This is a genomic window from Flavobacterium plurextorum, from assembly GCF_002217395.1.
Classification (GTDB): Bacteria; Bacteroidota; Bacteroidia; order Flavobacteriales; family Flavobacteriaceae; genus Flavobacterium; species Flavobacterium plurextorum.
Genome location: NZ_MUHD01000027.1, coordinates 1 through 57,671, shown reverse-complemented (window position 1 = coordinate 57,671; position 57,671 = coordinate 1). Strand labels below are relative to the sequence as shown.

45 protein-coding genes (1 of these 45 running past the window's edge) are annotated in these 57,671 nt (G+C 32.9%); 8 read left to right on the top strand and 37 right to left on the bottom strand.

All coding sequences use genetic code 11. The annotated features are described in order from the left end of the window. From B0A81_RS14095 to B0A81_RS14035, 13 genes are all read right to left on the bottom strand, one after another. Nucleotides 1-294 carry the beginning of a helix-turn-helix domain-containing protein gene (locus B0A81_RS14095; protein WP_089058636.1) on the bottom strand. It extends 582 nt beyond the left edge of the window, so 294 of the gene's 876 nt are visible here — the first part of the coding sequence; the start codon lies at nucleotides 292-294; its stop codon lies off the left edge, out of view. 192 nt (nucleotides 295-486) lie between these two features. Beyond that, entirely contained in the window at nucleotides 487-2,427 is a 1,941-nt protein-coding gene (locus B0A81_RS14090; protein ID WP_089058635.1) for an oleate hydratase, read from the bottom strand. Nucleotides 2,428-2,672: 245 nt separating this feature from the next. After that, entirely contained in the window at nucleotides 2,673-4,712 is a 2,040-nt protein-coding gene (locus B0A81_RS14085; protein ID WP_089058634.1) for a protein-disulfide reductase DsbD family protein, read from the bottom strand. Nucleotides 4,713-4,857: 145 nt separating this feature from the next. Next, complete coding sequence (locus B0A81_RS14080; RefSeq protein WP_089058633.1) at nucleotides 4,858-7,668, bottom strand: M16 family metallopeptidase; 2,811 nt, start codon at nucleotides 7,666-7,668, stop codon at nucleotides 4,858-4,860. Between the two features lie 175 nt (nucleotides 7,669-7,843). Continuing rightward, the gene (locus B0A81_RS21840) at nucleotides 7,844-9,226 is read right to left on the bottom strand and encodes a TlpA family protein disulfide reductase (RefSeq protein WP_244281428.1); all 1,383 of its coding nucleotides are present in this window, start codon (nucleotides 9,224-9,226) and stop codon (nucleotides 7,844-7,846) included. A gap of 25 nt (nucleotides 9,227-9,251) precedes the next feature. Beyond that, nucleotides 9,252-10,724, bottom strand: coding sequence for a retropepsin-like aspartic protease (locus B0A81_RS14070; RefSeq protein ID WP_089058632.1), 1,473 nt, complete (start codon nucleotides 10,722-10,724; stop codon nucleotides 9,252-9,254). 6 nt (nucleotides 10,725-10,730) lie between these two features. Beyond that, nucleotides 10,731-11,603, bottom strand: a complete 873-nt coding sequence (locus tag B0A81_RS14065; protein ID WP_089058631.1) for a thioredoxin family protein — start codon at nucleotides 11,601-11,603, stop codon at nucleotides 10,731-10,733. Between the two features lie 85 nt (nucleotides 11,604-11,688). Then, nucleotides 11,689-13,176 (bottom strand): PKD-like family lipoprotein, encoded by a 1,488-nt coding sequence (locus tag B0A81_RS14060; RefSeq protein WP_089058630.1) that lies wholly within the window; start codon nucleotides 13,174-13,176, stop codon nucleotides 11,689-11,691. Between the two features lie 30 nt (nucleotides 13,177-13,206). Continuing rightward, a complete protein-coding gene (locus tag B0A81_RS14055) occupies nucleotides 13,207-13,974 on the bottom strand; it encodes a DUF4843 domain-containing protein (RefSeq protein WP_099719415.1) in 768 nt (255 codons plus the stop codon). 10 nt (nucleotides 13,975-13,984) lie between these two features. Continuing rightward, nucleotides 13,985-15,433 carry a RagB/SusD family nutrient uptake outer membrane protein gene (locus tag B0A81_RS14050; protein ID WP_089058628.1) on the bottom strand — a complete coding sequence of 483 codons (1,449 nt, stop codon included), beginning with the start codon at nucleotides 15,431-15,433 and terminating at the stop codon, nucleotides 13,985-13,987. 10 nt (nucleotides 15,434-15,443) lie between these two features. Beyond that, nucleotides 15,444-18,761: a SusC/RagA family TonB-linked outer membrane protein gene (locus B0A81_RS14045; protein WP_165768072.1), complete on the bottom strand. Its 3,318-nt coding sequence runs from the start codon at nucleotides 18,759-18,761 to the stop codon at nucleotides 15,444-15,446. A gap of 170 nt (nucleotides 18,762-18,931) precedes the next feature. After that, on the bottom strand, nucleotides 18,932-20,080 hold the full coding sequence (locus B0A81_RS14040; RefSeq protein ID WP_089058626.1) for a FecR family protein: 1,149 nt from the start codon (nucleotides 20,078-20,080) through the stop codon (nucleotides 18,932-18,934). A gap of 158 nt (nucleotides 20,081-20,238) precedes the next feature. Next, nucleotides 20,239-20,832, bottom strand: coding sequence for an RNA polymerase sigma factor (locus B0A81_RS14035; RefSeq protein WP_089058625.1), 594 nt, complete (start codon nucleotides 20,830-20,832; stop codon nucleotides 20,239-20,241). A 407-nt stretch (nucleotides 20,833-21,239) separates the two neighbouring features. On the opposite strand from B0A81_RS14035, the gene B0A81_RS14030 reads away from it, so the two are divergent. The 3 genes from B0A81_RS14030 to B0A81_RS14020 all read left to right on the top strand — a co-directional run bounded on the left by B0A81_RS14030 (nucleotide 21,240) and on the right by B0A81_RS14020 (nucleotide 23,421). Further along, complete coding sequence (locus B0A81_RS14030) at nucleotides 21,240-22,118, top strand: helix-turn-helix domain-containing protein (protein WP_089058624.1); 879 nt, start codon at nucleotides 21,240-21,242, stop codon at nucleotides 22,116-22,118. Between the two features lie 72 nt (nucleotides 22,119-22,190). Further along, nucleotides 22,191-23,024 carry a Rossmann-fold NAD(P)-binding domain-containing protein gene (locus tag B0A81_RS14025; RefSeq protein WP_089058623.1) on the top strand — a complete coding sequence of 278 codons (834 nt, stop codon included), beginning with the start codon at nucleotides 22,191-22,193 and terminating at the stop codon, nucleotides 23,022-23,024. A 4-nt stretch (nucleotides 23,025-23,028) separates the two neighbouring features. Then, on the top strand, nucleotides 23,029-23,421 hold the full coding sequence (locus B0A81_RS14020) for a DUF5367 family protein (protein WP_089058622.1): 393 nt from the start codon (nucleotides 23,029-23,031) through the stop codon (nucleotides 23,419-23,421). A gap of 51 nt (nucleotides 23,422-23,472) precedes the next feature. Here the strand turns inward: B0A81_RS14020 and B0A81_RS14015 are convergent, their stop codons facing one another. Then, complete coding sequence (locus B0A81_RS14015) at nucleotides 23,473-24,912, bottom strand: glycosyltransferase (RefSeq protein WP_089058621.1); 1,440 nt, start codon at nucleotides 24,910-24,912, stop codon at nucleotides 23,473-23,475. A gap of 464 nt (nucleotides 24,913-25,376) precedes the next feature. Further along, the gene (locus tag B0A81_RS14010) at nucleotides 25,377-25,793 is read right to left on the bottom strand and encodes a lipocalin family protein (protein WP_089058620.1); all 417 of its coding nucleotides are present in this window, start codon (nucleotides 25,791-25,793) and stop codon (nucleotides 25,377-25,379) included. Between the two features lie 339 nt (nucleotides 25,794-26,132). On the opposite strand from B0A81_RS14010, the gene B0A81_RS14005 reads away from it, so the two are divergent. Then, nucleotides 26,133-27,485: a GH1 family beta-glucosidase gene (locus tag B0A81_RS14005; protein WP_089058619.1), complete on the top strand. Its 1,353-nt coding sequence runs from the start codon at nucleotides 26,133-26,135 to the stop codon at nucleotides 27,483-27,485. Between the two features lie 308 nt (nucleotides 27,486-27,793). On the opposite strand, the gene B0A81_RS14000 is transcribed toward B0A81_RS14005, so the two are convergent. Continuing rightward, nucleotides 27,794-28,150, bottom strand: coding sequence for a hypothetical protein (locus B0A81_RS14000; RefSeq protein WP_089058618.1), 357 nt, complete (start codon nucleotides 28,148-28,150; stop codon nucleotides 27,794-27,796). A gap of 1,064 nt (nucleotides 28,151-29,214) precedes the next feature. Between B0A81_RS14000 and B0A81_RS13990 the strand changes: the two genes are divergently transcribed. Both B0A81_RS13990 and B0A81_RS13985 read left to right on the top strand, forming a co-directional pair. After that, complete coding sequence (locus tag B0A81_RS13990; protein ID WP_089058616.1) at nucleotides 29,215-29,415, top strand: hypothetical protein; 201 nt, start codon at nucleotides 29,215-29,217, stop codon at nucleotides 29,413-29,415. 56 nt (nucleotides 29,416-29,471) lie between these two features. Then, complete coding sequence (locus tag B0A81_RS13985; protein WP_089058615.1) at nucleotides 29,472-31,184, top strand: tetratricopeptide repeat-containing sensor histidine kinase; 1,713 nt, start codon at nucleotides 29,472-29,474, stop codon at nucleotides 31,182-31,184. An 89-nt stretch (nucleotides 31,185-31,273) separates the two neighbouring features. Here the strand turns inward: B0A81_RS13985 and B0A81_RS13980 are convergent, their stop codons facing one another. After that, on the bottom strand, nucleotides 31,274-31,807 hold the full coding sequence (locus B0A81_RS13980) for a 5' nucleotidase, NT5C type (RefSeq protein WP_089058614.1): 534 nt from the start codon (nucleotides 31,805-31,807) through the stop codon (nucleotides 31,274-31,276). Between the two features lie 84 nt (nucleotides 31,808-31,891). Between B0A81_RS13980 and B0A81_RS13975 the strand changes: the two genes are divergently transcribed. Beyond that, nucleotides 31,892-32,641, top strand: coding sequence for a DeoR/GlpR family DNA-binding transcription regulator (locus tag B0A81_RS13975; protein ID WP_089058613.1), 750 nt, complete (start codon nucleotides 31,892-31,894; stop codon nucleotides 32,639-32,641). Between the two features lie 284 nt (nucleotides 32,642-32,925). Here B0A81_RS13975 and B0A81_RS13970 read toward each other — a convergent pair whose 3' ends face one another. The 14 genes from B0A81_RS13970 to B0A81_RS13910 all read right to left on the bottom strand — a co-directional run bounded on the left by B0A81_RS13970 (nucleotide 32,926) and on the right by B0A81_RS13910 (nucleotide 49,707). Beyond that, nucleotides 32,926-33,891 (bottom strand): hypothetical protein, encoded by a 966-nt coding sequence (locus B0A81_RS13970; protein ID WP_123922186.1) that lies wholly within the window; start codon nucleotides 33,889-33,891, stop codon nucleotides 32,926-32,928. A 55-nt stretch (nucleotides 33,892-33,946) separates the two neighbouring features. Further along, nucleotides 33,947-34,966: a DUF2931 family protein gene (locus tag B0A81_RS13965; protein WP_244281427.1), complete on the bottom strand. Its 1,020-nt coding sequence runs from the start codon at nucleotides 34,964-34,966 to the stop codon at nucleotides 33,947-33,949. 64 nt (nucleotides 34,967-35,030) lie between these two features. Next, nucleotides 35,031-36,152 carry a phospholipase effector Tle1 domain-containing protein gene (locus B0A81_RS13960; RefSeq protein WP_089058769.1) on the bottom strand — a complete coding sequence of 374 codons (1,122 nt, stop codon included), beginning with the start codon at nucleotides 36,150-36,152 and terminating at the stop codon, nucleotides 35,031-35,033. Nucleotides 36,153-36,393: 241 nt separating this feature from the next. Beyond that, nucleotides 36,394-37,482: a DUF2931 family protein gene (locus B0A81_RS13955; protein ID WP_089058610.1), complete on the bottom strand. Its 1,089-nt coding sequence runs from the start codon at nucleotides 37,480-37,482 to the stop codon at nucleotides 36,394-36,396. Between the two features lie 30 nt (nucleotides 37,483-37,512). Then, the gene (locus tag B0A81_RS13950; RefSeq protein ID WP_244281425.1) at nucleotides 37,513-38,532 is read right to left on the bottom strand and encodes a DUF2931 family protein; all 1,020 of its coding nucleotides are present in this window, start codon (nucleotides 38,530-38,532) and stop codon (nucleotides 37,513-37,515) included. A gap of 74 nt (nucleotides 38,533-38,606) precedes the next feature. Next, on the bottom strand, nucleotides 38,607-40,010 hold the full coding sequence (locus B0A81_RS13945; protein WP_089058608.1) for a T6SS phospholipase effector Tle1-like catalytic domain-containing protein: 1,404 nt from the start codon (nucleotides 40,008-40,010) through the stop codon (nucleotides 38,607-38,609). 4 nt (nucleotides 40,011-40,014) lie between these two features. After that, nucleotides 40,015-40,185, bottom strand: coding sequence for a hypothetical protein (locus B0A81_RS21645; RefSeq protein WP_164974992.1), 171 nt, complete (start codon nucleotides 40,183-40,185; stop codon nucleotides 40,015-40,017). A gap of 10 nt (nucleotides 40,186-40,195) precedes the next feature. Next, on the bottom strand, nucleotides 40,196-42,052 hold the full coding sequence (locus B0A81_RS13940; RefSeq protein ID WP_089058607.1) for a phage baseplate assembly protein V: 1,857 nt from the start codon (nucleotides 42,050-42,052) through the stop codon (nucleotides 40,196-40,198). A 12-nt stretch (nucleotides 42,053-42,064) separates the two neighbouring features. After that, a complete protein-coding gene (tssD, locus tag B0A81_RS13935; protein WP_089058606.1) occupies nucleotides 42,065-42,457 on the bottom strand; it encodes a type VI secretion system tube protein TssD in 393 nt (130 codons plus the stop codon). A 345-nt stretch (nucleotides 42,458-42,802) separates the two neighbouring features. Then, complete coding sequence (locus B0A81_RS13930) at nucleotides 42,803-44,254, bottom strand: TolC family protein (protein ID WP_089058605.1); 1,452 nt, start codon at nucleotides 44,252-44,254, stop codon at nucleotides 42,803-42,805. Next, on the bottom strand, nucleotides 44,247-47,414 hold the full coding sequence (locus B0A81_RS13925) for an efflux RND transporter permease subunit (RefSeq protein ID WP_089058604.1): 3,168 nt from the start codon (nucleotides 47,412-47,414) through the stop codon (nucleotides 44,247-44,249). Before B0A81_RS13925 ends, B0A81_RS13930 begins: the two co-directional genes overlap by 8 nt. Nucleotides 47,415-47,493: 79 nt before the next feature. Further along, nucleotides 47,494-48,576, bottom strand: coding sequence for an efflux RND transporter periplasmic adaptor subunit (locus tag B0A81_RS13920; RefSeq protein ID WP_089058603.1), 1,083 nt, complete (start codon nucleotides 48,574-48,576; stop codon nucleotides 47,494-47,496). Nucleotides 48,577-48,751: 175 nt separating this feature from the next. Beyond that, nucleotides 48,752-49,123 carry a hypothetical protein gene (locus B0A81_RS13915; RefSeq protein ID WP_089058602.1) on the bottom strand — a complete coding sequence of 124 codons (372 nt, stop codon included), beginning with the start codon at nucleotides 49,121-49,123 and terminating at the stop codon, nucleotides 48,752-48,754. A gap of 179 nt (nucleotides 49,124-49,302) precedes the next feature. Next, nucleotides 49,303-49,707 carry a GNAT family N-acetyltransferase gene (locus B0A81_RS13910; protein ID WP_089058601.1) on the bottom strand — a complete coding sequence of 135 codons (405 nt, stop codon included), beginning with the start codon at nucleotides 49,705-49,707 and terminating at the stop codon, nucleotides 49,303-49,305. Nucleotides 49,708-49,883: 176 nt separating this feature from the next. On the opposite strand from B0A81_RS13910, the gene B0A81_RS13905 reads away from it, so the two are divergent. Beyond that, the gene (locus B0A81_RS13905) at nucleotides 49,884-50,447 is read left to right on the top strand and encodes an outer membrane beta-barrel protein (protein WP_089058600.1); all 564 of its coding nucleotides are present in this window, start codon (nucleotides 49,884-49,886) and stop codon (nucleotides 50,445-50,447) included. 64 nt (nucleotides 50,448-50,511) lie between these two features. On the opposite strand, the gene B0A81_RS13900 is transcribed toward B0A81_RS13905, so the two are convergent. The 6 genes from B0A81_RS13900 to B0A81_RS13875 form a co-directional block, all read right to left on the bottom strand. Next, nucleotides 50,512-51,126 carry a hypothetical protein gene (locus tag B0A81_RS13900; protein ID WP_089058599.1) on the bottom strand — a complete coding sequence of 205 codons (615 nt, stop codon included), beginning with the start codon at nucleotides 51,124-51,126 and terminating at the stop codon, nucleotides 50,512-50,514. Nucleotides 51,127-51,258: 132 nt separating this feature from the next. Next, on the bottom strand, nucleotides 51,259-51,651 hold the full coding sequence (locus tag B0A81_RS13895; RefSeq protein WP_089058598.1) for an ACT domain-containing protein: 393 nt from the start codon (nucleotides 51,649-51,651) through the stop codon (nucleotides 51,259-51,261). 22 nt (nucleotides 51,652-51,673) lie between these two features. Then, nucleotides 51,674-52,936 (bottom strand): alpha/beta hydrolase-fold protein, encoded by a 1,263-nt coding sequence (locus tag B0A81_RS13890; protein ID WP_089058597.1) that lies wholly within the window; start codon nucleotides 52,934-52,936, stop codon nucleotides 51,674-51,676. 326 nt (nucleotides 52,937-53,262) lie between these two features. Next, entirely contained in the window at nucleotides 53,263-55,134 is a 1,872-nt protein-coding gene (locus B0A81_RS13885; RefSeq protein ID WP_089058596.1) for a M1 family metallopeptidase, read from the bottom strand. 201 nt (nucleotides 55,135-55,335) lie between these two features. After that, a complete protein-coding gene (locus tag B0A81_RS13880; protein WP_089058595.1) occupies nucleotides 55,336-56,916 on the bottom strand; it encodes an NADP-dependent glyceraldehyde-3-phosphate dehydrogenase in 1,581 nt (526 codons plus the stop codon). A 75-nt stretch (nucleotides 56,917-56,991) separates the two neighbouring features. Continuing rightward, a complete protein-coding gene (locus B0A81_RS13875; RefSeq protein ID WP_071634709.1) occupies nucleotides 56,992-57,303 on the bottom strand; it encodes a rhodanese-like domain-containing protein in 312 nt (103 codons plus the stop codon). Nucleotides 57,304-57,671: the final 368 nt, after the last annotated feature.

Here is a 57,671-nt window from a genome sequence, read left to right as displayed (position 1 = left end):
TTCCTTTTCAAAAAACAGCAATTTCATCCTAAAGTCTTCGCTGTTATTATGAAAAGCAATAATGGTTGCAGGTCTTGCAATTAGTAAAGTAAATTGTTTTATATCATGCTGATGTCCGTCAATAGCAATATCGATATCTCCTTCAGTACAAATACACAACGAATAATAATCCATCCGAAAAGGCTTCTGAGGATATTCCATTTGTTTTTTACCCGAAGAAACATAATAGGGTAACTTATTATCAACCTCAAAATAGGCTAATGTATCTCTTATTTTATCGTAAGGTTGATCCATCCTATATAAATCCTGCTTAAATATTGTTTTTGGAAAACTAATTTACGTATAAAAATAAGCATTTATTAGGTATAATTCCTTATAAAATGTGACCTTTTAATAATTAATTAAACTTAATTCATGCAAAAATGACGCTAAAGCAAAAGCCTTAACGTCATTTATTTGAAATATGATATTATATACAATTATGTTTTAATCTCTGATTCCTCCTATCCAATGTTTTAACTTATTTAATTGTTCATTAAAGAAGGATTCGTGCTCTTGCCCATCATCAGCATTTTCAACAAGCAGATGTTCGTAGTAAGTTCCTTTTAGAAATTTTCTTAAAAGTCCTTCACCTACTATTGGCTCATAATCATTTAATGATTGTGCAGCTTTAAGCAAATGACGAATATCGTATTGCAGCGGATTAATGTCCGGCACCTGTTTGTTCAGATTCAATAAGTCGTAAACCGCTATTCTGGCAGTTCGCACAGAACTTTCCATTGTAAATACAATATCATTATTGGTTTCTACAAATTGCCCTACTAAACCTAAATTGGTACAACCTTCCGGCACTACTTGAGGACGATCGCCTTTTGCTCTCGGCATAAACATAGACGTGATATATGGCATGTAAGAACTTCTAACAATGGTATTTTCAACAATATTGTCTAGTTGATCAATGATTCCTAAATGATACGCTAATTCAGCCAAAATCTCATTTCCAGTACATTGCGGCATTGTTTTTTTGACATAATCACCTTCTTTGTCCATAAAAAGGGCATAGACCCAAATTACTAAAATATCATCCGGCTGGTCTGGAAAATGAGGTTGTCTGTTACATGTAAAACTCATTAACCATTTTGAATCGCTGATGGTTACAATTCCTCCTGTTGCCGTTTTTCCTGAGTACGGATCGTTGACACAAAGTTCCTTTACTTTTTCTACAAAGGCAGAAGGTTTACAAGTAAGTGTAGCCGATTCCCAAGAAGATTTTGCAATGTTACCACAGAATTTTTCAGGTTTCCCGAAAACAGGTGATTTAGCGGCCAGATTTTTCCATAATTTCCACCCGGCACTTTGTCCGCTCGTACTGTTGTCTAAACCTATAATTGGAGCATTTTTATTATCTCCGTAAAAGGTATCTTCAGTCATAGAACCTGTTGTAGCAATTACATAGTTATCTTTACCTACAGGAATTCTTTCTTCTTTCCCGTTTTTTTCGGTAATAATAGCTTCCACTACTTTACCTTCGGTATTACTGTGAATATCTAAATCTTTAACGAGTGTGTTTAAGTCAATTTGTACGCCTTTACTCTGAAGAAATCTTCGAAGCGGTGTAATAAAGGTATCATATTGATTGTATTTTGGAAAAACGAGACATGAAAGATCCTTCATTCCGTCGATTGCATGCAGAAAACGGTGCATATACAATTTACATTCTAATAAACTGTGCCAGTTTTCGAAGGCAAACATAGTACGCCAAAAGAACCAAAAATTACTTTCTAAGAAAGATTTACTAAAATAGTCTTCGATGGTTAAATCGTCTAAATCTTCTTTCTTTTTAAGGAGCAATTTTATAATCGCAAGCTGATCTTTTTTCTCCAATCCAAATTTACTGAAATCTTTTATTTGTCCTTTATTATGAATCAATCTCGCTTTAGAGTAATTAGGATCATTATCATTAACCAAACGGTATTCGTCTAATACGCTATACGGTTCCGGAAGTTCTAAAGCTGGAATATCCTGAAAAATATCCCAAAGGTTTTCATAAGTCATATCCATTTCACGTCCGCCGCGAATAATATAACCATCTGTAGTATTTCCGGCGCCATCAAGTGATCCGCCATCTACATGAAGCTGATCCAGAAAAATAATATTCTCACCAGGAACATGAGCGTCACGGATAAAATAATAAGCTGCTGCCATTCCTGCAATACCGCTTCCAACAATATAAATTTTACTGTCTTTATACGATTTTGAAGGAATCCCTTTGTTTCGCTGATAGTTTCCAATTTGATCTGAAAAAGGCATTGTTTTTTCAGGTGTATTAATTTGAACCTCTTTACTAGAGTCCGGTTTGTGGTTCACATTTCCATATTCTTGAGAACCATTAAGTAATTTATCGAATTTTGAAGTGGTAGAACTCATAACTAATCTATTTTTGATTTACTCAAAGTTAAGACTAGCCAGAAGATAATGTGCATCCCGAAATTCGGTAATACTATCCCCAAATTCTTACTTATTTATTTGCTGTATTTCTTTCTGTACCATTTTTTAATGCGTACCAAAAATTGCTCACAAAAACGCCAAGCAGCCTATTTTCATTAGAAAACCTAAAAAAATTGGCGGCTTGGCGAGATTAAAAAATAACGGTCTAATTTTCTGTCTATGCTTTATTTAAAATTAGAAATTCCGTTTTTAAGCCAATTATAATAATTCTCAATATCAGGATTATAAGCAGACGGCTCTGTAAGATTAGCACTTTTGTGATCAACTATTACATAAAACGGCTGCGCATTTGCTTTATAGGTTTTAATTTGAAGATCACTCCATTTGTTCCCGACGGTTTTGATTTTTTTTCCGGTTGTTTCAGAAATATATTGTTCCTTTTCAGGCAGTTCTTTTTTATCATCCACATATAATGAAATCAACACAATATCATTTTTTAACACTTCCAGAACTTTCGAACTAGACCAAACCAGTTCCTCCATTTTCCTGCAATTTACACACGCATGTCCCGTAAAATCAAGCAAAACGGGTTTCCCTGTTTTTTTTGCAAATTCCATTCCCTTGTCATAATCATGAAAACTGATTAGGTTTTGAGGACCAAATTCTGCTCCTTCAGGTAAAAGCACTTTTGATATAGAAGTATTATTAGAATTTCCAAATCCATTTGGAGATTCACTGTACTGCATTGGCGGCGGGAATCCGCTGATGAGTTTAAGAGGCGCACCAAAAAGACCAGGAATTAGATAAATGGTAAAACTTAGCACCAATAATCCAAATGCTAATCTTCCTACTGAAATATGCTGTAACGGAGAATCGTGCGGCAAGGTAATTTTTCCGAATAAATAAAGTGCCAAAACTCCAAAAACTGCAATCCAGATTACAAGAAAAACTTCTCTTTCCAGCCAATGTAATTGCAGCACCAAATCGGCATTAGACAAAAACTTAAAGGCTAAAGCCAATTCAAGGAAACCTAAAACTACTTTTACCGTATTAAGCCATCCGCCAGATTTTGGCAATGCGTGCAGCCACCCCGGAAAAGCGGCAAATAAAGAAAAAGGTAATGCAATCGCCGTAGAGAATCCTAACATTCCAATAATAGGCGCAATTCCGCCTTTTGAAGCAGCTTCGACTAATAATGTCCCTACGATTGGTCCTGTACACGAAAAAGAGACAATTGCCAAAGCCAAAGCCATAAAGAAAATCCCAATTAATCCGCCTTTGTCTGCCTTCGAATCGACTTTGTTTGCCCACGCATTCGGAAGCATAATTTCGAATGCTCCTAAAAATGAAAAGGCAAAAATCATTAAAAGCACAAAAAAGATCAAGTTAAACCAAACATTTGTTGAAAGTGCATTTAGAGAATCTGCTCCAAAAGCCCATGTCACAACAGCTCCCAAAAAAATATAAATAGTAATAATCGCAATTCCATAAAAAACGGCTTTTCTAATTCCCTGCGATCTTGTCTTGCTTTGTTTGGTAAAAAAACTGACTGTCATTGGAATCATCGGAAAAACACAAGGCGTTAACAACGCAGCAAATCCTGAGAAAAACGACAATAAAAAAATCGTCCATAAACTTCTCGATACTGTTTTTGGTTCGTTTTTCTTAATTTCTTTTTGAGACGTTTTTACAATTGTTGCTGCAATTAATTTTTCTGTTTTTTCTTTTACCTCAACTACGGCGGGTTCAGTTACCTCTATTTTTGTTTCCGTTTTTAAAGCAGCTTCTATTAAAGTTTTCGCTTTCGCGGAAGGACTCACAGTAAACTCCAATTCATCTGAACTTGGCGGAAGACAGTTTTCGTCATTACAAACCATAAATTCAACATCTGCATTGATTTTGAATGGTTTTGATGAAAGTATTTTAATACGCTGTCTAAAAGTCGTTTCTTTCTCAAAAAACTTAATCTGCATTTTGAAAACGGGATCATTAACCGTTTTTCCATTTTCTTCTTTTACAGCATCCATTAAAAGGAAATCTGCTCCTTTAATAAAATTAAAACGTGTTGGAATTGGACCTCCGTCAGAAACTTCCTGGCTGTATAAATGCCAGCCAGATTCTATAATAGCTTTTGCCTGCAATTCGTATTCAGTATCAGAAATTTTCTCGACACTGGTTTTCCATTTTATGGGATTGTATATCTGAGCCTTTGCTAATATGGAAAACAACAGGAAAAAGCCCAATAAAAAAATGTTTTTTTTCATGGGTTAAAATCTTTAAGAAAGAGGGTTGAATAGCAAAAAAACAACCCTCTAAGTAATCCGCTATGCAAACAAAATTGCTTACTAATTCAAAAAAACTATTTGATAGGGAAATACAAATTAAACTTTGGTAATAAAAAGAATCAGTTTATTTTAATGGTTTGAAAACAACTTCGTAAGATTTTGCATTTTTAAAAAAAGTATTTGCAAAATCCTGAATGTCTTTTACCGTAACTGCATTTACAATATCAATGTAATTTTTTGGATCATCCATATTAATATTATTTTCAAAATAATTGAAAATTAGATCCATGCTGTTAAAATTAAAATTTTGCTGATCTGCTTTTGCTTTGATATAGTTCTTACTTGTTTTTTCAATATCTTCATTCGAAATATTTCCTTTTCGGATTTTATCAATTTCTTGATATACAATTGGCAATAAATGTTCTACTTTATCTGCGTCACAATCAAATGCTATATTGAGGTTAACAGTAGGTTTAGGAAGCTTTACTAAACTTCCACTAACCTGCGCGCCATATGTTCCTCCTTCTTTTTCTCTCAGGCTTTCAGTATATCTTAAAGTTAAAATATCACCTAAAAATGAAGCCAGAATTATATTTTTTTGAGAATAAGGAAAGTTGTCCTGAAACTTAATTTTAACGGAACTCTTTGGTGTTTCCATTTTTATAAAAACATCTGTGTCTATTTTATTAGAAACCCATTCAACTGTATCATCCTTAAACTTCTCTTTCCTTTTTATTCCAGGTATACTTGCAATATATTTTTCTAATAAAGGTTTTAAAACTTCAGGTTTAATGTCACCCACAATATAAAATGTAAAATTGCTTACATCTGAAAAACGATCCTGATAGAAAGATTTCATTTTATCAAAAGATAAATCATCTATAAATTGTTGATTTACTATGCGAACTTCTGGATTGTTTTTACCATAAATAGCAAAACTTAAACTGTCCTTCATTTTAGATGAAATATCATTTTGCCTATTTTTCAAAGAATTTTGTATGTTTTGTTTTAACAAATTGTACTGGTTCTGATCAAATCTTGGTTTGGCAAAACGTAAGTAAACCAATTGCATCATCGTTTCTGCATCCTTTGTATTTGCACTACCTGTAACTCTTTCTGACAAATTATCAATATCAGCCAAAACATTTACAATCTTTCCTTTTAGTACTTTTTCTAAATCGGTACTCGAAAATGATGCAACACCTGACATCATTGCCAGATTTGCAGCACCAGCAATTGAGGGTTTATCTTTAGAGGAATATAAAGAAGATCCTCCAGAACTTTTTGCATTCAGCGTGACCCATTTTTTATTCTTATCAGCAAATTTATAATGCACTTTTATACCATTACTTAATATGTAGGTAGTTGCTCTAATTTCTTTCGTTTCTTTTTCAGAAACAATTTTACCGGGTTTTAAATCCACTCCATCCATAAGAGATTTAGCAACAAAATCATCTACATATGGCTGTAATGACGGATCATTTTCTGCTTTCTTGATAATATCAAAAGCTTTTTCCTGTGTTAAGTTATTTTCGTTTTCTACACCCCTAACTGTAACAACTCGGTTTTGCGAAGTATATAATTTACTTATTTGCTCTTGAAGCTTTTTAGTGTCAACATTTTTTAAAATGCTTTTTACCATTTCAAATTCTGTTTTTGGATCGGCAATTATTTCATGATTTAGATAACCATCTTTTACCATTCCGATAACTTGCTTGTGTGAAATCTCGTTTAGCTTTTCTAAATAATTTTCGTAACCTGAAATAGTTTCTGTAACTGCTCTTTCAATTTCTCCTTGAGAAAAACCAAATTTGTAAGCTCTAACCCATTCGTTCATTACCATTGCAAAAGCTTCCGCTTGCTTTTCTGGTTTTGGAGAAACGCTCAACATCCACATATCGTTAAGTCTCGTATATTTTTGAAACCCTATTTGTGCACTTTTAAATGGACATTCTTGTTTTTGAGCCATTTCTGCCAGACGATTATTCAAGATAGAAAAAGCAAGGCTTCTTTCTGTTGATTTTTCTAATTCGGCATAAGTTCCTGTTGGTTTTTCTGAAACGTGACGAATCATAAAACTGATGTTAGAAGCCGAAATTTCTTTATCTAAAGCTAGTTTAAAAGTTGGCTCTGCTCTTTCTGGAATTGCAATTTCAAAACGTTTTTTAGGATTTACTGGTGTCGGAATATCTGCAAAAAGCTTCTTGATTTTGGCTTCAATTTCGTCCGAATTAATATCTCCCACAATTGCGATTGCTTGCAAATCTGGGCGATACCAATCTTTATAAAAATCTTTTAAAACCTGATATTTAAAGTTTTTAATGATTTCCATGTCACCAATCGGCATGCGGTCTGCATAAAGTGAATTGTTGTAATAATAAGGCGCCAGCTGATTGTAAATTCTTGCTCCTGCATTTTGTCTCGTACGCCATTCTTCGGTAATTACACCGCGCTCAGCATCGATTTCATCATTCGTCAGAGACAAAAAATTAGACCAGTCATGCAAAACCAATAAACAAGTATCGACAACTCCGCCATCTTTTGAAGGAATATTGTCTAAGTTGTAAACTGTTTCGTCTGTACTTGTATACGCATTGATATTTTTTCCAAAAACAGCTCCTTGTTTCTGAAGTGTATTCAAGATTCCTTTTCCTTCAAAATGTTTGGTTCCGTTAAACGCCATATGTTCCAGAAAATGCGCCAAACCTTTCTGCTGGTCGTTTTCTAAAATCGAACCCACATTTTGAATGATATAATAACTTGCTGTATTTTTATTAACCTCTGTTGGGTAAATATAATACGTCATTCCGTTTGGCAGAATTCCTTTTTTTATTTTCTGATTGACTGCAATTGGATCTGCTGCTTTAAAGTTTTGTGCTTGCGACAAGTTTATAAAACCTGTCAGAAGCAGAAGAACTATCGATATTTTTTTCATTTGTTTGCTGTTTTAAATATTTTTAAACACATAGAAACATAGTTTAGCTGCCTATAAAAAAGGCATTTCACTTAATATCAAAGAACATAGCTGCCATGTGGAAAATCTTGATTCTAAAAATATCTCAATTTTTTGATCTGTGATTCTATGTGTTAAAATATTTTTATGTGTTTATTTAGCTCTTCAATAATTTATCAAGCTGCACTCTCAACTCAGGATTAGACGGACGCAAAGCATCTGAATTGATAATGTTTCCTTTTGTATCAAATAATAAAAATCTCGGAATCGCATTTACATCGTAATTTTTAGCTACATCAGATCCAAAATCTTTATCTGCCATTAACTGAATTCCTTTTAATTGCTCTTTGGTAACAAAATCTTTCCATTTTTGCGCATCTTTTGGTTTGTCTAACGAAAGACTTACAAATACAATATTTTTTCCGTGATAATCTTCTTCGATTTTTTTCATGTGAGGAATCTCTGCTTTACAAGGTCCGCACCAAGTTGCCCATAAATCGATGTACACATATTTTCCTTTAAAATCAGAAAATGAAACTGGTTTATTATTAATATCATTATAGGTAAAATCTAATCCTTTCTGACCTACATTTTTATGAAGTACTTTTTCATATTCTAATAAAAATGATTTGCTTGTCGCAGAAATCATATAAGGTTTTATGCTTGGTGCAATTTTTTCATATTCTTCAATTTTCATTCTTGAATTTGCTACTACATCACGTAAATACACATCTTTTAGCGCAGGATCTGTAATATGATTTAATGTTTCAACAATATCTAAACGCTGTGGAACTGCGGCACCGCTTACACTTACATAAAAGAAATAATTCGACATTAAAGCAACACCGTTATGTAATTTTAACAAATCTGGATCTGTAAACTTTTTATCTGTCTGCCAAGTTTTTATAACTGCCGGACGGTCGTCTTTATCTGGAAATGCAGTTCTAGGCATTCTGAAAAAAGTATATGTCGATTCTTCAACATCTGTTGCTACAGCCAGTTTTAATAGCTTATTGAAATTAGTATCTTTTGTATTTATTGTTTTAGAAAATTCATTTGCTTTTGCAACACCTTTATCAAGCCAAGGATAAAAATCTACGTAAGTTACATTTCCTCCAAGTCTTGCAAATGGTGCAAATTCATTATATATTTCATTTGCTTTCTGAACCAGAACATTCTGCCCCACATTTTTTCCACTCAAAACATAATGCTCTTTATTAATAACCAAATTGATATCTAATTTTGGTTCTAAATACAAACGGATTAACTGAGTTCTGTTTTTAAACTGTCCGTAATCAATATAATAAAAGCCAGCAGCTGAAACTGGTGTCATAAAGCCAAACTCCCCAAGCGGATTAACTTTAGCGGTAGCAGCAACGGCTGGCTTTCCATCTTCAACATTGTAAAGTGTAACTTCTTTAGTCTGAAAATCTGGAATCGAAATTGTTCCTTTAATTACAGCATATTCTGAAATGCTGCCTGCAAAACTCATTTGAACCGTTACAAAGGTCAAAATGAAATAAAAAATGTGTTTTTTCATGATAGTTATTTGTTTTTTGATTGTTTTAAATTGAAATACGCATCGACTGATCACCTTGTTCAATAATCAGGTCTTTACTTTCTTTATTATTTTTTAGTTTTCTAAGATTTTCTGGTTTCAATAAATCTTTTGCTTCAAAATCATTAATCTGAGTGATTTTTGCTCCAATTTTGACTTGCTTCAAGTCTTCATTTTGCTGGTCTATAACTCGTTTTACTATAAGATTCTGGTTTTCGTCAAAATCCAAATCAAGTCCGGCGATATAAAATGAAAAATTCTTTTTAAAGTTTTTATTTGGTTCCAAATAAACCGTTTTATGGAGTACATCAATTGTAAAATTGAAACGTTTTATTAAATCAATCCCCAAAGATCCATCGGCGTACGCCCAGTTTTTATTGGCTTCTTCATATTCCTGAACTGCAATTGTTACATCAGAAAAATTATTTCCATTAATAACAACATTTGGTATTGCGCCGCCTACAATTTTAGTTTGCTTTCCTAAACTGTAATTAACAGATGTGTATTCTGTTTTTAAACTGGCTTCCAGATTATTTTTATGATTAAAAGGTCCGTATGCAATTAAGTCATAACCCGCGCCGGTATCAAAAGTAAAATTGCCCTCGACTGTTTTTTTATCTTCAAACGTCAGATTCATTTTTACTACCGGAAGCCCTGATTTATAATCAAAAACTAATGGTTTTGCTTTTCCCCAATAATTGAAATTTCCAAAATTGTACAAATCAATGGTCATCGTATCAAAATTGACAGATGTGATATAGTTGCGTAATAAATTGGCGCCAAATAATCCGTCGTAAACACCATGTTTTGGAAAAATAACTAATCCTTGATTTTTTAAAACCTGATCGCCAATATAAATGGTATTATCTGCTGAATATTGCACTTGCTGGCTTCCGCCGACTACAGATGCCGATTTGCTTTTTGTAACTACAACTCCTGCTTTATATGCGCTGTCTGGATTTAAAGCCATTCCGTCTGCGCCTGTATCAAAAAGCATTAAAAATTCGCGATCAGCTTTGTTTAATTTTATTTTAATGGCAATTCCGTTTTCGATAATTTGAAACGGAATACTGGCCACTTTTTTAACCTCAGCATTTCGATCTACTCTGTATAATCCGTCAAAAAAAGTAACATAGCGTATTTTGTTTTCTTTATTGAAAACTATTTGAGTGGGTTTCTTTTCTTTTCCTTTAAAACAAAAATCAGCCGAAACAAAAGTTTCGTCTTTAATTGTTGCCGATTTTCCAATTTGGATAGAATCCAAAACTGGAAAAGCATTAAAAATAGTATTTAAATAAAATTCATTTGAGGAAGAATCTCCAGCGCCTACGGTAAATTCAGGCGCCAAAAGATTTTTCATATCATTATAATTTTTATTTTGAAAGGCTTTTTCAAAAGATTCAATAGATTTTTGAGCGCTGTTTTGAGCACAAACTGAATATCCAAAAATCAATATTGAAAATAAAAATATCTTTTTCATTTCGATTTACTTTTGCAAAGAAGAAGGATTAACAACCACTTTTTCTACTCCAAAATCTTTCAATAAAATACCCTCAAATTTTGTCCAGTCTTCCGTAGAATAAAGCGGTTTCATTTCTTCAAGTAATTTTTTGAAAGCTGGTAAATCATTCGCTTTTTCGAATTCTTTTTTCTTACGCTGTAAAATGGTAAATACATGATTGGTCACACTTCCAGAACCGTAATCTTTATAAAGCTGTTTTGCATTCTTTAAATAAAAATCATCGTATTGACGTCCGATTCTTAAACCGCTAATAATAACGAAAGGAACTTCGGCACTTAATGAAGGCTGTGCTTTTAAATAGGCATCGGCAGTTTCAAAAGAAACATTTCTTTTTCCGTTCAAATAAGCCTCTTTGTAAAAATCAGGATACTCTTTTTCTTGAATTTTCGTACTATACTTTTTGAAAATTCCTTTTTTAGCTGCTTCTTTTGCATTTTGCAGTAAAGTTGTGAATTGCTCTACGTTTTGAAAACCGCTTTCAATATCAATTACTTTCCCATCTGCATTCATAAATAAAAAAGTCGGAAATCCCGTAACACCATACTTCATACATAACTTTTTACCGATTTCTTCTTTAAGAATATCGGATTTGAAAGTCACAAAATCAGCACTTAAAACAGCGGCTACTTTAGGATTTGGAAATACGTCTTTGTCCATTTGTGCGCATGGCATACAGCCTGTAAAATACAAATCGACAAAGATTAATTTTTTCTCTGTTTGGGCTTGTTTTTTGGCTAATTCCCAACTTTCGTCAGTTGATTGTGTCTGTGCTTTTAAGGCAATAGAAGAGCAGGCAAGCAGCAAAACTGCACTTGCGATTTTAAAAAAACGTTTCATAAGATGTGGGTTTTAAGAAACCGAATGAAGTTTGAGTTTTATTCTTCATTCGGTATTTTAGTTTTTAAGTTTTAGTTATTTGTAATTATCGTACACGATAAGTAACATCTACAATTTTGCATAAGCCTGAATAACTGTTCTCCAAAATTAAATTTCCATTTACAGGCGGAACTGTATACAATTCTAACTTTCCTGTTGTGCTGTAAGAACCCACAATTAATTTGCTGATTACTTTTGAACCTCGCTTACTAAAACCTAGATAAGTAATTTCTTCATTTCCTTTATCGAGCATCAATTTGGCAGATTGTGTTCCGCTGTCGTATTCATACACCTTATTACCAACGGTATAGAATAAATATCCAGCATCTGGACTTACAGCAAATTTTGTTGCTTTATTTAAATCTGGAGCATTCAACATTTCTTTATAATAGGTCTGTACAGCATTTGTATTAAAACGCAGCAAATAGAATTTACCTGTAGAAAGATTCTTTAATACTGCAAAATTTTCATTCAAATTAAAATTAGAATTAGTCATATAAACCAAATCACAGTTGGTATTATTCCAGTCTAATACTGTTGGAGAAGCTGTAACAGGAGGCATTGCAGAACAATTTCCTTTTGAATAACTGAAGCGTAGAAAACGATGCAAATCAACATCAAAGAAGACTGCAGTTCCTGTTGCGCCAGTTTCTGCAAGAAAAGGCGCAGCACGAAAGGTTTTAGTTTCCAGATCTACTTTATTTTGCGGCAATCCATATCTAATTTGCTGTGCTCTATTATAATAATAAATATCACCATCTTTATACAGGAAATTTTCTGATCCAATAGGGCATTTCATAAAATCTACTGCAAAATTTGTTGGAAAACTTCCTCCAACGGTTTCGTATGCAATATTCATGGTCTGATTCCATTCAAAAGAATCGGGTTCTAATCTTGCTGTTCCAGATTCTGATGCTGTTACATAGATTCCATAAATAATACTTCCTGGCAAAGGCCCACTAAAAGATTCTACATCTACAGCTTTTCCTTTTAATTTCAATGCAGACCCAGCGGCATCTAACACATCATTAATAATACGTGGCTGCGGAATTCCTGGAATTATAGAAACCATATCCAGTCGGGCTTTGCCATCTACATCTCCAACAACCAGCCAGCCTTCATAAATAGACGAAACTACATTTAATGTAATTATGGGCTGCTGCCAGTTGATTCCCGTTACTTTATCTTTTATAAAGTAATATAGACTATATTTTGCTGGCGGTAATTTTAAAATACCTTCAAGGTTTTTGGTTGTGGCAATAGTCGTTCTTGCTTCGTAAGCCAATTTTGCAGGATTTAACGCAACCCATTTATATTCGTATCGATCTGAATCTGTACTGCCATCTAAAGTGGGTTTTATATCGGGAATTATATTGAATTGATCTCCTGTATATACCGTATATTCTGCTTCTATTCCAGTTACGTTGAGCTCATTTATCTTCTCATAATTATAATTTCCTTCGTCGCTTACACAGCCGTATGCCAAAAAGAAGAGTGCTATTATGACTGTCTGTATTTTTATATTTTTAAACATCGCTTTATATTTTTAAATTAAAGAATGGTTTTAACGAAATATCATTTCTTTTCCGTCTTCCTCATAAATAGTATTGCCATTGGCTTTTTGATCGGCCAGATAACGAGTCATGAAGCTTGCGTAATACAGTATTTCAGGGATTGAAAGTCCAACTGAACCTCCGGGCTGATTAAACATTTCTGGATCTAGACTCATCAATTCACACATTAAAAAGAATTTTTTAGCGGTAAATACACCAAATGAACCAGGCTGCCATCCAATTGGCTGCATCAGCTTGTCAGTAAATGTCAATTTAAAACGCGTATAATTAATCTTTTTCTGTGTCAAAACATTCGTTACTCTGTCTTTCATATTTACAGTGAAAAATTCGTTTTCTTCGAGATTTAAAACTAATGTTACGGATTTGTCTTTTAAATCTAAAGTTCTATGAACCGTTACAGGAATTGAATCTATTTGTTTGCCGCCATGCAAAACAATATTTTCAGGTAATGAAAAATGTGTTCCTAAAACCGCCGTACTTGAAGGATCAACTGAAACTTTAATTTTTCGGTCAACATCACTTACTGTTCCTTGAACTCGTACTGGAATAAGATAAACTCTTCCGGTAATAGCCGCTTTGTCAAAACTAAAACTGAATCCAGTACTGTCTATTAGTGGTGCATTATTATATGCTGGAAATACAGCAAGAGGAAAATAAATGTTATTGGTGTCTTTATAAACTTCAATCTCTTCTTTATCGCAAGATGTTAAGCCTAACAAAGAGAAAAGAAGGATACTTAAAATCAATATTTTTTTCATGATTACTTTTTTAATTTTGAAAATTAACTTCCGACTCTGGTAAAGGCACGACATATTTTGCTGCATTCATTGTAACATTTCCTGAAGATGCAGAACCATTTGGAATTGCAGTCGAATTGATCCTTTTATAGTAAAAGAATAATTGTCCCTCGCCTATAAACTCTTTTCTATATTCTTTTGTAATTTCTGTAGCTAATACTGCACTAGGCGCCAAATTGGTCAGACCTCTATTGAATCGAAGTGTGTTTAAAAATGCAATACCATCAGCTGGTACTGGTGCCGTTTCTGCAGCGATAAGATACAGTTCTGAAAGTTTAAACATTGGGATCTGTAAACGGAAAAGTTTAGTTTTGTCTGTTACGTCTTCATATTTGAAAAATGTTTTCTGGGTTTTTCCTCCCGTAATTGGAATTTTCCAGCTTGGCAAACTTCTGTAATCATTATCATTAGACTCAAAAACAGCATTTATTCTGCTCAACATTGGAGCATAAATATTAAAATCGTCTAAGCTAGAATCAAAAAGTGCTTTTTGTTTGGTATATAAGGTATAATCACTAAGTGCAAAGAAATTCTCAGAAAAGAAAATTCGATCTGGATTAGAAGTGTTTGTAGCTTCTAAAAACGGAGTCCAATTAATAAAAGAATTTGCTTTTACAAAATTTATAACTTCGGTTACAATAGTAAACGCTCCTGTTTTATCTCCAGCATATAAAAGTACTCTGGCTTTTAGACATTTTACCGCTAGTATATTCATTCTTTGCCCGCGGTTTAAAGAATAATAAGGGTTTGAATCAAATGCTGTAGAGGCTGCCGTTTTCCCTGTAGTAAGTATTGGATCATTCGCCAAAAGCGCTATTGCTGCATCTAAATCTGTTGTGATCTTTGCAATCACATCTTTAGCTGGTAAAATTGGTTTATTTGCTGTTACTGCAGCATCATAATAAGGTATTGAAGGATCTGCCGGCGATACTTTGTAAATTGGCCCGTACAATCTTAACATATCAAAATGCAGCATGGCACGGATAGCAATCGCTTCTCCTTTTAAAATATTTGCTTTTTCAGCTGAAATAACTTCGGTATGCTGATCAATACTTTCTAAAAATTTATTTGCAGATAAAACGGTTGTAAAAGCACTTTGCCAAATTGCAGAAAAAGTGTTCTTTGGAAGTGTTTCATCATACGAATAAGTTGCTATTTTATTTTTAACATGCGATCCAGACATATTGTACTGCTGTCCTAAAATCTCAACAGCATCCATAGTGAGCTGTCTGCCGTAAAGATTGTTTACTGCCAGCTGAAGATAAAGTCCGTTGTGCACATTCTGTACGCCAGCTTCTGAGCTGTAAGCCTGATCCTCTAAAATTTTATCTTGCGGCACAACATCCAAAAAATCACTGCAGCTTGCTACCGTTAAAGATGCAAGTAAAAGGAATGTAATTTTATATAAATACTTGTTCATAATTTCTGTGTTAGAATGATAAATTAAGACTCAAAGAATATATTCTTGAGAAAGGATAAGAAATACCGCGTTCTGCTTTAATAGTTGAAACACGGAAGAATTCGTTTGCCAAAGCATTAAATCCTAATGCTGTCAAACCTGCTCTTTTCAACCAAGCTCTATCTGTAACACGGTAACCTAAACGAATAGATTCTCCAGAGATGTAATCATCTTTTTGGATGAAACGTGATGAAATAGGTGTATTATTGGTTAATCCTATCGCTTTAAATTGTGCCATTTGACCAGGAGTTGTCCAACGATCTGTAAAAGCTCTGGCATCTTGATTATCAAAAATATTATCTCTGGAAATATTTTCTACTTTGTTGTACAAGGCAGAGTTAAATCTTTCTGCACCAAAACTGTAACGCACAAATAATCCGAAACTAAAACCTTTGTAATTTAAGTTTGTAGAAATTACTCCTGTAGCTGTTTCTCTAGAATTTCCCATTACTACTTCATCTTTTTTATCTAGAATAAAAGTAGTCTGACCGTTTTTCTTTAAGAAAACTTCTCTTCCAGTTGCAGGATCAATTCCTAATGATGGTACAGCCCAAAGGTCATTACTGCTTGCTCCATCATAATATCTTGTCAAACTGGTTGTTTTTTGTGCCTCAGAATTCAGAGAAGCCAATGCATTACCAAAACCACCCAATTCATTTTCTCCTGTAGCTCCCATTATCCCAATTCCCCAAACAAAATTTCGGCTTAAATCGTAGATAAAATTGTAATTCATTTTTAATTCTAGTCCTTGTGTATTTAAATACCCCAAATTTAAAGGATAACCATTAAGTCCTGTCGAAGCTGCAAGGTCGATTGCTACAATTTGTGGAGAGGTTTTACGCTTGTAAGCTCCCAAAGTCATTGTTAATCTATTTCTAAACATAGCAAGATCCAATCCTAAAGACAGATCCTTGGTTCTTTGTGCTTCTAAATCTGGGTTTGCAATTTGAGAAACTCCTAATCCTGGACCAAAAACATTTGTATTTGGGTTATAAGCATATACATCATAAGAAGCAAAACCTACTAGATTCTGATTTCCAGTCTGACCGATATTGGCACGTATTTTAAAAATATTGACAATATCTTCGTTCATTTTAAACTCATTGTTCAAGTTCCATCCAAAACCAATTCCCCAATAAGGCGAATATTTTTTGTTTGTTCCAAAATTGGTCGCTCCTGAAATTGTCTGGGTAAAATCGAATAAAAATCTGCGGTCGTAAGCGTAGTTAATTTGATTGGTTAAATCGACGCTTCTTATCAATTCTGTATAAATTTCTGGTTTAGCATTTGGCTCATATCCAAATGCGAATGCAGGATTTCCGGGAACTCCAAGAGGGAATCCTCGTAAAAATGATTTATAAGAATTGTTTCTTGTTTCTAATGCCGACGCTCTAATCGTGTAGTTAAAGGAGTGAACATTTTTAAAAACATTAGAATATGTTGCACCTAGATTAGCGTTCCATTTATCTGTAATCGCGTCATATTTGCTGTAAGTTCCTTTTTCTGTCGCAATATTAGTAATAAAACGAGTATCATCTGGAGAAGTAAAAACTGCATTATTGTTTTCAAGTCTTGAAACAGATAAAGCTCCAGTTGCTTTTATATGCGCATTTATATCATAATTAATCGCAAAGTTATTCGTAAAATTAAAATCTTTTCCTTTATTATAACTTCCTAAAAAGACATTATAAAGTGGATTAGCCGGATGGTTTACAATGGTTTGCGAACTAGTTAAAGGCAATGAACTTCCGTCCATATAACGAGTTATGACTCCATTTTCGTTATACTTTGGATAATATGGACTTGCTTTTGCCCAAGTTTCAAATGAACCGTATGGCGATTCTTGGTTTGTTCCTCCAGAAACAAAAAACTGATTATTAATGTTTAATTTATTTTTTCTGTAAGTCAAAGTGGCATTATATCCCCAAGTATCGTGCTCTGAACCTTTCATTGTTCCGGTCAGCGTTTTATAATTCCCAGCCATGTTAAATCTAAATTCATCAGAACCTCCTCCAAGATTTAAACTGTGCCCAGATGTAATTCCCATTTGAATCGGTTCATTTAACCAGTACGTATTTACACCGCTGCGCACCGCTGCCAGACGTCTGTTATACTCTTTATCCCAAGTTAATGGGGTAGTTTCAGTAGTTCCATCTTTGATAATAAATGCGCCAGAAAGTCTTTCAAACTCTAATTTTTGTGCGGCACTCATTAAATTGTAAACACTTAAATCAGCCAATTCATATGAGGAATTATACACATAAGAAAACTGTAATTTTCCTGGAAGAGGTTTGTTCGTTTCGATAACCACAACACCATTTGCAGAACGAGAACCGTATAATGCTGTTGATGCGGCATCTTTTAATAAAGTAATACTCGCAATTCTATTAATATCTAAATCAACAACTTGCTGTAAGGTAGTTGGAAATCCATCCAAGATAAACAAAGGTTGATTGGGATCGTCTCTAAACTGACTATCTACCTGATTTGCTGTTAAACTCGTCTGCCCTCTCACCTCAATTGTTGGCAGAATATTCGGATTTGATCCTGCAATATTATTATTAACAACAATAAAAGACGGGTCTAATGATTTTAAAGCCTGAACAACATTTTGCGTAGAAACCTGTCTTAGTTCCTCACCTCTAAAAACAGTAACGGCACCCGTAATTAACTCTTTCTTACGAACCGTAACTCCTGTATTTACAACAACTCCCACAAGTTCTTTTGTCTCTTGCGCTATTGTAACATTAATTACTTTTCGTTTATTTACCTCAACAACCTGCGATTTATGACCAATATAGGTAAATAACATCTGCCCGTCTTCTGGTGCAGTGATTGTATATTTTCCATCAAAATCGGTTTGTGCTGCTGCATTTGTACCCCTTACCTTTATATTAACTCCTGGTAAAGGTTCTTTGGCTTCATTTGTAACAGTTCCTTTAATTTCGATCATTTTGGACTGAGCCACAACTTTCTCAGCAACTCTCTCTTTTACAATAATGGTATTTCCGGCAGAAAAACTAAAATCAAAATCTTTATTGGAAAAACTGGCTTCCAATAAATCATTTACTTTAATTTTTCCCTTTTTTAAATGTACTTTAGGTGATTTTTTAAATAAATCTTCCTGATAAATAAAAGTATAGTTGGTCTGTTTTGTAATGATGTCAAAAACTTCGTCAACAGATACTGTTTTATCAGCTGTAATTACAACTTTCGTGTTTTGTGAAAATAGATTTACGGGAGAAAAACCAAAAATTGTAGTACAAAACAAGAAGATAAAAGTTCTCATAATGTTAATAATTATCCTCTTTCTAAAATAGAAATAGGCACTGGTTAATTTAAATTTCATAAATTTACATGTTGGTTGGTTGGTTAATAAAACTGACTTACTGATTAATACACAGAAAGGGATAAAGCGCAGTACGGTGAGAGGTCTAAACTTTAATCCCTTTTCTTTTTTTATTTGATTATAATCTTATTATCTTTTTTCTCATAGGCATTAATAAAATTGATATTCTTGATGGTGGTTAATATGTCTTCTAATTTTTGATTTTTATTTAAAACCCCATTAAACTTAACATTGCCAAGCGCAGGATCTGCAAATACAATATCTACATCGTACCATCTTGATAATACTTTTGCAATATCTTTCAGCGGCATTCCTTTAAAAACAAACAATCCTTTTCTCCAAGAAATTTCATTGTAAACATCCACTTCAGAAACTGCAATATTTCCGTTGTACTCCGTTATTTTAGACTGCTTGTTTGGAGTTAAAATTTGTTTTTGTGCAGCATTGCTCACAGCAACTACTCCTTTTACCAAAGTGGTATAAATAGCAGGTTCGTCTTTGTAAGCCTTTATATTAAACTCGGTTCCAATAACCTCAACATTCTGCTCTTGAGTTTTTACTTTAAATCTCGAACCTTTGTGTTTTGTACTTGGCGATACTTCAAAATAAGCTTCTCCATAAACTAGTTCTACTTGTCTGATTTCACCATCAACAAAAGCAACTGGATATTTTAATTGCGACTCCGAATTCAGCCATACTTTCGTACTGTCAGCAAGCTGTACAAAAAACTGCCCGCCTCGTGGAATCGTTAAAAGATTATTGGCGCTTACCGCAGGTTTCCCATTTGAATTGTAAACTAGTTTTTCTCCGTTGCTGGCAGCATTTCCTTTTGTATACGATTTCCCTTTTTCTAATGCAATTACAGAACCATCTTCTAAAGTCAGCGTTGCTTTATCGCTTCCTATTAAAATTTCTTTGTGAGCAACTGCAGGAGTTTCTATTTTAAGAGGATTTATTTTATTTATAATTAAAGAAATAGAAATCAATAGTAACAGCGATGCGGCCATTGCCATAAATTTAAATTTAGTCGTAGTATAAAAAGGCTGCATAGGAACTACTCTATTTTCTTCTGCTTGGATGGCATTTTGAAGACGAGTTCTCATTTTAAATTCTAGTTCGTCTTTAGCTCCCAGAGTTTTATCCCATTCATTATCTGTTTGAAAACTTTCGTAATAATTCAATAATTTATTATTCTCCTCGAGATTGGTATCACCGGAAAGATATCTATTTAGTAACAGTAAGAAATCCTCTTTTTTCATTTTTTATTGTATTATATCGGGAGTATATAAGATAAGTAACCAAAAAGGAACATACCCCCTACTCCAAATTGTATTTTTTTGATTTTTTTTTGAAAAAAAAGTAAAAAAGAAGAAAAATCACGCATCACTACCCCACTCACTGCATTTTTGTTTTTCTGCTAAAAGATATTTTTTGACAGCCATAAAATCATAGCCATGCTCATACTTTCACCCATCGAAGATCTGATGGTATGCAAGGCTTTTGTAATATGATTTTCGACTGTTTTTGTAGAAATATTAAGCCTTTCGGCAATTTCTTTATGACTCAGCTGTTCTTCTCGGCTTAATTTATAAACGGCCTGACATTTTTCTGGAAGTCCTGCAATTATTAAATTAAGCTGCTGCACAAGTTCGTCGTGCATTAACTGTGTTTCTGGAGTTGTAGATAAGAAACGTTTTTCTAAATCATCAAAAAGTTCGACATGAACTTTGTCTTTGTTTTTTCTCAGATGATTAAAAACCTGATATCTCGCACAGGCGTACATATAGCCTTTTAGTGAAATATGAATTTCTATTTTTTCGCGGTTGTGCCAGATATTCATGAAAATATCCTGAATAATATCTTCACACAATTCTCTATCTTTCAAAACATTATACGCAGACATAAATAAAGACTGCCAAAACTTATTGTACAATTCAGTTAAAGCAGTTTCATCCCCATTACGTAAGCGGTCTATTAAAATGACATCTTGATTTAGGTCTGGTTTTGACAATTGATTTTAGTTTGAAAAGGTAAGTTTCAGCAAACATAATAAAATATTTGAATATTTTTAATTTGTTATGTCCCAAGAACTTTAGTTAACATTTTAACATTTATTTTTGATTTACACCAAATTTACAGCTCTTTTAAAATAATCTAAAAATACAGCTCTCAAAATGTAAATTTTTCAAGTTTTTTAAAATAAAAAAAAGAATTTCCTAAAAATTTTAGCAAAACATTAATACATTTACTCTTAAAATTAAAATGTTAAAACCATTTTTCATGCAGCTAATTTCTTTAAATCTATAAAAATTAAATTGCTGTCACTTTTATTTTGCTTACAAACGAAACACTCCTAAATACAGGATTAAAAAATAAATAGTACCTTATCCTGCTTTTTCAAAACTGTATCTTCCTGCTATGACAACAGATATTATAGAACTGAACGATTTTATTGTGCTGATAGAACAATCTAATACCACAAAAACAATAATTCAAAAATGCGAAATCGACGGCGATGCGGTGGGTTTTGCTTTTTATGGTTCTGGTAATGTCGAATTAGAGATCAAGCATAATGATCAAACTAAATATTTGGTAAACACAACAGGTCTTGCCATTTGTTTTTTTGGTAATCAAAAAGTAGAATTCTCACATAAAATAGAACCTGATAAACCTTTACAGTCTATCAGTATTTTTACAAAACCGAAACATTTAAATTCCCTTCCGCAGGCTGAAAGAGAAATTTTTGAAAATCATCTGCCGCAATTATTAAATCCGAAAGAGCATTTTGTAAAAGGTCCGTCTTATTATATGACACTCGACATGCAGCTTGCCGTTCAAAAAATATTCAACACTACTTACAGCGGCAATACAAGACTGTTATTTTTAAGAAGTCAAATTAATGAACTCTTAGCTCATTTTTTTGCCCTTTTAACTTCTGAAACAAAAGCCGATTTTTCTGAAATAGACAAAAACAAACTTTTCAAAGCAAAAGAGATTGTCACAAACAGTTATTCAAAACCACCTTCAATTACTCAATTATCTCAAATGGTTGGTTTAAACAGCAATAAACTAAAAAAGAATTTTAAGGAGCTTTTTGGTATTCCTGTTTTTAAATATGTGCAGGAAGAAAGACTTAATAAGGCTTATGAATTATTGCGCGAAAGCGAAAAAACAGTACAAGAATCGGCATGGGAAGTGGGTTATGAAAGTCTAAGTTCGTTTTCGAATGCATTTCAGAAAAAATTCGGTCAACGTCCAAATGATGTAAAACAGCAGTTCTTTTCAAACAAATCATAATTCTTTTCAAACAAATGATTCCTTTTTAATCTAATCAACTTTGTATCAGTATTCATTTAAAAAGATATTGATATGAACAAGAAGAAAATTTTAGTCTTGGGTTCTAATGGAAAAACAGGACGCAGAGTTGTTGAAAGATTGCAAAATAATTCGGATGTTGAAATTCGTTTAGGTTCACGAAATGAAAAAATTCCATTTGACTGGGAAAAACCTGAAACATGGAATGCAATACTTCAAAATATTGATTTGGTGTACATTACTTTTCAACCCGATTTAGCTATTCCTTCTGCTGTAGAAGCGATAGAAAATTTCACAAAACTCGCGACAAAAAACGGTGTGCAAAAAATAGTGCTTCTTTCTGGAAGAGGCGAAAAAGAAGCTCAAATTTGCGAAGAAATTGTAAAAACAAATGCTCATAATTGGACAATTGTACGTGCCAGCTGGTTTAATCAAAACTTTAGCGAAAGCTTTTTCTTAGAGCCAATTTTGGCTGGATTTACGGCATTGCCAAGAGCTGAAGCGCTTGAACCTTTTACGGATGCCGATGATATTGCCGATGTTGTAACGACTGTACTTTTGAATGAAAGCCATAACGGAAAAACTTACGAATTAACTGGTCCAAGATTATTGACTTTTAAACAGGCTGTAAATGAAATTGCAGAAGCCAGTGACAGAAATATAACTTTTCAAAGTTTATCACTCGAAGAATATACACAGATGTTACGAGAATATCAGGTTCCTGAAGATCACATTTGGCTCGTAAATTATCTGTTTGAACAAGTATTAGACGGAAGAAATTCTCACATTACTCAAGATATTGAAAATGTACTTGGACGAAAAGCGAAGGATTTCAGCCTTTATGCAAAAGAAACTGCCAAGACTGGAATTTGGAATCTAAAAGTTTAAGATCATGCGATTTTTTAGAGCCTTTTTTTCGGGAATTTTAGTTTGGATCGCAGTAAGTCTTTCCTTTTATGTATTAGAAAAAGTCTATTTTTTAGAAGAATCTTTTTTATGGCAGTCAATCCTTACCACAATTTTTATTGTATTTTTTGCCATTGGAGCGGCTAAGTTTTATTATCTGAAAAAATATAAAATGAGTGGTTTACAATTAGGAATTATAATGTCTGCTACAGCATTAATTCTAGATGTTTTTATAACAGTCCCGTATGTTGAGATTCCAAACGGCAGGAGTTACGAAAGCTTTTTTACAAGTCCGGTTTTGTGGATCTTAGCTTTTACAAATGCTTTTACGGTTTATATATGGAAAAAAAAGCAAGACATAAAAAAAACTCCTGTTTAGTGGTAGACAGGAGTTTTCAGAATTAAATATAAATAGTAGTTTGCGAAAATATTAACCTCTAGTAAGCCATCCTTTTTTACGAGCGGTAATTATGGAATATGGAGCAATCCAAAACAATCCGAAGGTATAAAAAACGCTGTATGAATAAGCCCAAAATGATTCTGCCAAAGAATATCTTTTGGCATAGAACAACATTGAAAAGCTAGACACAATCAATATTCCTAAAAGCGTTGCACTGATAAATAATAAAGGATGTGTTGCTATAAAATAAAACATAAAAATCAAAAACGGATACGTCATAATAATTCGCAATGTTTGATCTGTACACAATAATCTGGCTCCAAATTTAGACTCTTTTCTAAAATCTTTAAAGACATATTTCAGCATCATAATATTTTCACGAACATTACTTCTTCCCCATCTTATAAACATTTTATACAATCCAGTATAATCTTCTGGAACATTTGTAAGTACAATGGCATTTCGTTGAAACAATACATGTTTTCCTTGTTTTAAAATCATGTTTGTCATAGCGCGATCTTCACCAATATCTGATGGCTGTCCCATAAAAGTCTGCTCAATCCATTCTGGCAGACATTCAAAAACTGCCGTACTGCGATATGCAGCCAAAGCTCCCGGTGTGCACAGAACCGATCCAAGCATACTTTCGGCAGAACGCATAAACTCAAAACTCATTACAAAACTTACGTTCAGCATTTTTGGTAAAATTGCTTTTTTATTATTCAAAACCTGAACATTTCCAGCAACGGCACCACATTTTTCATTGGTAACAAACGGGCTTACTAAATTTCTTAAAGTATCTTTTTTAACGATTGAATCACTATCAACCGTTACAAAAATTTCACCAGTTCCTAAATTAAAACCACGGTAAAGTGCATGACGTTTCCCTTGGTTTTTAGGCTGTTGAAAAATCGCTACACGATCACCCAATTTTACTTTTGCTTGTTGAATCCAATACCAAGTATCATCTTTGCTTCCATCATCAATTGCCAAAAGCTGCAATTTATGCTCTGGAAAATCACTATTGGCTAAACTCATCAAAGTATCATAAACCAATTTGCCTTCATTGTAAGCAGGTACAATTACCGTACAAGTTGGTAATAATTCATCAGATACTGATTCTACAGGTTTGTATTTCAAGTACAGAAATAAATTATAAAGAAAAATACCGCCTTTAAAAACAAACAGAAAAACAGTAATCCCTAAAAATATAAGTCCGCCAGTCGAATTTATTCTTTCAAAATGAAGCTGATCAAAATCAGGTTGAAACTGAAATACAAAAAAAGCGCCGGTAAGCATTAGTAAAAAAGTCCCTGCAAGTACCATAAATCCAAAAGGACTTGTTGGTCGTTCGATATGTTTTTTTGTTTTAGTATTGTTGCTTTTAAAAATTGAAGTGCTTATTTGTGCGTCTTTGCTTATATCGCTGCCGGCATAAAATTGCTTTGAAATAATTGATTCACTTTCCATGTCTTATTTGTTGTATTAATTCTGTTTATTGGCTTTTATTAAAATGATATTGATTTTGTGCATTTACTTAAATAAGCGCTAAAATTTATTTTTTATAAAAGATTGACATGTACCCAATTTACAAGCCGCGTGCCATAATGTCTTTTGACTGAATTTTAAGATGTTACAAATTAGGACACAAAAATGAAGTGTGTATTTTTTTTACACATGTAAACAGTTTACACACTAATTGTGCGCTGAAAGTGCTAAAAATAAAGGGATTTTTTAATTACGAAGAGGTGTAATTTAAATACTAAAACGAATAATTTAGTATAAAATTGCCTTGAATATGCAGCAAGAAGACCAAAAAATATTTCCTCATACATTTACATTCCCAAAAATGTAAATTTGAAGGTATTATTATAAAAGTAAAAAACGGAAATATCTTAAAAAGCTATTTCCGTTTTTATGTAAAATAAGTGGAATTATCTGGTATAAACCGTTATTTCACCAGTAGTTTTATCCTTCAATTTTAGTTCCTTATTAGTAAGGTTCATAATATCGCTGGTTGTACTTAAATTACCAATAGTAATCGTTAAATCATTATGAGATCGTACGTAAGTTCCGCTGGTTTCTGTTAAACTGCAGTCAGTACCTTCATAATCACCAATAACCGCTTTATTACTTAATCTAAGATCTAAATAATCTCTAGTACATCCTGCTGCATTTTCTGGAGCATCAATTAACACTTCCTCTCCACCAACAATTTTTCCTGTTTTGCTTAAGTTATATTTTCCTTGTATCGGAATTATTGTTTCTCCCTCATTATCATCACTGCTGCAAGAGACGGCGAACATTGCAAAGCTTAAGGCTAATACGAATATTATTTTTCTATTTTTCATGTCGACTTTTCGTTTAAAGTTATAGTGACTAAATTAAAAGTATATACTTACAAAAAGTTTCATGATTATAAGAATGATTTACATAAATATCATTTTAGTTACATTTTCAAAAACTAAAAAAGAAGTCAATAAAAAAACAGCAGGTTTTATTTAATCATTTGATAATAATCACTTTACAATAAATTCACATTAGTTTTATTAATTTGATTAAAACTAAATATCATGAAATTCTTTAATCTAAATTTTCTAGTTTCATTCAAAGAATGGCTTTTTTTAAGAGCGATGCAGTCCTCTTTCCTTCATTAATAAATAGACTTTAATAAAGGAAAAACCGATTGAATGAATAAAGTTGAAAACTCATTTTTGAACAAAACCCAATTTGGTGAGGATTTCTTGTGGGGTGTTTCTACCGCCGCTTTCCAAATTGAAGGCGCACATGATGCCGATGGAAAAGGTTCTTCTATCTGGGACGTTTTTACTTCTCAAAAAGGAAAAATAAAAAACGATCATCATGCCGTAACTGCTTGTGATTTCTATAATTCGTACCAAACTGATATTGATTTAATTCGCGAATTAAACATTCCTAATTTTAGGTTTTCTATTTCGTGGCCCAGAATCATGCCCACCGGTGTTCATCCTGTAAATCAAGCTGGAATTGATTATTACAATAAAATTATAGATTCGCTGCTTGAATCTGGAATCGAACCTTGGATTACGCTTTATCACTGGGATTTACCACATACTTTAGAATTAAAAGGAGGCTGGACGAACCGAGAATCTGTTACTTGGTTTTCGGATTATGTTGCTGTTTGCGCTCATTATTTTGGAGATCGTGTAAAAAACTGGATGGTTATCAACGAGCCTTCCGTATTTACCGGAGCTGGATATTTTTTAGGTATTCACGCACCCGGAAAAAAAGGAATTTCCAATTACCTAAAAGCCATGCATCATGTAACACTGGCAACTGCTAAAGGTGCAAAAGTATTACGAAATGCAATTCCTGACGCAAATATTGGAACTACTTTTTCATGCACACATATTGAACCTGCGACGCAAAATGCTAAAGATATCGAAGCGGCAAAACGTGTAGATACTTTACTGAACAGAACTTTTATTGAGCCTATTTTAGGGCTTGGTTATCCGCAAAAAGATCTTCCAGTGCTTAAAAAACTCAATAATTATATCCTGGAAGATGATTTAAATAATCTCGATTTTCATTTTGATTTTATTGGTCTTCAATGTTACACTCGCGAAGTTGTAAAATCGTCTTTATTGATTCCTTACATTGGAGCTGAATTGGTAAGCGCTGATAAACGAAATGTTATTTCGACCGAAATGGGTTGGGAAGTTTATCCGCCTGCGTTGTATCACGTTCTAAAAAAATTCAATGAATACAAAGGCATTAAAAAAATAATCATTACCGAAAATGGCGCTGCTTTTGCCGATACGGTAACCAACGGAAAAGTTTTTGATATTAAACGAACGCATTATATTCAAGATCATTTAGAACAAATCTTAAAAGCAAAAGAAGAAGGCTTAAATGTAGAAGGATACTTTGTTTGGAGTTTAACAGATAACTTCGAATGGGCTGAAGGTTACAATGCCCGCTTTGGATTAATTCATGTGGATTTTAATACTCAGAAACGAACCATTAAAAACTCAGGTTTATGGTTTAAAGATTTTTTGTCGTAAACCTACATAAATAGTCTTACCGCAAAGATCGCAAATTTTTAAATTAATCATTTTTAGAAAACACAAAGTTCGCAAAGCTTTGCAATAATCCTTGCTTTGTGAACTTTGCGTAAATATTAGCTCTCGATAAATCAATGTTATTACGTTAAGCGTTTTTTTTCGAATACAAGCTATTATAGAATTTCTTATTTATTTTGAAAGCTCCAGCGGAGCGAAATATTTATAGCTCAGTTTATTTCCATGCATAAAAAGCTCCAGAGGAGCGACATATTCATAAAAAACAATAAAGTCATATAAATCAATTTAATCTAAAAATTATATTGTCTTTTTAAGATTCCAACATGAAGCTTACCATCCGTTTTTAAGTGCGATATTACGCGAATATACTGCTCTTCGGGATACTTTATTTCATAACTAAAAGTTGTATCTTTTGCTTTAATCTGAAGCAGATGTTTTCCTTCATCTGAGATTGGCAGTTCTACTGTTTCATACCCCGGAATTCCGCTTGCCGCTTTTAAACTAATTTCTTGAACTTTCTTTTTATCCAAAAGTATTTCCAGCTTTACGTTATCAAGTTTACTATTTGTAGGTTGTTCGAACGAAACAACATATTTTTTACAACCAAACGTGCATAACACAATTAATACTACTAGAATTTTTTTCATAAAAGATGTTTTTAAATTGAGATAGACAAGAAATTAAGATCTCTATTATTATTTTATAAATATAAATAATTTTATGACAATCGATCCGTCCTAAAAACGAGTTTTACTGCTTTGAAAAATAAAATTGCTAAAAGGGAAAAAACCAGAAAATTTATCGCTGAAAAAGCAAAAAAAATCACTTATTTTACTGGTTTTTATTAGGTTTACTGATTATTTTTTCTTATCTTTATAGTATAAATAACAGATCATATATGCCAAAAAACAAACCATTTACACGCCTTATTTTCCCTTTAAAAAATTACATTTTTACGCATTTTACTCTTCAAAATGCTTTTCGATTTCCTTTAGAAAATATGTCGCCTTATATTTCTTCTGCACAAAGTTCAAACTTGCAGAAAACAGCTGAGCGATTGCTCTCTTTCCAACCTTAATTTTTTTTTCTCGGATATATTTTCTGATTCCTTTTTCTAGAAAATATAAACGTACAATTTAGAAAAGATTTCCCTTTTGGGAATGTTCTTTCGATGCCTCCTTTTTATTATTCACCAAAATATTTTATATATGCCATTATTTTTGACTTCTACAAGTAAACTCTTATCCTCATTTTCAATTTTTGCTTCAACTCTATATTATTTCTGCATTTTTTAATCGTTCGAAACCAACTTTTATCGGACTTTTTGCATCTATAATACTATAGATTTATTTGAACTTAAATACCATTTAATAATTTAAACTAGACTTTGTATACTTTTTTTCTGGGAATTCTCGGGAAACTCAGGAATACGCGGGAATTCTGGGAATCCCTTGCCAGTAAAGGCTTCAAAGCGCCTTTACTTTGCACCAAGAAATTAGTTCAAGTTTTGTCTGCAGACTAAAACAATATTAAAAAACTAGTTCTAATTACAGCGTGAAAAACTGTAAGACCAAGTTTATTCGGGAAGTATAAACAACGTCTTACTGTTCTACACTCTTTACTTCCCAAAACCTATTTGGTATTGCCTTAAAAAATTCTGGATCAACTCTGGACGGCCATACCTATGTCTAATTTCTAAAAATAAATCAAAATGAAAAAACTTATACTATTTATCGCTTTTGCGTTATTGTTCACTATATTTTCTTGTACTCCAGACGAGTACGAAACACAGCCAACTAAAAAAACAGAAAAAAAAGATGGTTTTGCTGCAGGACCTGGCGAAGATCTTCCTCCTGATGGTGAGGATGGTCCTGGTGATGGAGCAGGGACGACATCGCCGCCAAAACCATAATAAAAATATATTTTTAGTATCTAATAAATTACTATTTTCGGGGAAAGTAAACTTATATGTTGCGGTCCCCGTTTTTTTATTTTATTATACTTCTTTTTCTTTTTTCTTGTGAAGAAAAAAAGACCATTACCACCAATACCGAATCAATACGAAAAGAAGCGCTTAGCTTACGAAATAAAGCAATTGAAAATTACGAAAAACAAAACTTCAATACCTCTTTTTACCAATTTAATAAATCCAAACAACTTTATGAGAAATTAAAAGACAGTGCTAATATTGGGTATATACAGATTCAAATAGCCTGTATCCAGCAAACCAATGGAGATTACTATGGCAGTAAGGAAACAGTAACTGAAGCATTACCTTATGCTAAAAAAAACAAACAATACATAGCTACTATAAATAATTTATTAGGTATTGCTGACAAAGAACTTTCTCTTTATGATGATGCCATTTTTTACTATAAAAAAGCCGTAAAAGGTTATTCAGCAGATCCTATTGGAAAACAAATGGCTTTAAATAATATTGCGGTTGTGTATATTCATCAAAAAAAATATGACAAAGCAATAACACTTCTAGAACCTCTTTTAAGAAAAAAAACATTAAAAGAGAGCGATCCTGCTGCTAAAGAATCCTTAATAATAGACAATCTTGGTTATGCTTATTTTAAAAACGGAATGGATGAAAAAGGATTCCAGTTAATGAATGAAGGTCTCCATGTAAGAAACGAATTTAAAGATACTTACGGAAGTATTGAAAGTTATCTGCATCTTGCGGATTATTTTGCTAAAAAAGACATTCAAAAATCAAATGAAAATGCGCTTTCCGCTTATAATGCAGCTACAAAACTAAATAGTGTAGATGAAAGATTAGAAGCATTGCAAATTCTAATTTCTAATAATCACAGTACTCAAAACAGCAAATATGTACAAAAGTATTTTACATTAAACGACAGTATCATTAAAGTTCGAAATAACTTTAAAAACAAGTTCGCCAAAATTAAATACGATGCTAAAAAGGAAAAAGATGAGAATGCAACACTTCGTTTAGAAAAAGCAGAAAACCAATTAGCGCTGCAAAAAGCCAACTATCTGAGAATTGGATTTGTAATTCTTTTTATTTTTCTAGTCCTGCTAATAGCCATCTTAATACGCTATTATAAGAATAAAAATAAAGCTATCGAATTTAAGACTTCCTATAATACTGAAACTCGAATTGCTAAAAAAATACACGATGAATTGGCAAATGATGTATTTCATGTGATTGCTTTTGCGGAGTCTCAACCTTTATCCGCCGAAAGTACCAAAGAAAATCTGCTTCAAAAATTAGATGATATTTACGGACGTGTAAGAGGAATTTCTAAAGAAAATAATCGAATTGATACTGGAACTAATTTTACCAACAGCATAAAAGAAATGCTTTCGATGTATAATACCAGCGCAACAAATATCATTGCTACTAACTTAGAAAATATAAACTGGGAAAGTATTGATGATGTAAAAAAGATCGCCATCAGCCGAGTTCTGCAGGAGTTAATGGTAAATATGAAAAAACACAGTAACGCAAGTCTGGTTGTAATAAAATTTGAAAATGATCCAAAATCAATTCTAATAAACTATACAGACAACGGTAAAGGCTGCGAAAAAACAAAGATTTCTAAAAATGGTCTCCAAAACGTTGAAAGCCGTATACTAGCTGTTAAAGGAACTATTAATTTTGAAACGGAACCTGACAAAGGGTTTAAGGTCAAAATATCGATACCTAAATAAACTAAATAGAACCGTTTTATAAAAAGCCTTTCAGAATTTCTTCCGAAAGGCTTTTATCTTCAAAAAACAACTATTATAACCTTTTAAGCTTATAATGTTTCGTTTAAAACCGTAACCGCTTCTTTCCAGTTGTTCACTCTTAAGTGATGCGTTTGGTTTATATTGTGAAATGCCGTAAACATAATAGGTTTACCCATGCAGTAATCTAAATTTTTGCTGTGATCATCAATCAAATAATCTGTATTGATGATTCGTTTGCTGCCGCACAAAACAATGTTTTCCCATTTAATAAAAGGAAAATGTTCGCCAAGCCAAGCAACTTTTTCAGCAAGTGAAATTGGGAATTCGGTTGCAGCCGAAACTATAAAAATTTCAAAATTCTCTTGCAGCTTCTGCAAACTTTCAACAGCATCCGGCATTACAGGCAGGCTTCTAAAAAAGTTACCTTTATTTAAAATTCCGTGTAAAAGCTCTCTTCCTTTAAAAGCTTCTTCTTCACTTAATCCTTGAATTCCTTCTTTCGAAAGGTTCATTCCGTATTCTTTATTAAATTGTTCAATCATTTGTGATTCTATATCGGCAAGTACGCCATCCATGTCAACGGCAATAGTTTTCTTTTTCATAGTTTTAATTTTGCGGTAAAATTATGCAAAAATTGCAAAACTTTGTAATTTTTAACTTATTTTTGCAATATAAATTTGCAATCGATGAAAAAAGAAGAACGTCAAAAAGTAATTTTAGAATACTTATCAAAAGAGCATCGCGTTACTTTACAAGAACTTAGCGAGTATTTAAATGTATCCGAAGACACAATTAGACGAGACGTAAAAGAGCTTTCTGATCAAGGTTTATTAAAAGCAGTTCGAGGTGGTGCAGTTGCGCCGTCACCAATTCCGCTTCACTTTAGAAATAGAGAAAAACACGATCTTGAGAATAAAAAGATTATTGCAGAAAAAGCCCTTCCTTTATTAAAAGACGGACAGGTTGTATTTATAGATGGAGGAACAACTTCGTTGGCTTTAGTGGCTAGTTTTCCTTATGATTTAAAGTTAACAGTTATAACAAATAGTTTTCCTGTTGCGGCATTAATTGAGGATTTACCCAACATCGATTTGATTTTTGCTGGAGGAAAAATGTGCAAAACTTCTTTTGCAACTTCGAGTATTGAAACCATAGATTTCTTTAGGAATTTTAGAGCAGACGTCTTCATTTTAGGAATCTGCAGTATTCATCATGAACGAGGTATTACGGGAATTTTATACGATGATTCTATGCTGAAAAAAAATATGATTCAGAACTCCAACTTTGTTATCGCCTTAAGTTCTATTGAAAAAGTAGGAACTGCAGAATCGTATTTTGTGTGTCCAATTAAAGATATTAATGTTTTAGTAACCAATGTTTCACCCGAAGAAGAATCTTTGAAAGCATACAAAAATGCAGGAATTACTATTGTTTAAAACAAAAAAGCCTTTCAGAATTTCACTTCCAAAAGGCTTTTCTCTTTTTTTGACGATAACGAAACTTCAAACTGCATGCTGCCACACGAAAGGATTCGTGCGGTAGCGGGGGGCTTTTCTCTTTTTATGACGATAACGAAACTTCAACCTGCATGCTGCCACACGAAAGGATTCGTGCGGTAGCGGGGGATACAAAGAGTCATATAGTTTTTATTCAAAATAGAAAACCAATATTTATGGGGCATGGATTACAAATCCTCGCTATCGAATGAAGTGTCATATTATTATTCTACCATCTCCATGACAGGTATTGCTTTATTTTTTCTTTTTCTGTCTTCGTTTTCTTCTAAAATTGTTTTCGGAGTTTTTAAACATACTGTATCTATAAAATCTATCGAACTAATTTTATATTTAACATTTGGTTTTACTTCAGAATCTATCTTAGTAAATTGGTATAAAACATTTAATTCTTTATCTGATGTTCTTTTTATATATTCATTTTTTGATGCATTAAATGAGTATTGAGATAAATCAATTTCTTTATTCATCACTACTTTGAAATTTTCGTCTAAAAATATTTTTTCTTGATTAAAAACTAAATCAACTTGATTTAGTTTTTCAATTATATATTTTATTTCTTTTGTAAGATTTAAAGTTTTTTTTATTACGTTTTTATTAAAAAACAGCTCCCCTCCTTGAATTTTGAAAATTCCTTCTAGAAAATCAATATCAGCATCAGCTACTAAATATTTCAGTAAATATTCATCGTATTTTTCATTTATTTTAAAGTATGCCAAATAATTTTTCTCTTGATCTGTTTTAAACAAAACCTTGTCTGTATTTCTTTTCAGTGGAAAAGAATAACAATATGAACTGCAATAATTATATTTCTCTTTTTGAACTTCATTTAATAATATATCGCTTTTTCCGTTATCATGGTCTGCAAAATATAAATTATACCTAAATGCATTTTCATTTAATATTATTTGCCTATTCAAAGATTTTCTGCCATAAAGCAAAAATTCAGAATTGTTATGATCATTTTTAAATTCCAATTGATTTTCTCTAATTTCAATTTTTCCTTTAACTGCAGTTTCATAACCTAACACTAAAAATTCATTATTATCAAAAATATAAAGCATCGCATTGTTATTTTGTATAAAATATTCCCCTTTTAGATTAGGAATCGATTGCCCAAAGCATATTACATTTAGAAACAAACTAATTATAATGGATATTCTTTTTTTCATATTTATTAACTATATTTTATTTTGAAATTTTAATTTGGCGTCATATCAATCCTTACTACTTCACATTTTTATACATCATTCCGCTCAACATACTAGGTGACCAATCAAACACCCTAATACTGTCTGCTTCAAAGGGCTGATTGTTTAACATAAGTTCTATATTGTTTTCTTTAGAGATTTTAACCTGCAAATCGATTTTACTTCCTGATTTTTTAAAAACTTCATTGACTTTTTCCCAATTAAAATAGAGATATGCCTGTTTTTTATCTTCGCCTTTTTTGCCTGTCATCCAAACTACATTAATTTCTGACGGAACTGCTCTTTCTTTATAAGCAGGATCACTAACCCACGGGCGAAGCATACATTCTATTTCGCCATTATAAAACGAAGTTTGAATTTGTATAAGTTCCGTTTTTGAGTTTTCTGAAATCACTACAGGGCGCCAATGGTAGCGACTGCGATAATTATCCCATTTTTCAGGGCTTGCATCTGCAAGAAAATATTCTTTAGCCGCTTCATCATATCTTTCCGAAGTTAAACCATATTTCTTTAAATATTTTTTCTTTATTTTTTCAATAATTACTGTATCTGATAGTATCTCTGCCTGATATCTGCCCAGCTCGATACGCGTAATGCCAAAATTGAGCCATACTACGACCATACCTTTTGGGGCAAAACCAAAAACAAGATCACTGAAACTGTCGTACGCGTTTCCGCTCGAAGATTTGTGTGCCCTGCCTAGTTTTTTGTATTCCTGTGTTTCTCCGTTTTCATCATCTATTCTGGCGTAAGCTCTTTCCATATAATCCTTAATAATATCTATAGGAAAATCGACATTTAAACGATAAAAAACATCTTCATAGCGGGAATAATAAGTAATATCGGCTCCACTGGGAGTGCCGTGCTGTGCTGTCCAAGTAGAACCTGAGTCTCCCCATCTTCCAGAAGAGCTCCCATAAGGCAAACCTGCATAAACCCCTTCTAAAGTTTTTATGGTATCGTAAATAGGAGTTACGTCATATTTGCTATCTGGAGAACATATCTCAACATAAAATTCTGGTAAGTTTTTTTTCATCTGGCATTGTATTATTTTAATAAAAAGTAGTAAGAAAACTATACTGGTTGCAATTTTTATTAGTCTATCCATATTGTATGTTACGGGTTCTTTCTGTTGCTTTTTTTATACCTCCTACTCTGGGACCCAACCCAAATTTAGTTGCACTGGCAGACCAATGCAGGTACTCTCTTCTAAGTGTCTTCAAATCATTTGTATGAATAAAATCCATATAATGCATTTTTTTTACTTCGGTTACATATTCTTTTTGAACATTTTCACCTTCATTAAACCGTTTCACATATTGATTTCTTACATGCGTACAGGTGTTGATATAATGCACTAACTGTTTGTCTACGCCCATTAAAAATGGGTCTTTTATCTTATGATCATTTATATTTAAAGTTTTATAAAACACATCAAATTGTTTCGAATAATGAAACATCCGATTGAGCGACACTTTATCATACGTTCTGTGAACTGCTTTTTTTATACCTACCAAACCGTAATATCCTACGGGATTATCATTGTACTCTTCTGGTACTTTTTGGGTAAAATCTTTAGTATACGAATGAATAATATGCAATTGATCTGGACTATACCAGCCTTCCTCAATCAATATTTGTTTAAATTTTTCGCATTCTCGATTAAAATAAGGTTCATAAAAAAGATCTACTCTTTCAGAATCATTTTCTACATAACACCCCCCAATATCAGAATGCACTCCTGGCAGCGTGATTTCTAAGCCGTTTATTCCAGCACTGTCAATGTTGGTTAAATCAAAATTATCGCGATGCTCATCATCCGCCGCAAACTGCAATACAAAAGAGGCTTTTTTTACAGCATCTAATCCTAACTGTTTGGTATCGCTATCAATAATGCTGACACCAAAAACTTCCGTTCCTCTGTGGTTAACTCCATAAGCAGCAACAGTATCGTATAAGCCAACAAATCTGAAAATAATTTCATTAGGATTAAATCCCTGAGCTGCCAGACAGGCGCCAAAAAAGCCATGCTTTTTTACCAGTGCATCCGTTTCATCCGTTTTTGCATAGGTCACTCCCTTCAGACCGTACGGAGGCAGAGCTGTTTCCTTACTGCTAAGCAGTGGTGTATGGGTTACGGCTGGCGTGGTGGCCACATGCAGAAAATGCCTAGCAGCTGTTGCTCCTCGGCTAAAACCATATACATTTACCTCAAGTATCATTTTCTTTCCTGCATATTTCTGTAAACTTTCAGCAGACAAAAAACAAGCTTTAGTCACTTTGGCTTTAACCCCTCGTTCTCCTTCGCCCAGCGGAGTAATTTTTTGGCGTGCATACTGCCGCACCCCAAGAATATTGTTTCTCTTTCATAGTATTTTGACATGAAATCAAACTCAAGAAAGCAGCTAAAGTCATAAATAGAAAAATTCTTCTCATAGCATTTTTACAAATTGTACTGATACTCTATAAATAAGGATTTGGTTTTGTAAAAGATTCCTGTGATAAAATTGCATCTTTCATATCAACTTCGCTAGATGCTGTTTTTAATTTTATGGATATTCCTTTAGTTTCTCTTGGTTTGGTCTTTCTATCTATTTCTACTACAAATTTTATACTTTCTCCGTCTTTTAAATTCTCAAAAATTGCTTTGGATTTTTTTTCATCAAAGAAAATATCACTTTCCATGCGCCTATCGTTTACATCGTGCCAGACAATATTTATTTTTCTAGGAACAGCGCGTGATTTAATAGGCATCATATTTCCGTTTAAACTCAAAAAAATAGATTCAAATTCCCCATTTATATAATTTATAAGAATTGTTTCTACTTTATCTTCTGCCTTAACTTGAGGAGTTAAATTATATTCTCTAAACAGTGTTTCCCAATATCCCAATGGAATTGTACCGTTTTTAATCTGGTCTAATATTTCTTGTGGCAGGTCTTTAATGTTAACTCTAATTGTTTCATCAATTCCTTCTTGGGTTTTCATTATTTCATGTGCAATTCCCCAATCTACAGTTTTGTCTTCATGTGCTTGATATTTCCCTACAATGGTCATATTAGATTGGCTAAATACATATAAAACAACCATTCCTCCAGGAAACAAGCCTGCATTAATTACAAAACGCCTGTCGATAAAAATTTCACTTTTTTTAGTTTCTTTGTTCCAATATGGTCTTTTACTGCCATTAATCATTAGGGATTCTATTTTATCTGAATCGAGTTTAAAAATTCCCGAATAGCTTTTGCTTTCAGTATAAGACAACCATGTAATGTCGAGTGTTTTTGGAGATATTCCACTCGCTTCGCCTGATGAAGAACCGTCATTGTTTCCTAGATTATTACTATTAATAACTCGATCAAATGGCATATATACATATCCACTTTTTGGAGTATTCCCAACTATTAAGTGTCCTGAAAAAATTTCAGCAGGATAATTTTTTGGTGTGCATACTGCCGCACTCCAAGAATATTGTTTCTCTTTCATAGTATTTTGACATGAAATCAAACTCAAGAAAGCAGCTAAAGTCATAAATAGAAAAATTCTTCTCATAGCATTTTTACAAATTGTACTGATACTCTATTAATAAGGATTTGGTTTTGTAAAAGATTCCTGTGATAAAATTGCATCTTTCATATCAACTTCGCTAGATGCTGTTTTTAATTTTATGGATATTCCTTTAGTTTCTCTTGGTTTGGTCTTTCTATCTATTTCTACTACAAATTTTATACTTTCTCCGTCTTTTAAGTTCTCAAAAATGGCTTTGGATTTTTTTTCATCAAAGAAAATATCACTTTCCATGCGCCTATCGTTTACATCGTACCAGACAATATTTATTTTTCTAGGAACAGCGCGTGATTTAATAGGCATAACATTGCCATTCAAACTCAAGAAGATAGATTCAAATTCTCCATTTATATAATTTATAAGAATTGTTTCCACTTTATCTTCTGCTATAACTTGAGGAGTTAAATTATATTCTCTAAAAAGAGTTTCCCAATATCCAAATGGAATTGTGCCGTTTTTAATCTGGTCTAATATTTCTTGTGGCAGATCTTCATTCATATAATCAACATAATCCTTAATCCCTGCTTTGTTTTTCATAGAAGGGTGCGCCATTTCCCAATTAACATTATTATCTTCATGTGCCTGATATTTCCCTACAATGGTCATATTAGATTGGCTAAATACATATAAAACAACCATACCTCCAGGAAACAAGCCTGCATTAATTACAAAATGCCTGTCGATAAAAATTTCACTTTTTTTAGTTTCTTTGTTCCAATATGGTCTTTTACTGCCATTGATCATTAGGGATTCTATTTTATCTGAATCGAGTTTAAAAATTCCCGAATAGCTTTTATTTTCAGTATAAGAAAGCCAAGTAATATCTAAAGTTTTAGGCGATATTCCTTCTGCTTCGCCTGATGAAGAACCGTCATTGTCTCCCAAATTATAGCTATTTATAACATCATCAAAAGGCATATATACATACCCACTTTTTGGAGTGTTCCCAACTATTAAGTGTCCTGAAAAAATTTCAGCAGGGTAATTTTTTGGCGTGCATACTGCCGCACCCCAAGAATATTGTTTTTCTTTCATAGTATTTTGACATGAGATTAAGGTGAAATTAAACAAGATAATGAGCGTAATGCCTTTAGTTATTTTTTTCATATTTATCCAGATATTATTACTCTTTTTCTAATAATATTACTTAGATTATCCATTTGGGGTTCCATACCTACTCCATCCATATTCGCAGAGCAATGCAAAAATTTATTACGCAAATCTGGCAATAGGTAGTAATCGGCAACCATAGTATTAAAATCGTCTATTTCTTTTTGGTTTTTCCATTCTTTTTTTCGTTTTGACTCTATTTGTTCTTTAGTGTAAAATTTTAATTTAGGCTTATTATTAAAGGCATAATCATCTATTCTTTGTTTTACCTTTTTTAATTCGTCTGGAATCATATAATCTTTATCAAGAATTTTGTATTTCCATGGAATTTTAAATTTTCGTTTTCCAAATTCTGCCATTAAGTGAAGAATGACAAAACTATATTCATTACTAAGATTTTCACGTTTCCCTCTTAAATAATAAGGAACTAAAGGAGGCAATTCTTTTAACTGCCCAGGCTTGAACCATCCTTGTTCGAGTACATGCTTTTTTTCTTTTTCAATTATGGGCGCAGATTCTGTAAGTATGACAATTTCTGTTTCACCATTTTTATAGCCTCCTCCAATATCTGAGTGACAGCCAGGCAGTAGTAATTCTATACTATTAGATCCAGCGCTGGCAATGGTCGTTAGTGGGAAATTCTCACGAAACTCGTCTTCTGCTGTTAAATGAACTGTAAAACCAACAGTAGGTATTTTTAATGGTACTTTGTCCTCCTTAATATCATCAAAAACATTATTACCATACGATGATACAGTATCATAAATACCTAAAAACCTAATTTTTATTCGATGTGGCAGAACATTATAACCTAATTTTTTAAAAGCTTTGCCTAAGTATCCTAAATTGTAACTTTCTTTATCACTTATAACTTTCTTTTTATACAGTTCGTTAACAAAAATACGGGCGGCCGCAGCTCCACGGCTAAAACCAAAAACATCTAGATATAAGGTACTTATATTTTTCTCATTTTTACCTTGCAGTTTCTCAACAATATCAAAACACCCCTTTTCTACTTTTTCATATAGTCCTGTTTCGCCTTTACCGTATCCCTGTCCGCGTGTAAAATCACCGTAATAATCGAGTGTTCCGTCATCATTTTTTTTAGGGTTTTTGGTACCAATACCTTCAACATATACAGAATAGTAATGAGAATCACTATCTTTCAAATAAGCTTTTTCTAATCGATCGACATTGCTATTGTCATTACCGTAACTGGTATTGGAACCATCATTATCTGATACAGAACTATTTTTTAAGCTGGGATCTTTTCTTCTTCCTTCAATATTTTCTCTATTGTTTGAAGTTCCATCGAAAAAAACGCCCATGTAAACATCGTTTGCTTCTTTATCATCTTCTTTAGGAGGCGCAAAACGTGGCTCTCCAAATATTATATTCGACATATTTTTATGATTTATTACCTCTAATATTTATTCTTTTATTCGATGCCAAAGTCAAATTTTCTTTGGTAGCAACAATCACTATTTTTCCACTTTCTTCATAAATGGTTTTGGCTGAAGAGATATAGCTGTTTTTAATTTTTATATTTAGGTTTCGAGCTGTTTTATTAATAGCCATAAATTATTTTTTAAAAGAGATTAGATTTTTCGGCACTATTTATTTCTACTGTTTTTTGAGAACTTTCTAACAACATGTTTTCCTGAGTACTAAAAATTTTAACCTCATCGGCAAACTGAGTTGATTCATGAGAACTTCGTTTATAGTTTTCAGTTATATTTTCAGTTTTATTGTCTCCAAATTCATTAATATCACCCTGTGCTATTATACCAATATCATTTCCTGCTTCCTGATTTATATTATTTCCTGCTTCAATCTCAATATTTTCTTTAGCATCTGCTTTTATGTCTCTTCCCGCTTTCATGATAATATCTTCCCCTGCTTCAAGTTCTATATTTTTTGGAGCTTTAAACCTAATGTTTCCGTCTCCATGAATCACGGCTATTGTTTCGCCTTTTTGGCTTTCTATTTTTATGTCGCCTGTAGCATCATCAGTAATAATTCTGTTTCCGCTTCGACTGTGCATTACTGCCTTTATATCATTATTGGGCGTACTGTAACCGCTTTTCTCTTTTCTGCTGGTCATGGTTCCTGTTACAATAGGCAGCTCGGCATTGCCACCTTGAAAGTCTACAAAAACGGTATCGCCTATTTCGGGTATAATGTGAGAACCTCTGGCATCGCCTCCATAATATTGCACTAATGGTATATAAGGAGTTGTTTCGCCTTTTGCTTGCTGCCATGGCATTTGTACTTTTATCCCACTGAGTCCTTCTGGATCTGCGTTTGCCGTTACCACTGCGGTCTGGCTTTTGCACTTTGCAATTAAATCAGGATTTGTTTTGGGTGAGAATGTAGAGCCTGCAAGATTTACGGCTGTAAAATGGTTATGATATCCACCTCCGTCATCACAAATATGCGTTAGTTTGGTCACTCGGTAACTGCTTTCGAGCTGTTTGTCTAAACCTTGTATCAACACATCGTTTCCTATTGTAATGCCGGGAACTTCGCTTGCTGCTTTTACCTGCATCAAACCGCTCATTACAAATCGCATTTTATTTTTCGTATATTTTTCTACAGAACTTCTTCCGTTTGCCCCTGCCGAATTTTGATTGAGCTGCAAGACCGTCTCTTTGGTAAAAACCTGATTGGATTTGTTGATGAAGTTTTGATGAAACCCTTCAACTTCATTTCTGTAATCAAGCGTATTATCTGTGTAATATTCTCCAGCTCTGTTGTCATTTTCTATGGTTTTAAACTGTGTGGGCAGCACTTTCATCTCATAACTAAAATCATGCATGTTAATTCCATAGATTAATTTAGGCTGTAATGGTCCGCCTGCATCGCCAAAAGTTATTTTTCGTCCGTTACTGTAAAACCATTCTCCGTTTTGCATAGCCAGACGATTCAGGAAATCAAAATCGCTTTCGTTATATTGCACAGTATAAGCCAGATTGTTTTCATATAAAGGAATAACTTCCATATCTATATCGTAACCTGTTTTTACTTTATTGACAATATCTGCCATTGACATATTGGTAAACGAATTACACTCTTTTGCGCCATCTAAAAGTATCGATGTACTGTTTCCTTTTATCAACATGATTTTTTCCATGTCTTTGTTTCTGGATTTTTGTATTCTTACATTGGTTACAACTCCATAAAACTGCATGATATAATGGTTAGGATTTGCATCAATCATAAGATCATCCAGACCAGGAAGCGGCTTTATTTCTATGCTTATCTTTTCGCCATATAATCGCTGCGAAGCCGGCATGACACTTTTAAATTCTTCTACCAGCAGATCTTGTCTTACTGCGATCGAAAAGCTGTGATGATCGTGTATTTTTTGAATAATTTTTAATTTACTGAAATTGGTAATGGTGGTTTCACCAATTTTTATAGTCGTTACTGTTTGAAGAGCCATGTTGATTGTGCTTTAAGAATTTTTCCAATTGTTTTCAAATAAGGTATTACCAACTTTTATTTCATTGGATGTAATTAAAATTTCTGTGGTCATAGGAACTGTTCCTTCGCTTCTAAAACGCTTCTGGAAAGAAATGCAATAGGCTTTTTTAAAAATTACATTTTTCATGGTACTCATAGCATCACGACGATAAAAAATAACTTTACCATCTTTAGTGCTGGTGTGCGAAACCATCCAATCTGAAAATAAATCGGTGTGTGTGCTCTCGACAACAATCCTAACTTGACCGCCTTTTACTTTGTTGGCAGGTTTTCCGTTATTATCTACGCTTTGATTGAAAGTGACATCAAATTCTAAAACATTAAACACTTCATTGTCTAATTCTAATTTGGCTAAAAAACTCATATTTATAGGTATTGATTATTTTACAGGTTTTGTAGATTTACCTTAATCAATTATGAGAAGTGGTATTTAAGTAAATAAATTATTACATATTTATAAAGTAAATATATTAAATATATTAAATAGTTTAAAATAAATAAGAAAAATATTAAATTTAATAATAGGGAGAAATTTAAAAGGCATAAAAAAACCCCGAAAACTAATAATAGCTCCCGAGGTTTAGGCTCACTTTTTCAGATCGGTGAATTGCAAATACAAAATAATTTTCTTACAAAAAATATATTCTTAAAAAAGCCTTTCAGAACTTCACTTCCGAAAGGCTTTTTTTCTACAAATTAACAGGCAAAATTATTTCCATCCGCCGCCCAAGTCTCTGTAAACATGGACTGCAGCATTTAATTGTTCTTTTTTAGTATCTACCAATTCTAGTTTGGCTTCTAATGCATCACGCTGCGTCATCAAAACTTCGAAATAATCTACTCTTGCCGACTTAAACAAATCGTTTGAAACGTCTATTGAAGTATTTAAAGCGTCTACTTGTTTTGATTTAAGATCGTAACCTTTTTGAAGATTCTGAATTTTAGACAATTGATTTGAAACTTCTAAATAAGCATTTAAAACCGTTCTATCATAATTATACAACGCTTGAAGCTGTCTTGCATTTGCACTCGCAAATTCCGCTTTAATTGCATTTCTGTTAATCAAAGGTGCCACAAGATCGCCTGCCAATGAATATAAAAGCGATTCTGGCATGGTAAACAAATAAGAAGGTTTAAATGCATTTACTCCAATTGCTGCTGTAATATCTAAAGAAGGATAAAACTCAGCACGAGCTACTTTTACATCTAATTTTGATGCTACTAATTCTAATTCTGCTTGCTTCACATCTGGGCGATTCGCTAACAATTGTGATGGAATTCCAGAACTTACAACAGCCGGCAATAAACTTAAGAAATTAGTATTGCTTGTTCTTTTAATTTCCTGCGGATATCTTCCAAGCAAAAAGTTGATCTTGTTTTCAGCTTCTTTTATCTGTTGTAGAATATCAAACTCCATACTTTGTGAAGTTAAAACCTCAGCTTCAAATTTCTTAACTCCTAACTCAGTTGCTCTTGCCGCCTGCTTTTGAATTTTTACAATTTCTAAAGCATTTGTCTGTAATTTTATCGTTTGTTTTACAATATCCAACTGATTATCTAAAGCCATTAATTCATAATAAGAATCGGCAACTTCAGCGATGAGGTTTGTAATCACAAAGTTTTTACCTTCAACGGTTGCTAAATATCTGTTTAAAGCTGCTTTTTTAGAATTACGCAGTTTTTTCCAAATATCTACTTCCCAATTTGCATACGCTGAAATGGTAAAATCTCCAAGTGGATCCGGCATTTCTTTACCAGGCTTAATTTCGGTAGAAGCATCACCTGCACCTTGACTGGTATATCTACCCACTTTTTCTACTCCAGCACCGGCGCGAACACCAACTGTTGGTAATAAAAGTCCTTTCTTTACACGAATATCGTTCTTTGCGATTTCGATTTCCTGTAAAGTAATGTTTAACTCTTGATTGTTCTTCAGTGCAACATCAATTAAATCTACAAGATTCTGATCTTTAAAGTAATCTTTCCAAGCTAAAGCGGCTGTATTATTATTTGCATCCTGAGTTGGTGCTGTTGTTCCAAATGACTCAGGAACTGGTGTGCTTGTAGTTATTGCTGCCTCAGGCGCAGGGGCTTTACACCCTGCAACCGTAAGACAAATACCTAATGCAATACCATATTGATATGATTTGAATTTATACATGATTGTTGTCAATTTCTTCTGTTAATGGATTTTCTTCTTCATGTTTTACCAGTTTGTGTTTCTCGGCAATTTTGGCAAAAATGAAATACAAGCCTGGAATTACAAATACACCGCAAATAGTTCCTATAAGCATACCTCCAGCGGCTGCAGTACCAATTGTTCTGTTACCAATTCTACCTGGACCTGTTGCAAATGTAAGCGGCAATAATCCCGCGATAAAAGCAAATGAAGTCATTAAAATTGGACGGAACCTTGCTTTTGCACCTTCCATAGCTGCATCTAAAACCGACTTACCAGCTGCGTGTCTTTGTATCGCGAACTCTACAATCAATACGGCATTTTTACCTAATAAACCAATAAGCATTACCATAGCAACTTGTGCATAAATATTATTCTCTAATCCTGTTAGTTTTAATAAAAGGAACGCTCCAAAAATACCTGCAGGCAATGAGAAAATCACTGATAATGGCAGAATAAAACTCTCATATTGAGCTGCTAAAACTAAGTAAACGAATCCTAAACAAATTAAGAATACCCAAATAGCTTGATTTCCTTGAGCAACCTCATCAGCAGAAATACCTGCCCAGTCAATGTCATAACCTCTTGGCAATTTTTTAGCAGCAACTTCCTGAATAACTTTAATCGCTGTACCAGAACTGTAACCCGCAGCAGGAGAACCACTAATTTGTGTAGAAGTGTACATATTATGACGTGTAATTTCCGAAAGTCCGTACACTTTTTCTAATTTCATGAAAGCAGAAAAAGGCACCATTTCATCACGATTGTTTTTCACGTACAGTTTTAGAATATCATCTGGCTGCGCGCGATACTCTGGTGAAGCTTGAACAATTACTTTATAGTTAATACCAAATTTGATAAAACTAATTTCGTAGTTACTTCCCACAAGTGTTGACAAAGTATTCATGGCGTTTTCGATCGAAACACCTTTTTGCTGTGCCAAGTCATTATCGACTTTCATCATGTATTGAGGGAAACTAGAACTATAAAAACTAAATACGTTTGATAATTCTGGCTGTTTGTTCAATTCAGCAACAAAATCGTTATTTACCTGTTCCATTCTCTTATAATCTACAGAACCGGTTTTATCCAATAAACGGAGCTCAAACCCTCCAGCAGCACCATATCCAGGTACAGCAGGCGGTTGGAAAAATTCGATATTAGCACCTGTAATATCTTTACATTTTTCCTCCATTTCATGCATAATCTCAACAACAGATTCTTTTCGATCATTCCAGTCTTTCAAGTTAACCAAACACGTTCCAGAGTTTGCTCCTGTACCTTCAGACAAAATTTCATAACCTGCCAATGAAGAAACTGATTTCACTCCGTCGATATCTTCGGCAATTTTTTGAACTCGCTCAGCAATATTATTAGTTCTTTCTAAAGAAGAACCTGGAGGTGTCTGAATCACAGCATAAAACATTCCCTGATCTTCATTAGGAATAAATCCTGAAGGAACAGTACTGCTTATTATCCATGTTCCAGCACAAAAAACTAAAAGCGCAACAATAGTAACGACTCTTCTATTAACAATTTTACCTAATAGATTTTGGTATTTACCTTGTGCTAAATTGAACTTTTCGTTAAAAGCATCTATAAATCTATTTGCTGGTGTTTTCTTTTTAGGCTGGCCATGATTATTTTTTAACATCATCGCACAAAGTGCTGGTGTCAATGTTAAAGCCACAATACCAGAAAGTATGATTGCAGTTGCCATCGTTACAGAGAATTGTCTGTAAAATACTCCAACAGGACCTGACATAAATGCAACTGGAATAAATACTGCCGCCATTAAGAATGTAATTGCAATAATCGCTCCTGCAATCTCGTGCATCGCTTTTTTAGTTGCTTTAAATGGCGAGAGATGTTCTTCTTCCATCTTGGCGTGAACGGCTTCGATAACCACAATTGCATCATCGACGACGACTCCAATTGCCAAAACCAAAGCAAATAACGTAATCAAGTTTAATGAAATATCGAAGAATGTCATGAACACAAAAGTTCCTATCAACGATACTGGTACTGCAATTGCAGGAATAACTGTTGAACGCCAGTCTCCTAAGAAAAGGAAAACTACTAAACCTACCAGAATAAATGCTTCAACTAAAGTATGGATTACTTTTTCGATAGATGCATCTAAGAATTTAGAAACGTCATAAGAAATTTCATAATCCATTCCTTTTGGAAATCTTGTTTTAATTTTTTCCAGTTTAGCTTTAACTTCTTCAATAACCTGATTTGCATTACTTCCAAAAGATTGTTTTAATACAATAGCAGCAGATGGTTTTCCATTCAAATTTGAATAAATATCATACATCGAGCTTCCAAACTCAATTTTGGCAACATCTTTCAATCGTAAAAGCTCACCATTTGAATTTGCTTTTACCACAATATTCTCATATTGCTCTTTTGTTGTAAAACGCCCTGAATATTTCAATACATATTCAAATGCTTGAGAACGTTTACCAGAACTTTCTCCTGTTTTACCTGGAGAAGCTTCTAAACTCTGACTAGATAATGCTTCCATTATCTCATCGGCAGAAATTTTATAAGCCAGCATACGATCTGGTTTCAACCAAATACGCATAGCATATTCACGTGTTCCTAAGATATCTCCAGAACCAATACCATTTACCCTTTTTAATTCAGAAAGTACGTTGATATCAGCATAGTTATATAAGAACTTCATATCGGTATTTTTGTCTGTACTGTAAAGATTCACGTACATCAACATACTCGGTACTTCTCGTGTAATTTTAATACCTTCTCTAATAACTAACGGAGGTAATTTATTGGTAACCGAAGCTACACGGTTTTGAACGTTAATTGCGGCCTGATTTGGATCTGTTCCTAAATTAAATACAACTTTTATAGTCGCTTCACCATCATTTCCGGCATCAGAAGCCATATATTTCATTCCAGGAACTCCATTTAAGGCTCTTTCTAACGGAATAACAACTGCCTTGATCATCAACTCACCATTCGATCCAGGATAATCTGCAGTAACATTCACCATTGGCGGTGAAATTGTAGGGAATTGGGTAATAGGTAAATTTAATACAGACAATACCCCTAAAAAGACAATTATCAGCGATATCACTATCGACAATACTGGTCTTTGAATAAATTTATTAAACATTTTTATATTTTTTAAATGATTAAACTAAAAAGGAAATCAATATGTTAACAGCTCATTTTTAAAAACTGAACACTAAAATTTACTCTGCTTTTAAGCGCAGGTTATTAATTACCTTTTCAGGAGATTCAAATCCGTATTTAATTTTGTCTTTCTCTTTTACTTTCTGAACACCTTCAAGCAAGATTTTATCATTCTCAGTAAGTCCGCTTTTTATCACATACAAATCAGGAATTTCCCCAGTAATTGTAATTTCTTTAGAAGTCACTCTATCATTTTTATCCACTATAAAAACATACTTTTTATCTTGAATTTCGTAAGTCGCTTTCTGCGGAATTACAATAGCATTTTTCAACGGAACGTTCATTTGAACTTGTCCAGTTTCTCCGTTACGAAGCAGTTTTCCTGAGTTTGGGAATCTCGCTCTAAAAGCAATATTTCCAGTTTCGTTGTTAAACTCACTTTCGATAACTTCTACATTACCTTTTTCTTTAAAAGTATCACCATTTGCCAAAACCAAATTCACTTTATTGGCCGCACGGTCACTAACATTTGTTTGGTATTGAATATATTCTGGTTCAGAAACATTGAAGTAAGCAAACATTTGACTGTTGTCTGAAAGGCTTGTTAATAATTCCCCTTCATCGATAAGGCTTCCTAATTTTAAAGGAATTCTATCGATCGTTCCGTCAAATGGAGCTCTGATTTCTGTGAATGATAAATGTAATTTTGCCAATGCTACTTCTGCTTTTGCAGATTGTAATTTAGCTTGAGCCACACTTAATTCGTTTTTAGAAACGATGTTTTTGTCTGCTAATAATTTAGCATTTTGCAATTCGATTTCTACTGATTTTTGTTCTGCCTGCGCTTTAAGTAATTCTGCCTGATACATATTTGGCATAATTCTGAACAATAACTGACCTGCTTTTACAAACTGGCCTTCATCAACGTAAATATTCTGTAAAAACCCTTTTTCCTGGGCACGGATTTCGATATTTCGAACAGATTTAATCTGCGAAACATATTCTTTAGTAAACGAAGTGTCTATTCTAACGGGATTTGTAACCGTGAATTTTTCTGCTTCTTCTTTCTCTTCTTTTTTAGATGTACAGCTAGTTAAGCACACTAAGGCCATAAAGCCTGTGAACAAGATAATTCTTTTCATGATTTAGTTTGGAAATTAAGCGATTGAATGCTTGGAATAAAAATTCCTTTTGGATGATTAAATGCATCAGCCAGCCTTGGTCAGAACTTAACTTTCATATAAGAAGAAGTAAAAAATAAATATACATCAACGAGATATGCAGATCACGACTAGGTAACCGATGTATACTTTAAAATCAAATTCTTAATACTCGTTGAGTAATATAGATAGGATTTGAATGCCCAAAGAGGGGCGTAGAAATTTTTAAACGATTGGAATCATTCGCTGCAGACTGATCTGAAAGTGCCAGATATAAAGTGTCTACCAAACTGTACGAAGCAGTAAAAAACTTATTCGTAAGTAAATTTGTATCATCATTTCCCAGAAGATCTTCTTCAAGATCAATATCAGCATCTTCAATTATTGAAGTTCCGCGATCTTGATTTGTAAATTTAACTCTGTGTTTTTGTTGAAGATGATGATGAGAAAAAGTATTAGCATTAAGATATTGGCCTCCGCCTAACAGAAGCAAATTCATGAATACTAGAAATACTATTAACTTTCTCATTTGGGTGCGAAAGTAATAAAAGTATTAAAACAAAAAAAGGTTTTTTAACAAGGTTTAACACTTATATAAAACGAAAACGTTTTCATTAATTTAATATTCAACTATTTTATTGAAAAACTTACTTTTTTTGAAAGACTATTTTTTTACCCTGTTGCAAATCAAACATTTATAAAACCATACTAAAATAGAATTTCCATTATTGTAAATTCCTGTCCCGCTTTGCTAAAAATCTTAAAAGTATCTTTCATTCCAAATTTCTCATAAAATGATTTTTTATTGCTTCTGGCATTACACCAAACTTTATTTAGATTCTTTTCTTTTGCAAATTGTAAAATATGCTTTAAAAGATGAGAAGCAATTCCTTTTCCCTGATATTCCTCCAAAGTTGCTAATTTTCGAAATTGCATTTCTTCTCCAACTATAAAACAAGAAACTATAGAAACTAATTTATCCTCAATAAAAACTCCAAAATGAAATCCTGAATTGTCCTCTTCAAGTTGTACAAATTCAAAAGGCTGATCTGGCCACATTACATTGTGCCTAATATTCCAAGTTTCCGCCGCTGTAATTTCTTTAATTTCCATTGTTTGATTATTTAAAAAACAAATTTACATGAATTTTCAATTTCTATTCTTTCATCTAGAATAAGATGTACTATTCTAATAATCAATAGAACTCATAAAAAAAAGAAAGAAAAAACTTCTAGTATAATTAATTAATATCTACTTTTATAGTATCTAAAAACAAATAAAAACCAGTTATGAAAAAATTCATTTTAGCATTATTTTTATGCGTTAGTATGAACAGTTTTGCACAATTGATACAATTTGGACCTCAGGTTTCTTACAATATCACTTCTCCTATTTCAAGTGATTACAGCTCAAAAAGCTCAGGAACTGCAATGGGTGTTGCGGGATTTGCAAGAGTAAATTTGTTACTTTTTTATGGTCAGGGAGAGTTAGGATACACACAATCTAAATTCAGCCTTTCGCAAACTGGAGCCAGCAGCACTGATTATGAACTATCTGGAACAGATGCTACTCTTATTGCGGGCTTTAAAGTGGTTCCATTAGGGAAATTAGGAAATATTCGCATTTTTGCAGGTTACAACTGGAAAAACTATTCGAGCATTAAAACTAACAATAACCTTAATTTAATTGCAATCGAAAAGAACAACAGCAGTATTCTTGGCGGAGTTGGGGTTGATTTATGGAAACTTACTTTAGATTATCGCTATCTGGCAGGAATATCAGATCTTGACCCTTCTGGTGCAAGTTTAAAAACTGGTATTTCAAACTTCTCACTAGGCTTTAAGTTTTTATAATATAAAAAAAGAGAATCTATTATAATAGATTCTCTTTTTTACTTTTGCAAAGTATTGACTTATACTATATTCTTGAGAAGTATTTCTCTAAGTTACCGTCTGTAATTTTGCTAAAACCTTTTTCATTTTGGCTCCCAATATTTACGACATGGAGTACTTTAGATTTTTCATCAACAGAACAGCTCCAAATTGTACCATCTGACAAAATAATTGCAGAGAATAAACAATCTGATTTATCTTTATTATAATAAACCAGGTTCTCTTTTTTAACAAGCTTTTTTACTTTTGATTTACGATCTTGTTCAAAAAATAAAATTTCATTCTGATTTATTTCTACCAGCTCGTCAACCGTTTTATTTTTAAAACTATTTTGAGCATCAAGAGTCCAACTTGGTTTATCGCCTGTCATTAACCAAGTTCCGTATGCCTTCTCTAAAATATTACTTCTAAGAATTTCTTTTAAAGTATCAATTCTTTTTAAAGACTCTTGCCCTATTTCATTTTCAGGCTTAAGTTTTGAAGCAATTGAAAATTGATCCAATGCATTTGGGTAATCTAAATTTTTCAAATAAGAAAGGGCAAGTTCGTATTTGTTTTTTTGAAATTTACATTTGGCATCGTTCTGTGCTGTGTTTTTCATCGAAATAAACAGAACAATTAAAAGTAGGATTTTTTTCATTAATTAAAATATGTAGGTTATTTTTTATTTTTTTACAAAAGTAACAATAAAAAGAGATACAATAAATGATATTCTCCATTATTAACATATTTACCTCCTAAAAACAATGAATCTCAAGATAATTTTCCAAAATTACTTTGAAAACGAACTTAAAATCTCCATTGCTCTTACGGTATCTTTTTTATCAATAAAAATATGATCATGATAATACGCCGCAACAACATTACAGCTTATTTCGTGTTCTGAAAGAGCATTAGAAAATGCTGCTGTCAATCCAATTGCTTCTAACGAGGAATGAACGGAGAGTGTTATCCATGACATTACCACAGAATATTCTAAATTTAATTTTTCTGCATTTTCTTTTTTTAAAATTAGTGTGAAAGCCTCTTTCTCTTTAAAAAGCATTTCAATTTCATTTAGATTTATATTCTCAACCTTTTCAATTTTACAAAAAACATAATCACCCAAGTTGTGTTCGGGCTTCATGTTTTTAAGCAATTTCTGTAAATCTTTTTCTCCTGACATTTTACTTAGTATTAAAGATTAATTATTTCAATAGTCGATCTATTTTTTCTTTCGTTTCTGGAAAATCTTTATCTAAAACGAGCACTTTTTTATAACTAGATATTGCATTTTCTTTCTCGCTATTTGCAGCATAAAAATCTCCAAGTGAATCATAAACATTCGGACTTTGCGGATAATTGGCAACATTCAATTTAAATAAATATCCCGCCAATTCCATATTTTTTTTACCAAGCGATTGATACGCATAAGCATTAACTGTACTTTCTGGTACACTTACTGTGTAACCTAAATGCTTTGAAACATCGGAAAAATGTTTCTCAATTTTGGTAAAAACAGCTTTATTGAAATTGATTCGATCTGATATGGAAAGTTTTAATTGATTAAATTTAAATATAAAACGAATAGCATCGTAAGTTGCAATTAAGGGCACTGAACCATGATTGTCATCGTTATAATATTTATACCCATAATTAAGATTGCTTTTTTTATTCTTATTCAAAAAATCATTAAAATCTAAAATCGATCTAATGTGTCTCGTAAAAACCGTAGTATCTCTTCTTACCTTTACGATATTCATGTTTTCATCCATTGTGTTGGCTGCTGCCATAAACAGAGAAACATTCGATAAATTCTTCGTTTCTATTTTTTTTGTTGTTGCCGCTAAAAATTTTTGATGATCCCACCACATACTAGGATCAATAGCCGCATACGAGTTGAATAGATTAGTATGATTGGTTAAGATATTTATAGCCGTTAACCCTCCAAATGAATGTCCTATTAAGGTTTTATAAGGTGCTGTCGGATATTTAGTATCGATATACGGAATTAACTCTTTTTCGAGAAATGCTGCGAAGTTTTCGCCGCCGCCAGATTGCTCGCTTAAATTTTTAGGCACAAACGGAAGATCTACATCTGAATGTGTTGGAGTTAAATCACGATTTCTATTTGTATTTGTGATTCCTACAACAATCATTTCAGGACAATTTGTGTTGCCGTTAATCTCACTTAGCTGTTCAATTATTCCAACAGTTGAGGTAAAATGTGCATCGCCGTCAAGCAGATAAACAACAGGATATTTTTGTTTTGCAAATCCTGTTTTTTGAGCACTTCTTGGAAGATGTATCCATATTTTTCTATTCTCATTCAAAACTTTGGAAAAAATACTATCCACTGTTCCAATTTCGATTTTCGTTTTGCTTTGAGCAAATCCAATAGTTGTCAGCATAAAAAGAACAAATACTGCTATTTGTTTTTTCCTTAAAATATTCTGTAAACTTATTTTCATAATTGATTGTGTTTATTTTGAATAATAAAAAATTCTGCATTAATCCTGATGAAGGATTTAATTACTTTGTCTACTCGCTTCACTCGGATCTTAAATATTTTATTTAAACACATAGAAACTTAGATTTTACGCCTAGAAAAGAACACAAAAAGAAACACATTTCTTTCACATAGACATGCTCTGTGTATTTTAATTAAGTAAAACGCCTTTTTTATAAGTAAGAGCCTATGTTTCTATGTGTTAAAATTAATTACTCCTAACCGATTATTCTAAATTAATAAAAAAAAAGCCGTCTTAAAATTAAAAAAGACGACTTGTTTTATTTATTAGTTAGCTGGCCAGCTATTATTTATTGGTGTTGCATCCATAAAAATACCACCATCCAAAGTAACTTTTTTAATTTGCTTTTTAGTATTAATCGTTACTCTTGCTGTTTTTTGATTTCTCTCCCAAACTGCAGGAGTTTGATGAAACGTTTCGGCTGAGTTATCTTCATAAATCACATTCACATCAAACGGAATCGCAAAACCTCCTGGATTTGTTATAGTGACAACATTTTTTGAAACTTCTTTTATAGAAATATCTATATAATTGTTTGTAAAAAACCAGTTATTGAAAAACCAATTCAAGTTTTTTCCTGAACCTGTATTCATCGAATAAAAATAATCCCACGGAATTGGATGCTTTCCGTTCCAAGTATCCATATAATGATGAAGCGATTTTTTAAACAAATCATCTCCAAGTAAATCCTTTAAAGCTAAATAAGAAAGAGATGCTTTTCCGTATGAATTGTTTCCATATCCTGCACCAGAAACTTGTGTAGACATTGAAATTATTGGCTGATCTTCTTCTGTCGATAAATCGGTAATGTATTTTTTTACTCTAAATCCTTTGTAAAATTTATCCGCAGCATCTTTTCCATGTTCAGCAATTTTAATCAGATATTCAAAAGTTGTAGCCCAGCCTTCATCCATAAAAGCATAACGCGTTTCGTTGATTCCCATAAAAAACGGAAAATAAGTATGTGCTACTTCATGATCTTGAACCAATTGTGCTAATAGAGGATCTCCCATATGAGAATCGTTACACATCATTGGATATTCCATGTCTGCAAAACCTTGAAAAGCTGTCATTTTAGAATATGGATATGGAATTCCAGGCCAATGATTTGAAAACCAATCTAAAGCAAACTGATTATTTTTAACTGAATTTACAAAATCAGTTCCAGTGATATTATAAGCAGCTTGAACGCTTGCACGTCGATTTGTTTTTTTATCAACCAAAACACTGCTGGCATCCCATAAATAGTGATCGCTTAAACCAAAACAAACATCAGTAATATTGTTTGCTTCAAATTTCCAGACATTCCAATCGTTTTGTTTCGTTACGATTCCGCTTTTCATTTCCTGCTCATTTGCAATATGCAGAATTTCATCTGTCACATATGATTTTTTCAAACGTGCAGCAAACTCTGGCTGCAAAACCTCATCAGGATTCAAGAAATCTCCTGTTGCATAAACCACATAATTTTTAGGCGCTTTTACAGAATAGGTATAATCATTAAAATCGTTGTAAAATTCCTGACGATCTGTATGAGGTATTCTGTCCCAGCCATTATAATCATCAAAAACCGAAACTCTAGGATAACTGTAAGCTGCAAAAAATGTAGTTTCGTCGATTTGCCCTTCTCTTCCGCTTTCTTTTGATAAAGGATAATTCCAATCTATATTAATGGTAACTTTAGATTGCGGCGCGATTGCTTTTTTTAGTTTAACATTTCCAACAGTTCCCCAGTTTCTAGCATCTTCTTTATAAACTTCATTATCCACTTTTAGAGAAGTAATCGTTAATCCGCTGCTTAAAAAATCATCGCTTACATCGCCTCCTCTTGGTGAAGTTGGTTTATGCAGATTATTTACAAATCGAATAACAAGATTATCTAATGATTTATTACTGTTATTCTCGTAAACAATAGTTTCTGTTCCGCTTACTACTTTTGTTTTAGCATCTACGGTAATATCCATTGTATATTTTCCATGATTCTGCCAATAATTTTTTCCCGGCTTTCCGTCCATAGAACGAGTTCCTTTTTCGTAAGCTTCTTTTATATTTCTAGGCATATAAAGTTCTTGTGCAAAGCCTGTTTGCGTCAAAAACAAAAAAGCAATAAATGCAATACGTAATAATCTTTTATTCATAAACTGGTTTTTGATTTGATAATTTAAATTGATTTATATAAGACCCAATTTTCAAAACAATGTTACAAAACTTTATAAAATTACAATTAAAAAAAACATAGCACCAAAGCTTCTTAGTTCTTATAGAGTCAGTTAAAAATAAAAACCGCCCAATTCTAGAAAGAAAAGGACGGTATCTACAATTAATATATAACCTTGATGCTACAAAATATAATCGGTATTTATAAAATTTGATTCTTTGCTGTTTAGCAATTCCTGCAGAATTTCATTGTTATAAGCGATATCTTTTGAAGCGACAAACGTACGAATTGAGAAAGAACGCAAAGCATCTGGAATACTTAAAGTACCCACTGCAGAATCTTTACGACCTGTAAATGGAAAGGCATCTGGTCCTCTTTGACAAGAACTGTTGAGGTTTACTCTGCAAACCAAGTTTACTAAAGCATCAATAAGCGGCGCAAGAGTTTTAATATCTTTCCCGAACAAACTTACCTGCTGTCCGTAATTTGATTCAGCCATATCTTCTAAAGGTTCTTTAATATCTTTAAAAGAAATAATTGGAACTACAGGACCAAACTGTTCTTCATGGTAAACGCGCATTTTGCTGTTTACTGGATATAAAACGGCTGGAAAAATGTAATTATCAGTATGTTTTCCGCCTTTTTCATTCAAGATCTCAGCTCCTTTGTGAACTGCATCATCGATTAATCCTTGAATATAATGCGGTTTATCTGTTTCTGGAAGCGGTGTTAAAGACACTCCTTTTTCCCATGGATTTCCAAATTGTAATGCATCAACTTTTTCAGAGAATCTTTTATTAAATTCTTCTCTAATTGATTCATGAACATATAAAACTTTTAATGCCGTACATCTTTGTCCGTTAAAAGATAAAGTTCCGGTAATACATTCTTGAATTGCCAAATCTAAATCGGCATCAGGTAAAATAATCGCGGGGTTTTTAGCTTCTAAACCTAAAATCAAACGCAATCTGTTTTTATTTGGATGCTGATCCTGCAAAGCAATTGCCGATTTACTGTTTCCAATTAATGCTAAAACATCAATTTTACCAGATTTCATAATTGGAGAAGCTACTTCACGACCACGACCATAAACGATATTGATAACCCCTTTTGGAAAACTGCTTCTGAAAGCTTCTAACAATGGCGAAATACATAAAACACCATGTTTAGCCGGCTTAAAGATCACAGTATTTCCCATAATTAAAGCGGGAATCAATAAAGAGAAGGTTTCATTTAAAGGATAGTTGTAAGGTCCAAGACACAACACAACGCCAAGAGGTCCACGACGAATCATGGCATTCACACCTTGTACTTTTTCAAAATGCGAACTGCGTCCGTTTAATTCTTTATAACTTGCAATAGTATCATAAATATATTCAACCGTTCTATCAAACTCTTTTTGAGAATCACCCAATGATTTTCCAATTTCCCACATCAAGTACTTCACGACTTCCTCGCGGGTTTCTTTCATTTGATTAACGAAATTCTCCATACACTTAATACGGTCAGCAACTTTCATTGTTGGCCATAAACCTTGCCCTTTATCATAAGCAGCATTTGCAGCTTCAACTACTTCTGCAGCTTCAGTTTCTCCCATAAATGGAATAGACCCCAATAAAGTAGGTGTATATTTTTCTGTAGAAGAAATCGTCGAAAACACCGGCGTAGTTTGTCCTGACCAATGTTTTAATTCTCCATTTACAAGGTAAGTATCTTGATTTATCAGGGATTTAATTTCAAATTCTTCGGGTATTAAACTCATAATTTGGTTGTTTATTATTTGGTTATTAATAGCATTATAATGAAAAAAGAGGCTTTAATTGCCTCTTCTTCTCTTTTATGGTTGTACGGTTTCGCCTTCCCAATCCAGTATACCACCAAGCAGATTATAGGCATTTTCGATACCTAATTCGTTCATAATCTGACAAGCTTTGGCACTTCTCGCTCCAGAACGACAATACACATAGTAATTTTTGTTTTTATCTAATTCTTCAATTTCATAAATAAAACCCTGACCTTTATTGATATCAATGTTTAAAGCATTTTCAATATAGCCATCATTAAATTCGTCCTCAGTTCTTACGTCCAGTATAACTGCATTCTCGTCAGCAGCCAGCTGATTAACCCAATCTTCTTGTGATAAATTCATAATAAATGTGTTTTTGTAAAATTACGACGTTTCTACTCATGAAAAACGTACCAAATGCGATTTCGATTATTATTCTCAGAAAACGTTTTAGAGAAATTATTATAATCAGTGAAAGGCAAATTTACTCACTATTTTTAAAAATATAACCTATAAAATCGATAGAAAATAGGATTTTTTCATTTAAGCAAAATACCTGTTAATTATAATTTTACCACAATTAATGCCAGCAGAATCCATTATCTTTGTAAAAAATTATAATTTTTTATTCGATTTTGACAATAATACCAGTCGAAAATTTCACAATTTCTCATGAATTAATTAGTGTGAATTTGTGAAATTCACGGCAAAAAAAAGATACAATGCAACAT

Coding starts and splice junctions, on each gene's coding strand:
- B0A81_RS14090 (WP_089058635.1), bottom strand. CDS start 2,427: ATGAGTTCTACCACTTCAAAATTCGATAAATTACTTAATGGTTCTCAA.
- B0A81_RS14085 (WP_089058634.1), bottom strand. CDS start 4,712: ATGAAAAAAAACATTTTTTTATTGGGCTTTTTCCTGTTGTTTTCCATA.
- B0A81_RS14080 (WP_089058633.1), bottom strand. CDS start 7,668: ATGAAAAAAATATCGATAGTTCTTCTGCTTCTGACAGGTTTTATAAAC.
- B0A81_RS21840 (WP_244281428.1), bottom strand. CDS start 9,226: ATGAAAAAACACATTTTTTATTTCATTTTGACCTTTGTAACGGTTCAA.
- B0A81_RS14070 (WP_089058632.1), bottom strand. CDS start 10,724: ATGAAAAAGATATTTTTATTTTCAATATTGATTTTTGGATATTCAGTT.
- B0A81_RS14065 (WP_089058631.1), bottom strand. CDS start 11,603: ATGAAACGTTTTTTTAAAATCGCAAGTGCAGTTTTGCTGCTTGCCTGC.
- B0A81_RS14060 (WP_089058630.1), bottom strand. CDS start 13,176: ATGTTTAAAAATATAAAAATACAGACAGTCATAATAGCACTCTTCTTT.
- B0A81_RS14055 (WP_099719415.1), bottom strand. CDS start 13,974: ATGAAAAAAATATTGATTTTAAGTATCCTTCTTTTCTCTTTGTTAGGC.
- B0A81_RS14050 (WP_089058628.1), bottom strand. CDS start 15,433: ATGAACAAGTATTTATATAAAATTACATTCCTTTTACTTGCATCTTTA.
- B0A81_RS14045 (WP_165768072.1), bottom strand. CDS start 18,761: ATGAGAACTTTTATCTTCTTGTTTTGTACTACAATTTTTGGTTTTTCT.
- B0A81_RS14040 (WP_089058626.1), bottom strand. CDS start 20,080: ATGAAAAAAGAGGATTTCTTACTGTTACTAAATAGATATCTTTCCGGT.
- B0A81_RS14030 (WP_089058624.1), top strand. CDS start 21,240: ATGACAACAGATATTATAGAACTGAACGATTTTATTGTGCTGATAGAA.
- B0A81_RS14025 (WP_089058623.1), top strand. CDS start 22,191: ATGAACAAGAAGAAAATTTTAGTCTTGGGTTCTAATGGAAAAACAGGA.
- B0A81_RS14020 (WP_089058622.1), top strand. CDS start 23,029: ATGCGATTTTTTAGAGCCTTTTTTTCGGGAATTTTAGTTTGGATCGCA.
- B0A81_RS14015 (WP_089058621.1), bottom strand. CDS start 24,912: ATGGAAAGTGAATCAATTATTTCAAAGCAATTTTATGCCGGCAGCGAT.
- B0A81_RS14010 (WP_089058620.1), bottom strand. CDS start 25,793: ATGAAAAATAGAAAAATAATATTCGTATTAGCCTTAAGCTTTGCAATG.
- B0A81_RS14005 (WP_089058619.1), top strand. CDS start 26,133: ATGAATAAAGTTGAAAACTCATTTTTGAACAAAACCCAATTTGGTGAG.
- B0A81_RS14000 (WP_089058618.1), bottom strand. CDS start 28,150: ATGAAAAAAATTCTAGTAGTATTAATTGTGTTATGCACGTTTGGTTGT.
- B0A81_RS13990 (WP_089058616.1), top strand. CDS start 29,215: ATGAAAAAACTTATACTATTTATCGCTTTTGCGTTATTGTTCACTATA.
- B0A81_RS13985 (WP_089058615.1), top strand. CDS start 29,472: ATGTTGCGGTCCCCGTTTTTTTATTTTATTATACTTCTTTTTCTTTTT.
- B0A81_RS13980 (WP_089058614.1), bottom strand. CDS start 31,807: ATGAAAAAGAAAACTATTGCCGTTGACATGGATGGCGTACTTGCCGAT.
- B0A81_RS13975 (WP_089058613.1), top strand. CDS start 31,892: ATGAAAAAAGAAGAACGTCAAAAAGTAATTTTAGAATACTTATCAAAA.
- B0A81_RS13970 (WP_123922186.1), bottom strand. CDS start 33,891: ATGAAAAAAAGAATATCCATTATAATTAGTTTGTTTCTAAATGTAATA.
- B0A81_RS13965 (WP_244281427.1), bottom strand. CDS start 34,966: ATGAAAAAAAACTTACCAGAATTTTATGTTGAGATATGTTCTCCAGAT.
- B0A81_RS13960 (WP_089058769.1), bottom strand. CDS start 36,152: ATGATACTTGAGGTAAATGTATATGGTTTTAGCCGAGGAGCAACAGCT.
- B0A81_RS13955 (WP_089058610.1), bottom strand. CDS start 37,482: ATGAGAAGAATTTTTCTATTTATGACTTTAGCTGCTTTCTTGAGTTTG.
- B0A81_RS13950 (WP_244281425.1), bottom strand. CDS start 38,532: ATGAAAGAAAAACAATATTCTTGGGGTGCGGCAGTATGCACGCCAAAA.
- B0A81_RS13945 (WP_089058608.1), bottom strand. CDS start 40,010: ATGTCGAATATAATATTTGGAGAGCCACGTTTTGCGCCTCCTAAAGAA.
- B0A81_RS21645 (WP_164974992.1), bottom strand. CDS start 40,185: ATGGCTATTAATAAAACAGCTCGAAACCTAAATATAAAAATTAAAAAC.
- B0A81_RS13940 (WP_089058607.1), bottom strand. CDS start 42,052: ATGGCTCTTCAAACAGTAACGACTATAAAAATTGGTGAAACCACCATT.
- tssD (WP_089058606.1), bottom strand. CDS start 42,457: ATGAGTTTTTTAGCCAAATTAGAATTAGACAATGAAGTGTTTAATGTT.
- B0A81_RS13930 (WP_089058605.1), bottom strand. CDS start 44,254: ATGTATAAATTCAAATCATATCAATATGGTATTGCATTAGGTATTTGT.
- B0A81_RS13925 (WP_089058604.1), bottom strand. CDS start 47,414: ATGTTTAATAAATTTATTCAAAGACCAGTATTGTCGATAGTGATATCG.
- B0A81_RS13920 (WP_089058603.1), bottom strand. CDS start 48,576: ATGAAAAGAATTATCTTGTTCACAGGCTTTATGGCCTTAGTGTGCTTA.
- B0A81_RS13915 (WP_089058602.1), bottom strand. CDS start 49,123: ATGAGAAAGTTAATAGTATTTCTAGTATTCATGAATTTGCTTCTGTTA.
- B0A81_RS13910 (WP_089058601.1), bottom strand. CDS start 49,707: ATGGAAATTAAAGAAATTACAGCGGCGGAAACTTGGAATATTAGGCAC.
- B0A81_RS13905 (WP_089058600.1), top strand. CDS start 49,884: ATGAAAAAATTCATTTTAGCATTATTTTTATGCGTTAGTATGAACAGT.
- B0A81_RS13900 (WP_089058599.1), bottom strand. CDS start 51,126: ATGAAAAAAATCCTACTTTTAATTGTTCTGTTTATTTCGATGAAAAAC.
- B0A81_RS13895 (WP_089058598.1), bottom strand. CDS start 51,651: ATGTCAGGAGAAAAAGATTTACAGAAATTGCTTAAAAACATGAAGCCC.
- B0A81_RS13890 (WP_089058597.1), bottom strand. CDS start 52,936: ATGAAAATAAGTTTACAGAATATTTTAAGGAAAAAACAAATAGCAGTA.
- B0A81_RS13885 (WP_089058596.1), bottom strand. CDS start 55,134: ATGAATAAAAGATTATTACGTATTGCATTTATTGCTTTTTTGTTTTTG.
- B0A81_RS13880 (WP_089058595.1), bottom strand. CDS start 56,916: ATGAGTTTAATACCCGAAGAATTTGAAATTAAATCCCTGATAAATCAA.
- B0A81_RS13875 (WP_071634709.1), bottom strand. CDS start 57,303: ATGAATTTATCACAAGAAGATTGGGTTAATCAGCTGGCTGCTGACGAG.